The organism is Streptomyces yamdrokensis, from assembly GCF_053890455.1.
The window spans coordinates 57,122-114,377 of the sequence record NZ_JBSSMB010000004.1; the positions used below are offsets into that span (position 1 = coordinate 57,122).

48 protein-coding genes and 6 pseudogenes (2 of these 54 cut by a window edge) are annotated in these 57,256 nt (G+C 69.5%); 25 read left to right on the top strand and 29 right to left on the bottom strand.

The genetic code is table 11. The features are described from left to right. Positions 1-474, top strand: the 3' portion of a protein-coding gene (locus ACWZEH_RS35435; protein ID WP_456200506.1) for a class I SAM-dependent methyltransferase. 183 nt of this gene lie to the left of the window's left edge; the window shows 474 of its 657 coding nt (coding positions 184-657); its start codon lies off the left edge, out of view; it ends in the stop codon at positions 472-474. Positions 475-1,074: 600 nt separating this feature from the next. Here ACWZEH_RS35435 and ACWZEH_RS35440 read toward each other — a convergent pair. Then, on the bottom strand, positions 1,075-2,730 hold the full coding sequence (locus ACWZEH_RS35440; RefSeq protein WP_456200508.1) for an FAD-dependent oxidoreductase: 1,656 nt from the start codon (positions 2,728-2,730) through the stop codon (positions 1,075-1,077). Further along, the gene (locus tag ACWZEH_RS35445) at positions 2,727-3,296 is read right to left on the bottom strand and encodes a DUF5987 family protein (protein ID WP_456200510.1); all 570 of its coding nucleotides are present in this window, start codon (positions 3,294-3,296) and stop codon (positions 2,727-2,729) included. The genes ACWZEH_RS35440 and ACWZEH_RS35445 overlap by 4 nt, the downstream gene beginning before the upstream one ends. A 731-nt stretch (positions 3,297-4,027) precedes the next feature. Here ACWZEH_RS35445 and ACWZEH_RS35450 point away from each other — a divergent pair. The 3 genes and pseudogenes from ACWZEH_RS35450 to ACWZEH_RS35460 form a co-directional block, all read left to right on the top strand. Next, positions 4,028-4,830 (top strand): IS5 family transposase gene (locus tag ACWZEH_RS35450; RefSeq protein WP_456200512.1). Its coding sequence is split into 2 segments (ribosomal slippage): positions 4,028-4,376 and positions 4,376-4,830, totalling 804 coding nucleotides; the frame shifts between segments, so codons are not numbered across the junction. Positions 4,831-4,844: 14 nt separating this feature from the next. Further along, positions 4,845-5,183 (top strand): hypothetical protein, encoded by a 339-nt coding sequence (locus ACWZEH_RS35455; RefSeq protein WP_456200513.1) that lies wholly within the window; start codon positions 4,845-4,847, stop codon positions 5,181-5,183. Next, positions 5,140-5,574 (top strand): annotated as a pseudogene (locus ACWZEH_RS35460) (transposase); the annotation flags it as partial. The gene ACWZEH_RS35455 and the pseudogene ACWZEH_RS35460, both read left to right, overlap by 44 nt. 120 nt (positions 5,575-5,694) lie before the next feature. Here ACWZEH_RS35460 and ACWZEH_RS35465 read toward each other — a convergent pair. From ACWZEH_RS35465 to ACWZEH_RS35480, 4 genes are all read right to left on the bottom strand, one after another. Beyond that, the gene (locus tag ACWZEH_RS35465; RefSeq protein WP_456200515.1) at positions 5,695-6,468 is read right to left on the bottom strand and encodes an SDR family oxidoreductase; all 774 of its coding nucleotides are present in this window, start codon (positions 6,466-6,468) and stop codon (positions 5,695-5,697) included. 43 nt (positions 6,469-6,511) lie between these two features. Beyond that, positions 6,512-6,844 (bottom strand): dihydrofolate reductase family protein, encoded by a 333-nt coding sequence (locus ACWZEH_RS35470; RefSeq protein ID WP_456200517.1) that lies wholly within the window; start codon positions 6,842-6,844, stop codon positions 6,512-6,514. Positions 6,845-6,897: 53 nt separating this feature from the next. Then, positions 6,898-8,244 carry an FAD-binding oxidoreductase gene (locus ACWZEH_RS35475; protein ID WP_456200518.1) on the bottom strand — a complete coding sequence of 449 codons (1,347 nt, stop codon included), beginning with the start codon at positions 8,242-8,244 and terminating at the stop codon, positions 6,898-6,900. 222 nt (positions 8,245-8,466) lie between these two features. Continuing rightward, on the bottom strand, positions 8,467-9,735 hold the full coding sequence (locus tag ACWZEH_RS35480) for an RNA polymerase sigma factor (RefSeq protein WP_456200520.1): 1,269 nt from the start codon (positions 9,733-9,735) through the stop codon (positions 8,467-8,469). 122 nt (positions 9,736-9,857) lie between these two features. Between ACWZEH_RS35480 and ACWZEH_RS35485 the strand changes: the two genes are divergently transcribed. Further along, positions 9,858-11,360, top strand: a complete 1,503-nt coding sequence (locus tag ACWZEH_RS35485; RefSeq protein ID WP_456200521.1) for an FAD-binding oxidoreductase — start codon at positions 9,858-9,860, stop codon at positions 11,358-11,360. A 63-nt stretch (positions 11,361-11,423) separates the two neighbouring features. Here ACWZEH_RS35485 and ACWZEH_RS35490 read toward each other — a convergent pair whose 3' ends face one another. The 7 genes and pseudogenes from ACWZEH_RS35490 to ACWZEH_RS35520 all read right to left on the bottom strand — a co-directional run bounded on the left by ACWZEH_RS35490 (position 11,424) and on the right by ACWZEH_RS35520 (position 17,723). Continuing rightward, entirely contained in the window at positions 11,424-11,699 is a 276-nt protein-coding gene (locus ACWZEH_RS35490; protein WP_456200523.1) for a hypothetical protein, read from the bottom strand. A 152-nt stretch (positions 11,700-11,851) separates the two neighbouring features. Further along, positions 11,852-13,039, bottom strand: a pseudogene (locus tag ACWZEH_RS35495) (ISAzo13 family transposase); the annotation flags it as partial. Between the two features lie 447 nt (positions 13,040-13,486). Continuing rightward, a complete protein-coding gene (locus ACWZEH_RS35500) occupies positions 13,487-14,368 on the bottom strand; it encodes a phytanoyl-CoA dioxygenase family protein (RefSeq protein WP_456200524.1) in 882 nt (293 codons plus the stop codon). Between the two features lie 5 nt (positions 14,369-14,373). After that, on the bottom strand, positions 14,374-14,628 hold the full coding sequence (locus ACWZEH_RS35505; protein WP_456200526.1) for a phosphopantetheine-binding protein: 255 nt from the start codon (positions 14,626-14,628) through the stop codon (positions 14,374-14,376). Between the two features lie 11 nt (positions 14,629-14,639). Continuing rightward, positions 14,640-14,837: a hypothetical protein gene (locus tag ACWZEH_RS35510; protein ID WP_456200527.1), complete on the bottom strand. Its 198-nt coding sequence runs from the start codon at positions 14,835-14,837 to the stop codon at positions 14,640-14,642. Between the two features lie 845 nt (positions 14,838-15,682). Beyond that, on the bottom strand, positions 15,683-17,170 hold the full coding sequence (locus ACWZEH_RS35515; protein ID WP_456200529.1) for an FAD-dependent oxidoreductase: 1,488 nt from the start codon (positions 17,168-17,170) through the stop codon (positions 15,683-15,685). A gap of 187 nt (positions 17,171-17,357) precedes the next feature. Then, on the bottom strand, positions 17,358-17,723 hold the full coding sequence (locus ACWZEH_RS35520) for a Rossmann-fold NAD(P)-binding domain-containing protein (RefSeq protein WP_456200531.1): 366 nt from the start codon (positions 17,721-17,723) through the stop codon (positions 17,358-17,360). A 274-nt stretch (positions 17,724-17,997) separates the two neighbouring features. Between ACWZEH_RS35520 and ACWZEH_RS35525 the strand changes: the two genes are divergently transcribed. Then, positions 17,998-18,759 (top strand): DUF2306 domain-containing protein, encoded by a 762-nt coding sequence (locus tag ACWZEH_RS35525; RefSeq protein WP_456200533.1) that lies wholly within the window; start codon positions 17,998-18,000, stop codon positions 18,757-18,759. Between the two features lie 355 nt (positions 18,760-19,114). Next, a complete protein-coding gene (locus tag ACWZEH_RS35530) occupies positions 19,115-19,360 on the top strand; it encodes a hypothetical protein (RefSeq protein ID WP_456200535.1) in 246 nt (81 codons plus the stop codon). 13 nt (positions 19,361-19,373) lie between these two features. Here ACWZEH_RS35530 and ACWZEH_RS35535 read toward each other — a convergent pair whose 3' ends face one another. After that, positions 19,374-19,610, bottom strand: a complete 237-nt coding sequence (locus ACWZEH_RS35535) for a hypothetical protein (RefSeq protein WP_456200537.1) — start codon at positions 19,608-19,610, stop codon at positions 19,374-19,376. Positions 19,611-20,145: 535 nt separating this feature from the next. Between ACWZEH_RS35535 and ACWZEH_RS35540 the strand changes: the two genes are divergently transcribed. Continuing rightward, positions 20,146-21,711, top strand: coding sequence for an MFS transporter (locus tag ACWZEH_RS35540; RefSeq protein WP_456200539.1), 1,566 nt, complete (start codon positions 20,146-20,148; stop codon positions 21,709-21,711). A gap of 58 nt (positions 21,712-21,769) precedes the next feature. On the opposite strand, the gene ACWZEH_RS35545 is transcribed toward ACWZEH_RS35540, so the two are convergent. Both ACWZEH_RS35545 and ACWZEH_RS35550 read right to left on the bottom strand, forming a co-directional pair. After that, positions 21,770-22,966 carry an acyltransferase family protein gene (locus ACWZEH_RS35545; RefSeq protein ID WP_456200540.1) on the bottom strand — a complete coding sequence of 399 codons (1,197 nt, stop codon included), beginning with the start codon at positions 22,964-22,966 and terminating at the stop codon, positions 21,770-21,772. Positions 22,967-23,212: 246 nt separating this feature from the next. After that, a complete protein-coding gene (locus ACWZEH_RS35550) occupies positions 23,213-24,229 on the bottom strand; it encodes an alcohol dehydrogenase catalytic domain-containing protein (RefSeq protein WP_456200541.1) in 1,017 nt (338 codons plus the stop codon). Between the two features lie 918 nt (positions 24,230-25,147). On the opposite strand from ACWZEH_RS35550, the gene ACWZEH_RS35555 reads away from it, so the two are divergent. Then, positions 25,148-26,338: an acyl-CoA dehydrogenase family protein gene (locus tag ACWZEH_RS35555; RefSeq protein WP_456200543.1), complete on the top strand. Its 1,191-nt coding sequence runs from the start codon at positions 25,148-25,150 to the stop codon at positions 26,336-26,338. Between the two features lie 197 nt (positions 26,339-26,535). Here the strand turns inward: ACWZEH_RS35555 and ACWZEH_RS35560 are convergent. Continuing rightward, positions 26,536-26,643, bottom strand: a pseudogene (locus ACWZEH_RS35560) (IS5/IS1182 family transposase); the annotation flags it as partial. A 1,107-nt stretch (positions 26,644-27,750) separates the two neighbouring features. On the opposite strand from ACWZEH_RS35560, the gene ACWZEH_RS35565 reads away from it, so the two are divergent. Together ACWZEH_RS35565 and ACWZEH_RS35570 are read left to right on the top strand one after the other, a co-directional pair. Beyond that, entirely contained in the window at positions 27,751-28,158 is a 408-nt protein-coding gene (locus ACWZEH_RS35565) for an SgcJ/EcaC family oxidoreductase (RefSeq protein WP_456200545.1), read from the top strand. Positions 28,159-28,388: 230 nt separating this feature from the next. Next, the gene (locus tag ACWZEH_RS35570) at positions 28,389-29,999 is read left to right on the top strand and encodes an IS1182 family transposase (RefSeq protein WP_456200546.1); all 1,611 of its coding nucleotides are present in this window, start codon (positions 28,389-28,391) and stop codon (positions 29,997-29,999) included. A gap of 87 nt (positions 30,000-30,086) precedes the next feature. On the opposite strand, the gene ACWZEH_RS35575 is transcribed toward ACWZEH_RS35570, so the two are convergent. Then, complete coding sequence (locus ACWZEH_RS35575) at positions 30,087-30,890, bottom strand: TIGR03084 family metal-binding protein (RefSeq protein WP_456200353.1); 804 nt, start codon at positions 30,888-30,890, stop codon at positions 30,087-30,089. 435 nt (positions 30,891-31,325) lie between these two features. Here ACWZEH_RS35575 and ACWZEH_RS35580 point away from each other — a divergent pair, with 435 nt between their 5' ends. Next, positions 31,326-31,679, top strand: coding sequence for a putative sugar O-methyltransferase (locus tag ACWZEH_RS35580; protein WP_456200355.1), 354 nt, complete (start codon positions 31,326-31,328; stop codon positions 31,677-31,679). Between the two features lie 1,028 nt (positions 31,680-32,707). After that, positions 32,708-33,424 (top strand): helix-turn-helix transcriptional regulator, encoded by a 717-nt coding sequence (locus ACWZEH_RS35585; protein WP_456200552.1) that lies wholly within the window; start codon positions 32,708-32,710, stop codon positions 33,422-33,424. 192 nt (positions 33,425-33,616) lie between these two features. Here the strand turns inward: ACWZEH_RS35585 and ACWZEH_RS35590 are convergent. Both ACWZEH_RS35590 and ACWZEH_RS35595 read right to left on the bottom strand, forming a co-directional pair. After that, positions 33,617-33,836, bottom strand: a pseudogene (locus ACWZEH_RS35590) (cytochrome P450); the annotation flags it as partial. A 76-nt stretch (positions 33,837-33,912) separates the two neighbouring features. Beyond that, a pseudogene (locus ACWZEH_RS35595) lies at positions 33,913-34,167 on the bottom strand (ISAs1 family transposase); the annotation flags it as partial. Between the two features lie 158 nt (positions 34,168-34,325). On the opposite strand from ACWZEH_RS35595, the gene ACWZEH_RS35600 reads away from it, so the two are divergent. Together ACWZEH_RS35600 and ACWZEH_RS35605 are read left to right on the top strand one after the other, a co-directional pair. After that, complete coding sequence (locus ACWZEH_RS35600) at positions 34,326-35,174, top strand: IS5 family transposase (RefSeq protein ID WP_456193830.1); 849 nt, start codon at positions 34,326-34,328, stop codon at positions 35,172-35,174. Next, on the top strand, positions 35,171-35,569 hold the full coding sequence (locus ACWZEH_RS35605) for a hypothetical protein (RefSeq protein WP_456193829.1): 399 nt from the start codon (positions 35,171-35,173) through the stop codon (positions 35,567-35,569). The genes ACWZEH_RS35600 and ACWZEH_RS35605 overlap by 4 nt, the downstream gene beginning before the upstream one ends. Positions 35,570-35,667: 98 nt before the next feature. Here ACWZEH_RS35605 and ACWZEH_RS35610 read toward each other — a convergent pair whose 3' ends face one another. From ACWZEH_RS35610 to ACWZEH_RS35625, 4 genes are all read right to left on the bottom strand, one after another. Further along, positions 35,668-36,507: an IS5 family transposase gene (locus ACWZEH_RS35610; protein ID WP_456192207.1), complete on the bottom strand. Its 840-nt coding sequence runs from the start codon at positions 36,505-36,507 to the stop codon at positions 35,668-35,670. Positions 36,508-36,803: 296 nt separating this feature from the next. Further along, on the bottom strand, positions 36,804-37,202 hold the full coding sequence (locus ACWZEH_RS35615) for a hypothetical protein (protein WP_456200092.1): 399 nt from the start codon (positions 37,200-37,202) through the stop codon (positions 36,804-36,806). Then, on the bottom strand, positions 37,199-38,041 hold the full coding sequence (locus tag ACWZEH_RS35620; protein WP_381180232.1) for an IS5 family transposase: 843 nt from the start codon (positions 38,039-38,041) through the stop codon (positions 37,199-37,201). The genes ACWZEH_RS35615 and ACWZEH_RS35620 overlap by 4 nt, the downstream gene beginning before the upstream one ends. 278 nt (positions 38,042-38,319) lie before the next feature. After that, positions 38,320-38,637 (bottom strand): hypothetical protein, encoded by a 318-nt coding sequence (locus ACWZEH_RS35625; RefSeq protein ID WP_456200357.1) that lies wholly within the window; start codon positions 38,635-38,637, stop codon positions 38,320-38,322. A 147-nt stretch (positions 38,638-38,784) separates the two neighbouring features. Here ACWZEH_RS35625 and ltrA point away from each other — a divergent pair, with 147 nt between their 5' ends. Together ltrA and ACWZEH_RS35635 are read left to right on the top strand one after the other, a co-directional pair. Then, positions 38,785-39,789: a group II intron reverse transcriptase/maturase gene (gene ltrA, locus ACWZEH_RS35630; RefSeq protein WP_456200359.1), complete on the top strand. Its 1,005-nt coding sequence runs from the start codon at positions 38,785-38,787 to the stop codon at positions 39,787-39,789. After that, positions 39,752-40,036, top strand: coding sequence for a group II intron maturase-specific domain-containing protein (locus ACWZEH_RS35635; RefSeq protein WP_456200361.1), 285 nt, complete (start codon positions 39,752-39,754; stop codon positions 40,034-40,036). The genes ltrA and ACWZEH_RS35635 overlap by 38 nt, the downstream gene beginning before the upstream one ends. Positions 40,037-40,089: 53 nt before the next feature. Here ACWZEH_RS35635 and ACWZEH_RS35640 read toward each other — a convergent pair whose 3' ends face one another. The 4 genes from ACWZEH_RS35640 to ACWZEH_RS35655 form a co-directional block, all read right to left on the bottom strand. Beyond that, positions 40,090-41,619 carry a 4-hydroxyphenylacetate 3-hydroxylase family protein gene (locus ACWZEH_RS35640; protein ID WP_456200362.1) on the bottom strand — a complete coding sequence of 510 codons (1,530 nt, stop codon included), beginning with the start codon at positions 41,617-41,619 and terminating at the stop codon, positions 40,090-40,092. Positions 41,620-41,673: 54 nt separating this feature from the next. After that, the gene (cmdF, locus tag ACWZEH_RS35645; RefSeq protein ID WP_456200363.1) at positions 41,674-43,293 is read right to left on the bottom strand and encodes a tyrosine 2,3-aminomutase; all 1,620 of its coding nucleotides are present in this window, start codon (positions 43,291-43,293) and stop codon (positions 41,674-41,676) included. Further along, the gene (locus ACWZEH_RS35650) at positions 43,290-46,514 is read right to left on the bottom strand and encodes an AMP-binding protein (RefSeq protein WP_456200364.1); all 3,225 of its coding nucleotides are present in this window, start codon (positions 46,512-46,514) and stop codon (positions 43,290-43,292) included. The genes cmdF and ACWZEH_RS35650 overlap by 4 nt, the downstream gene beginning before the upstream one ends. Positions 46,515-46,940: 426 nt before the next feature. Next, a complete protein-coding gene (locus tag ACWZEH_RS35655) occupies positions 46,941-48,173 on the bottom strand; it encodes a cytochrome P450 family protein (RefSeq protein ID WP_456200366.1) in 1,233 nt (410 codons plus the stop codon). Between the two features lie 407 nt (positions 48,174-48,580). Between ACWZEH_RS35655 and ACWZEH_RS35660 the strand changes: the two genes are divergently transcribed. The 8 genes and pseudogenes from ACWZEH_RS35660 (at position 48,581) to ACWZEH_RS35695 (ending at position 56,964) form a co-directional block, all read left to right on the top strand. Beyond that, positions 48,581-48,958, top strand: a complete 378-nt coding sequence (locus tag ACWZEH_RS35660) for a YciI family protein (protein ID WP_456200368.1) — start codon at positions 48,581-48,583, stop codon at positions 48,956-48,958. Positions 48,959-49,621: 663 nt separating this feature from the next. Next, positions 49,622-50,464, top strand: coding sequence for an SAM-dependent methyltransferase (locus ACWZEH_RS35665; protein WP_456200369.1), 843 nt, complete (start codon positions 49,622-49,624; stop codon positions 50,462-50,464). 714 nt (positions 50,465-51,178) lie between these two features. Further along, entirely contained in the window at positions 51,179-52,513 is a 1,335-nt protein-coding gene (locus tag ACWZEH_RS35670; RefSeq protein WP_456200371.1) for a condensation domain-containing protein, read from the top strand. Positions 52,514-52,524: 11 nt separating this feature from the next. Then, a complete protein-coding gene (locus ACWZEH_RS35675; RefSeq protein ID WP_456200373.1) occupies positions 52,525-53,784 on the top strand; it encodes an acyl-CoA dehydrogenase family protein in 1,260 nt (419 codons plus the stop codon). 538 nt (positions 53,785-54,322) lie between these two features. Beyond that, positions 54,323-54,463: pseudogene (locus ACWZEH_RS35680) on the top strand (IS701 family transposase); the annotation flags it as partial. Positions 54,464-54,680: 217 nt separating this feature from the next. Continuing rightward, entirely contained in the window at positions 54,681-54,809 is a 129-nt protein-coding gene (locus ACWZEH_RS35685) for a hypothetical protein (RefSeq protein ID WP_456200375.1), read from the top strand. 43 nt (positions 54,810-54,852) lie between these two features. After that, complete coding sequence (locus ACWZEH_RS35690; RefSeq protein ID WP_456200377.1) at positions 54,853-55,212, top strand: YciI family protein; 360 nt, start codon at positions 54,853-54,855, stop codon at positions 55,210-55,212. Positions 55,213-55,599: 387 nt separating this feature from the next. Beyond that, on the top strand, positions 55,600-56,964 hold the full coding sequence (locus ACWZEH_RS35695; RefSeq protein WP_456200379.1) for an FAD-binding oxidoreductase: 1,365 nt from the start codon (positions 55,600-55,602) through the stop codon (positions 56,962-56,964). A 47-nt stretch (positions 56,965-57,011) separates the two neighbouring features. Here the strand turns inward: ACWZEH_RS35695 and ACWZEH_RS35700 are convergent, their stop codons facing one another. Then, a protein-coding gene (locus tag ACWZEH_RS35700) for a molybdopterin oxidoreductase family protein (RefSeq protein ID WP_456200381.1) crosses the window boundary here: on the bottom strand, positions 57,012-57,256 show its 3' portion. Its footprint extends 1,885 nt past the window's final position; 245 of the gene's 2,130 nt are visible here — the last part of the coding sequence; the start codon falls outside the window, past its right edge; its stop codon occupies positions 57,012-57,014.

Here is a 57,256-nt window from a genome sequence, read left to right on the forward strand (position 1 = left end):
CTGACGGCCATGCTGCATGACCTGGGGCTGGATGCCTTCGGGCTCGACCTCTCCCCAGCCATGGTCGACCACGCCCGGCGGGCCCATCCGGCGCTGCAGTTCGACGAGGCGCGAATGGAGGCCCTGCCGGTCGAGGACGGCGCGCTCGGCGGTGTGCTGGCCCACTACTCGATGATTCACACCCCTCCTGGGGAGCTACCCGCGCTGCTCGCCGAGCAGGCGCGTGTCCTGGCACCAGAGGGCCTGCTCCTGGTCTCGTTCTTCGCGACCGACGGGCCCGAGCCGGTCCGCTTCGACCACAAGGTGACGCCCGCCCACAGCTGGCCGGTGGACCGGTTCGCCGAGCTGCTGGCCCGGACCGGGCTCGTCACGTTCGCCCGGCTGCTCCACGACCCAGCCTCTGAGCGGGGCTTCCTCGACGCCCACTTGCTGGCCCGCAAGTCGGAGGACACCGTCGAGGCCACCGCACAATAAGCCGGCAGGACCGGTGACAGCGTTCTTACCGGCACCCCTGGATGCACAGGAGGGCCGGATGAGGCCGGGCGTGATCCGGGGGCGGGGCGCAAGGCTGACGGCATGACCACCCGCCGCCCGCAACGCCGCCGCCCCGCGCCGCCGTCGGCGGCGCGGGGCGGGGCGGCGGTCCTCGGGGGCAGCTGAGCTTCGGCCCTGCCGAGCCGATCCGGGTCGAGTGTCCTGTGCGTGCCATCCCCGTCGGACGGTTCCTCGGTGATGAGGCTGCGGATGGAGACGGGGACGGTGATTACGCCCGCGGTGTGGACGGCCGGCCTTCGCGGCGAGGATACGGGCCGAGAAGGGGACGGCCCGAGGGAGACGTTGACCATGCGGTTGAGGCAGTGGAAGACCACGGCCACACCGAGGGCCTCGGGCACCTGCCCTGGGGCGGACGCGGGGGAGCGCTGCCCGCCCCAGGAGCCTTCCGCCCATTCGGCGAGTCTTCTCGGCCCGCCGTCCGGGAGCGCACGGCGGGCACCTCGGCCCGGCGGGGTACGCCCCGGCTACGGGGGTCTCGCCCCCGGCGGGACATGCCCTGTCTGCCGTTGGGACTGTCCGCTACTTACGGGCGAGCAGGGGGAGCTGCCGTCGGACGCCGGCCCGGCCGGAGGTGCTGCCGTCGGGGGCGGGGGCGCCGTAGGTGACGTCGATGCCACGTTCGCGGGCCGCTTGGACGATCCCGGGAACGGCGCGTTCGGCGAGCGCGGAGATGGTGAGCGCGGGATTGACGGTGAGGGCGCCCGGTACCGCGGAGCCGTCCGTCACGAAGATGCCGGGGTGGCCGCGCAGTTCGTGCCGGTCGTCCAGGGCGGAGGTGTGCGGGTCGTCGCCGATGCGGCAGGACGCGAGTGGGTGGACGGTGTAGGCGCCGACCACGTCATTGGTCCAGGGCGTCACGCGGGACAGCCCGTCACGTTCCAGGATGTCCTTGACGACCGCGTCGGATTCGTCCCAGCCGCGCAGGGTGTTGGCGCTGGGCCGGTAGGAGATCGGGCCCCGGCCGAGCATCTGCTGCGAGATCCGCACGGCGTTCCCGGTCGGCGGGGGCGGTCCGAAGACGCCTTCGTTGTCGTCCTCGACCATCGTGAAGATGGTCAGCCAGGAGCGCCAGCGCCGGACCATTTCGGTCTTCTCCGCGCCGAACCAACTGGGTTTCTGGGCGTCGGGGACCTGGGCGAGGATGGTGCCGAAGCCCGGCGGGAAGTAGAGCTGTTCGAGGGAGAACCGGGAGTGTTCGGGAAGGTTGCCGTCGAGGTTGTCCCAGCTTGCCACGACCGGTCCCTTGCCGATCTGGTTGGCGAGGTAGGCGATGTCGTCGCCGCGGTCCAGCCCCAGGAGGTCGCGGGCGCGTTCTTCGTTGATCACTGCGTTGTTGAGCCGCTCGCCGTTGCCGGAGAAGTAGCGTCCGACTGCATGTGGCATCCCGCCGAGGTCGGCGGCGGAGCGCTGCAGGATGACCGGGGTGGCGCCTGCTCCTGCGGCCAGGATGACGATCTTGGCTTCGATGACGCCGCTGCCGTTGCTCAAGCGGTAGTCCGTGTCATCGATGGTGTTGTAGTGGACGCGGTAGCCGCCGTTCTCGGTGCGGGTGAGTTTCTGCACCTCGTGCAGCGGCCGGATCTCGGCCCCGTGGGCGCGCGCGGCAGGGAGGTAGTTCAGCAGGAGTGAGCGTTTCGCGTCGAATCGGCAGCCGGCCATCATCCAGTTGCAGTTCGTGCACTTGGAATTGTCCACCGCGGTGGGGACGGGATTGGCGGTCCGGCCGGCGTGGTCGCAGGCCGCGGCGAAGAGACCGCCGGCATAGCTGACGTCCTCCCAGCTCTGGGTGGTTATGGGGAGGGCCTCGCTGACCACGTCGTACCAGGGGTCGAGGACATCGCGGCTGATGGCGGCCGGCCACATGCGGCGGCCAATGCTTCCGGTGCGGTCGAAGACGAAGCGGGGTGCGCGGGGCATCGCGGCGAAGTAGACGACGCTGCCTCCGCCGACGCAGTTGCCGCCGAGCAGGCTCATGCCGTCGCCGACGGTGAAATCAAAGATTCGGGTGTAGGAGGAACCGAGGAGGAAGTCGTGCTCGAAGTCGTTTGACTCCAGCCATGGGCCCCTCTCCAGCATGGTGACCTTCGCCCCGCCCGCGGCGAGGTGGTACGCGGTGATGGATCCGCCGAATCCGCTGCCCACGATCAGCACATCGGTCTGCTCGATCGCATTCACGCCAGGCTCCCGGAGGGTGTGGTGTCGGGGTGGAGACGGGCGAGGGGGCGACCGTAGGAGAATTCGGAAAAGCGCCACTGCCCGTCTTCGGAGGGGGGTGCGAAGCCCAGCGCGGCCAGGCCCGGGTGTCCGGCGGCGATCGCGTCGGCGGTGTGCAGATGGGCGCCGGTGTCGAAGGCCATGTTGCTGAACAGGGCAAGACTGACCCAGATATCGCGTTCGGGGTGTCCGGGAGCGGTCAGGACGGTTACCAGGTGCGTTCGCTCGGTGTAGGACAGGGCCACGAAGGGCGGCACCGCGGCGTCCGCGTCGGCCGGTTCCGCGTCGGCGTACAGCCGGGCGTGGGCGTTGAGGGCATCGGCGAAGTCGTCCAGGGAGTCCGACAACCCGGTGGCGGCGGTCTGGAGCAGTTCCAGGGCTCCTGCCGCCACTGCGCCGGGACCCGGTACGACGCCGGCCACCGCCCGGTCCCCCTCGTATCGTTTCGCACCGGGGACTATGGTGTCGGCGAAGGCCTCCAACGTGCTGACTTTGTCCTGTTCTAGCAGCGGTTGAATGGATGGCATTCCTTCTCCATTTCGACGCGTGGGGCGGCATGGAATCGGCTGCGACTCGTCATACGAGAACCTCTCCGCACAGATCCTCCGCCGTGGAGGTTGGCCAAGCATCTCCGTCATTGCTGTCGTCTGTCCGCCGAAAAGATCTGCATGTGCCCATGGGCCGCGCATGGCAAACATCGATGTCGTGGTTGCTCGGACCCTCATCAGCCGTTAATAATGTCCGGCAGTGCCGACGATTTCACTTCGCGCGAACGTTCGATACGTGGGCGTGACCGGCCGGTATCCGTCTCGGCGTCAGAGCGGCAATGTGCAGCGACAGGGATCGAGAGGGCCGTCGAGCGGTCGGTCCGCATCATGCGGAGCAGGCTCCCGGATCGGATCCCTTGAGCATGGACGGCATGGCGTGATTCGCAATGTGCGGCAAATTCCATTTCTCCCGCGAATTCCATCGGATCGCCAGGATTTCACCGAAACGCTTTCTCTCCGCGCTGTGAATACAGGAAGCCAAGCGACTCCTCCTGATCACCGGCGTGATGGTCACGGACATCAGCTGCACGGTTCTCTGCCGGCTCGGACCGTTCGAGATGCAGAACGTGCCGCCGAGTGTCTGGTGTCTGCTGGGTGAGCTGCAAGTTCTCCGGCTCGTTGCCGCTGCTGCAGATCCGCCGGCCCCGCCCGTCACCGCGGACCGGAACCTAAGACGTCGTCTCATTTGGTCTGTTCGATAGTCTGGCGTCGTGGGGATCGTTGAGCGTCTGGTGCCAGATGAGTTGTGGGAACTGTTCGAGCGGGTGGTGCCGCCCGCTCCCTCGCGGCCGCAGGGCGGTGGCCGCCGGCGGTACGGAGACCGTGAAGTTCTGGCGGCGATCATCTTCGTGGCCACGTCGGGCTGTACTTGGCGGCAGTTGCCTCCGTCGTTCGGGCCCTCGGGGCCGACGGCCCACCGGCGGTTCAGCGAGTGGAGCAAGGCCCGGGTCTGGGCCAAACTGCACCGCCTGGTCCTGGACGAACTGGGTGCACGCGGCAAGCTGGACTGGTCTCGCTGTGCGATCGACTCGGTGAACATGCGGGCCCTGAAAGGGGGGAGCTGACGGGTCCGAATCCTGTAGACCGGGGCAAGAAAGGGTCGAAGATCCACTTGATCACCGAGCGGACCGGTCTGCCCCTGTCCATCGGCATCTCAGGCGCGAACCTGCACGACAGTCAAGCCCTCGAACCCCTCGTGCGAGGCATCCCGCCGATCCGCTCCCGTCGCGGACCGCGCCGACGCCGGCCCGCCAAGCTCCACGCCGACAAGGGCTACGACTACAACCACCTGCGACGTTGGCTCCGCACGCGCGGAATCCGCCACCGCATCGCCCGCAAAGGCATCGAGCCTTCCCAACGACTCGGCCGGCACCGCTGGACGATCGAACGCACCATGGCCTGGCTTGCCGGCTGCCGTCGACTGCACCGCCGCTACGAACGCAAAGCCGAGCACTTCCTAGCCTTCACCAGCATCGCCTGCACCCTCATCTGCTACCGCCGACTCACCAAATGAGACGACCTCTAAGTGTGAAAGCCGCGCCGCGGGAAGGAGACCTCCGCGAGGGGCGGCGCGAACAGGGATCAGCCCGTCCCACCACGACGCGCCGGCATCTGCCCTCCACGGTCACTCACGGCACCGTCGTGCCCCTCGCCCAGGCGGAGGCCGGCGCGAAGACGAACGAAACCACACACTTGCGCCCGCTGCCGGCACCGCTGGACCTGACCGGCACCGTCGTCACCTCCGACGCCCTGCACTCGGTCAAGGCGAACATCTCCTGGCTGGTCGAAACCAAGAAGGCCCACCGCACCACCGTGATCAGGACCAACCAGCCCACCGCCCACCGTCGGCTCGCGGCCCTGCCATGACCGGCCACCCCCGTCCAGCACACCACCCCGCGCGCTGGCCCCGGCCGCCGGACGCGGCGCGGCGCGGACCGTCACCTGACGCCGGGGCAGCAAGTCCACCAAGAACAACCCCCGCGCCGCGAGGCGCTCGCGCTTTCTGGCCCTGCGGGTCCGCCCCGCCAACCGCACCATCCGCCGAGGCGCCGACACCCCGCTGCGCGAGCTGGTGCGGATCGCCAAGATTCGCTGGCGGGTCGAGCACGACTACCGGGAACTGAAGGACGGCCTGGGCCTGGACCACTTCGAGGGCCGCAGCTTCTACGGCTGGCACCGGCATGTCACCCTCGCCGCACCGGCGCAGGCGTTTTGCCCCCTGCTGCGGCTCGATCCAAAAGCCCCTGCGCCGGCCTGACCCTCCACGCGGTCCTCCACCAGCTCCAGGCCCTGCTGGCCACCTGGACCGGCGCATGCTCGACATGCGGCCGGCCTGCGCCGACCCCACAACCCCACCGCAGAACCTAACAAGGCCCTATTAGGAGTGGAATTCGCCCGCGTCGACGTTGAGACTCTGCCCGGTGATCGCCCTGGCCAGGTCCGAGGCCAGGTACAGCACCGCGTTGGCGACGTCGCCCGGGTCGGGCAGCCGGCGCAGGTCGAACGCGGCCGCGGTCTCGGCGTAGACGTCCTCCAGCGTCACCCCCCGCTCAGCGGCCTGACTCGCGAACCAGCCCTTCAGTCCCTCGGTCCAGATGTAGTTCGGCACCACGGTGTTGACCCGGACGCCGCTCGGGCCCAGCTCGGTGGCCAGGCTGCCGGCCAGTGAGTGCAGCGCCGATTTCGAAGCCTTGTAGGCACCGAAGTTGGGGCGGGAGTGGTGCACCACAGCGGAGCTGACCATCACGACCGAACCGGCGTGTCCGGTCAGGGTCGGCGCCAGGAGCTGGACCAGGCGCAGCGCGGCCAGGGCGTCCGTCTCCAGCGAGGCGCGCACGGCGTCCAGGTCCATCGTCGCCAGGCCGCCCATCGCCGGGGGCGCGAAAGCGTTGCTGACGAACACGTCCACCCGGCCGAAGGTGTCCAGGGCACGCTCGGTCAGCGCTCGGCAGGCGTCCGGGTCGAGGATGTCGGTGGGGACCGCCAGCGCCCGGCGGCCGTGGGACTCGACCTCGGCGGCCACCGACGTCAGGACCGTCTCGGTGCGGGCCGCCAGGACCACGTCGGCTCCGGCCGCGGCGCCGCGGACCGCGATCTCGCGGCCGAGGCCGGGGCCGACGCCGGTCACCAGCATCACCTTGTCGGAGAGCATCTGTGCCTTCCTTCCTACTTGAGAACGCAATGGAATACATGGGTCACGCCGGACGACAGCTCCACGCGCGGCGTCTCCAACGCGATCGTGGGACCCATGGGCTCTGCGAACAGCGGGCGGCCGCCACCGAGCAGCACCGGCACAACGTGAAGGCGCAGTTCGTCCGGCACACCGGCGGCCAGGGCGGCGGCCGGTGCGTCACGACGAAGACCGGCACGCGGAACGGCGGTTCGTCGCCCCACGCCTTCTCACCGTGGTCGAACATGCGGCGGCCGGTCACGGCGGCGCCGGTGCGGGTGAAGTACTCGCCCATGATGTCGGCGCCGGCGACGAAGTCGTCGAGGCAGACGGAGATGTCTGCGATCACCTGGGGCACGTCTCCGACGATCGCAGGGCACGAGGTCCTGGGCGTCTTCCTGCGTGCCGATGTCAGGGCACGATCACGGTCTCCGGCATCGCGTCGCCCCGGAACAGGCCGTCGGGGTCCACGCGCGCCCGGACCCGCTCGACCGCCCGGACATCGGCTTCGGACAGATGCCCGCGCGGCCGGTCCAAGCCCTTCACGAAGCCGGGCGCGGTCTGGCCCGTATCCCACGGGCCCAGGGCGGCGCGCACCTTGTCGCAGTGTTCGATGATCTCCTCCGGCGTGCCGCGCAGCTCCGGGACGCCGGCGCCCATGTAGGCCAGACGCGCGTCCAGGCGGTTCAGCACGCCACCGGCCGGGGCGGCGACGGCCAGGCGCCCGCCGAGCTGTCGCAGCTCGGCGGCGATCAGGGGCGAGCCGGATCCTTCGCCGGTCATCCGCAGGAATTCGGCGATTCCTTCGCGGCCCGGCTCGGCGAGCAGCAGGTGGTCGCCGATGAAGGCGCCGGGCTCGTCGGGGTCCATGTGGACGTCCGGGACCAGTTCGGGGCCGCAGTCCTGCCAGGTGTCGAGTACCGGCTCGCCGATCTTGCGCAGCGGGTCCAGCAGGTCGCGTGCGCAGGCGGCCGCCAAGGCGACGCCGGCGACGCACACCACCGGACCGCCCTTGAGCATCGGCGGGATCTCCGGCAGGTCCGGCAGGTTCATCACGCGCAGGGAGGTGGAGACGTCGTCGGGCGCGTGCAGCGTCCAGTCGTACCAGGCTCCGACCACGGCCTCGGCGTGCTGCCACGACCAGAAGGCGGCGCCGGCGACGAGATCGGTCACCGGGAAGAGCTCGATCTCGACGGCGGTGACGACGCCGAAGCCGCCGCCTCCGCCGCGTATGGCCCAGAAGAGTTCGGGGTCCTCGGCAGCGCTCACGCAGCGCACGTGTCCGTCTGCGGTGATGAGCTCGACGGAGCGGATGTGGTTGGCTGCCAGGCCGAGTTTGCGGCCGTAGAGACTCACGCCTCCGTGCAGCAGGTAGCCGATGGCTCCGACGGTGCCCGAGGTGCCGTGGGGTGCGGCGAGGCCGTGGGGTGCGGCGGCTTGGACGACGGCGCTCCAGGGCGTGCCCGCGGGAATGCGGGCCAGACGGCGGTCAGGGTCGATCTCGACGCCGCCGGGCAGGATGGGACGGATCAGGAGGGCGCCGGTCATCGAGGTGGCTGCGCCGGCGGAGTGGCCTGTGGTGTGGATGCGAACGCCCTGGCCGCGCGCCGACGCATAGCTGATCGCAGCCCGCACGTCGGCGAAGCCGGTGGCGGTGAGCGCGGTGGCGGGGTGCGCTGGGCCGGCGAGGTTGAACACGCCGGTGGCGGCGTCGTAGGCGGGGTCGCCAGGGAAGGCGATGGGCGCGGTGTCGAGCATGAACTCCCCTTAGTGGTCCGGGCGGCTCTGCTTCTCAGGGTGCGAGCCGGGCAGCCGCGGGAGCATCCGCCAGAGTGCTCAGCGACAGCAGCGCAGGCTCGAAGACGCTCGCCCCTGTCGCCTGGACCACGGTGCCGGTCAAGCCGGAACTGCTCGCCGGCTGCCGGTCACCGGTTGTCAGCCCCCGGTCGCCGTCCGCCGCACCCGACCAGCCGCGCTCCCCTACCCCGCCCCGTCCTCCAATGCCGCCCCCACCCGCTCCGCCTGCTCCATGAGAAACCGCTGCTCCGGCCCACTTGCCGCCTGCCGTGCCGCGGTCCGGTACGCCTCTCGTGCCCTGTCCAGACCGCCGTCCATCTCCAGCAAATACGCCCGCACCGCGCTGAGCCGGTGGCTGCCGGTCATCCAACGATCCTGCTCCAGCGGCTCCAGCAGCCGCAGGCCTTCGCGGGGACCCTTGACCATCGCCATCGCCACCGCGCGGTTCAGGCGCACCGCCGAGCCGGGCGCGATCTGCTCCAGCAGGTCGTACAGGGCCAGGATCTGCGGCCAGTCGGTTTCGCCGCCTTCCGGGGTCTCGACGTGCACCGCGGCGATGGCGGCCTGCAAGCGGTAGAGGCCGACGCCGGGGCGGGCCAGGGCCTCGACGACCAGCGCCAGGCCCTCCTCGGCGAGGTCGCCGTTCCACTGGGAGCGGTCCTGCTCGGCCATCGGGACAAGGGTGCCGTCGGCCAGGGTGCGGGCTGGGCGGCGTGCTTCGGTGAGGAGCATCAGCGCCAGCAGTCCGGCGACCTCGCCGTTGTCCGGCAGGACGCGGTGGGCCTGGCGGGTGAGCCGGATGGCTTCGGCGGTCAGGTCCGGGCGCAGCAGGTCGGGGCCGGCGGTGGCGGTGTAGCCCTCGTTGAAGATGAGGTACAGGACGTGCAGGACCGCGCGGGTGCGTTCGGGGCGTTCGGGTTCCGGCGGCATACGGAAGGTCATGCCGGCGTCCTTGATCTGCTGCTTGGCGCGGGAGATGCGGCGGCTCATCGAGGTCTGCGGAACCATGAAGGCGCGGGCGATCTCCTCGGTGGTCAGGCCGCCGACCGCGCGCAGGGTCAGTGCTACTTGTGAGGGCGGGGTCAGCGCCGGGTGGCAGCACAGGAACAGGAGCATCAAGGTGTCGTCGTCGACGGAGACCAGGTCTTCGTCGTCGGGGGCCGGGGCCACTGACGCCTCGGCCAGTGCCATCGAGGCGACGGTGACCTCACGGGTGCGGCGGGCCCGGTCGCTGCGCCAGTAGTCGGTGAGGCGGCGTCCGGCGACGGTCAGGAGCCAGGCTCGCGAGTTGTCCGGGACGCCTTCGGTCGGCCACTGCGTGGCAGCGGCTACGAGCGCCTCCTGCACCGCGTCTTCACAGCCGTCGAACTGCCCGTGGCGCCGGACCAGGGCGCCGAGGACCGAGGGCCGCAGCTCCGCGAGCAGGCTTTCCAGGCGTTGATCGGAACGCACCGGCTCATTCTATATGCGGGGCACTCGACCGCCCGGGGAAGTGCGCACACGTTGAGATGCCCGGTGCCCGCCGACGGTGGCACGGTCGGGGCAGAGACCGCGAACCGCTGAGGAAGGCCGCCATGACGGACACGACCGCCGTCGTCGTCACCCGCGACGACCCCCGCTACCCCGCCCTCGTCGAGGGCTACAACCATCGCTTCGTGGGCCGGCCCGACGAGGTCCGGCTCGCCACCGATGCCGCCGACGTGCAGGCCGCAGTCCAGGCGGCCGTGGACGCCGGCCGACGGATCGCCGTGCGCAGCGGCGGCCACTGCTTCGAGGACTTCACCGCGCATCCGGACGTCAGGGTGCTCGTCGACCTGTCCGCGCTGAACCACGTCGGCCACGACGCCGGGCGCGACGCCTTCGTGGTGGAGCCCGGAGCACGGCTGGACCACGTCTACCGCACACTGCACGACGGCTGGGGCGTGACCATCCCGGCCGGCACCTGCTTCGAGGTGGCCGTCGGCGGGCATATCGCGGCCGGCGGCTACGGTCCGTTGTCCCGGCGCGACGGCCTGGTGGTGGACCACGTCACGGCGGTCGAGGCGGTCGTCGTCGGCGCGGACGGCCGCGCCCGGACCGTGGTGGGCACCGACCAGCCCGACGACCCGCACCACGATCTGTGGTGGGCGCACACCGGCGGCGGGGGCGGCAGCTTCGGCGTGGTCACGAAGTACTGGCTGCGCACGCCGGGGACGCCGGACGGCGACCCGGCCCGGCAGCTCCCCCGCGCGCCGCGAGCGGTGCTGCGCCGCGACACCATGTGGTCCTGGGACGCGATCTCAAACGCCGACTTCCGCACCCTGCTGCGCAACTACTGCACCTGGTACGAGGAGAACAGCGAGCCGGGCGCACCGGCCACGGCGTTGTGGAGCAACCTGATCATCACCCACCGCTCCGGCACCATGTTCATCCTGACCTCGGTGATCCCCGACGACGCACCGGATGCGGCCAAGGTCCTCGAAGCCCACACCGCGGCGGTCACCCGCGGAATCGACGCCGAGCCGATGTCGGCGACCTCTGAGACCTCCCCGTGGCTGGACACCTGGCTGCCGTCCTACAGCTGGCCCAGCGATCCGCAGGGCCGGTACAAGAACAAGGCTGGCTATCTGCGGCGCGGGTTCTCCGACGCGCAGATCACGGCGATCCACCGGTATCTGTCGTCGTCGGATTACGAGAACCCCATGGGCTGCCTGGTTCTGACCGGTTTCGGCGGCAAGGTGAACGCCGTCGCCCCGGACGCCACCGCGGTGCCGCAGCGCGACTGCATCCTCAAGGCCTCCTACAGCACCGGCTCCTGGACCGACCCGGCCGACGACGAGCGCCACCTGGCCTGGGTGCGCGCGTACTACCGGGACGTCTACGCGCACTCCGGCGGCGTGCCGGTCCCGGACGACACCAACGACGGCTCCTACATCGGCTACCCCGACACCGACCTGGCCGATCCCGAGTGGAACACATCGGGGATCGACTGGTCTGCGCTGTATTTCAAGGACAACTACGCCCGGTTGCAACGCGCGAAGCAGGTCTATGACCCGCTCGACGTGTTCCACCACGGGCTGTCCGTCCGCCTGCCCTGAGAGGACAGGAGGCCCCTCCCTGTGTTGATAGGGGGTGTCGAGAAATTGCTGGTGCGTGTTGGGTCAATCTTCCGTTGTCGTCGTGTACATGACACAGCGGGCGAGTTCGCTGGGGTCGATGGGTCGGACAGGGAGTGGGTCGCTGTGGTGGCCGTGTTGTTGTAGCAGGGGTCGGGTCTGCTGCAGGAGGGTGCGCATCTGGTTCTCGCCGACGCGGAAGAGGTGGGCGATCAGTGAGGCGGGGAGCCCGCGCTGGTCCAGGACGGCGGCCCAGATGATGTTTTCGAACGCGAGTTTGCGGTGGTGGGGCCTCTGGCCGGGTGCGAGTTGGTCGATCAACTCGCGGTTCTCGGCAACGAGCCGGTCGAGGGCTTGCCGGGTGAGGCCGGTGTCGGCACCGGGTGGGCGGCCAGTGCCGCGTCGAAGGTGTGGGCCTGGCGGGGATGGGCGCGGCGCCCTTGTGGCTGCGGCGGCACGACCGGGACGCCGGGCTGTGGCGGGATGGTGTGGTTCCACTCACCGTGGAGATCGCCGGGGTCGATGCGCAGTGCCGCAAGGTGCTCGGCGTCGATCTCGATCCCGGTGGGATACGTGCCCTCGTCCAGGCGGGCGCTCACACGCAGGCCGGTCGTGGTCGTGGTGGAGGCGATCAGATCGAGGGCGACTTCGTAGCTGGTCAGCGGGCGGGCGCGCCAGTTCATGGAGAGGAAGGAGAACAGCCGGTGTTCGACCTTGTTCCATTTCGATGCGCCCGGTGGCAGGTGGCACACACTGATCTGAAGGCCGGTCTCGGTGGCCAGGACGGCGAGGTTGGCCTTCCGGACCCGGGCGCGGGAACTGTCCGAGCCGCCGCCGTCCGCGGTGATTCAGAAGTCTGCGCGCGTTGGGGTGGGCCGCCCGGCCTTCTTCCGTCCACCAGCGGCGCAGGGCCGCGACCGCGGACGCGGTGGTGTCGTGGTCGGTGCCCACCACGACGCAGCCGGTATTGCGTCCCAGGTCGTGGATGCCGTACGGGATCGCCGTACCGGTCGCGTGCGAGGGGAAATCGTGGTCGAGGACCTTCACCGGCGCACCCGGCGGCACCCCTTCCCTGACGGTCTGCGCGAACGGCCCGATCTGCTCCTTCTTCTTGGCGTCCACGCTGATCACCGGGTCGCCGGAGGCCAGGAACCGGCCCACCGTGTCGTTGAGGTGCCGGAACTGGGCATCGCGGTCCGGGTGTGAACTCCCGCCAGGGCCCGTGCGTTCGCGCGCAGGCTGAACCCGGCCTGTTTGAGCAGCGCGGCGACGGTGTCCCGGCCCGCCGTGTGGCCCTGGGCGGCCAGTTCGCCCGCCAGACGGCGCAGCGGCTTCGTCGTCCACGTCAGCGGCCACATCGGATCACCCTGGATGCTGTCCTCGACCAGGGCCGGCAGCGCGGTCCGCAGTCCCGGGTCCTTCCCGGCCGCGGCCGGGCGGCCCGCGCCGGCCCGGCGGACACGGCCATCCGGCTTGGGATCCTCCTCCAGTTCGGCCAGGCCACGCGAGACACAGCCCTTGGAGACTCCGGCCGCCTTCGCGACGGCGGCGATCCCCCCGTGACCGAGTATCCGGACCTCCGCCCCGTACAGCAGCCGACGCTGACGCTCGTCCAGATGCGGCGTCACCGCCTCCAGCTTCGCCCGCAACGGGCCGATCAACTCATCGAAACGCCCTGTACCACATCAACGAACTGAAGATCTCGAAGCAACCCGTAGAAAATCGACGGCCCCGAAGTGCACATGTTCATGCAGGTCGCCGGCGTTGCCCATGGTTGAGGTTGTCGTCATGGGCAACGGCTGCCGGCGGCGACCTGCGCGCCGTTCAGGAGGAGCTGCTCCGGTCCTTCCTCGCCTCCCGGCGCCGTGAGCGCGGTCCGCTGCCTGATCCAGCGGGCGGAGGAGGACGGGGCCGGCCTGCGCGCCGGCGCGAGGAGGCGGCGGCCTCGGCACGAGCAGCGATCTTGATGCCCTGGTCGCCGCGCTAAAGGGGCAGGCCGCCCAGGCTGCCGCCCGCGTCGAGGAGTTGCACTCGCGCCGCCCGGTGGACGCCGCAGCCGGTGCGCCTGCTTTCGCGACGGCGCACCGGCTGCTTTCGGCTCACGACCACTACATCAGCGGATTCGCACCGCGTGGCCTGGTGGCGAGCTCCTGCTGTGTCTGCTCCAGCAGCAGGTGCGGGTCCTGCGTCTCGACCTGGCCGAGGCCGGGCGGGCAACGGTCCCAGCCGAGCAGCCGCTGCACCTCCTCCGGCAGGGTCAGCACGGTTTCCCGGGAGACGGCGAGATACTGGTTCTCCTCCTGCCGCAGGTTGCCCAGGTCGAGCGCGACGGAGAGGCTGTACCGCGGCGAGTCCGTGGTGTTGGCTCCGCCGCCGTGGTAGACCCCGCCCGGCCAGAGCAGGGCGGAACCGGCGGGCATGACCGCCGGAACCGCCTCGGCGTACGCGGGGGCCCGCTCGTCGTCCCAGTGGTGACTGCCGGGGATGACCAGGGTCGCGCCGTTGGCGCTGGTGAAGTCGGTCATCGCCAGCATCAGCTGCAGTCGGCACGGCGGTCCCGGATGCCGCCACAGATGCATCGCGTCGTCGCGGTGCAACGGCTGCCGACCCTGGCCCGGATCGATTCTTATCGCCTGGGTGAAGCTGATCTGGATGCTCGGAGTCACCTCCATCCGGACCTTGCCGATCCACATGTGCGTGGTCTGCTGCAGCAGGCGCCGGGCCGAGCCGAGGAACTGCGGTTGGAGGACCACGCTGGTCATGTGGCGCGGCGACCGCTGGAACAGGCTGGACAGCCGCTTGGTCTTCTTCCCGTCGTAGCCGCTCTCGCTGTAGCCGGCCGCCTCGAGGCCGAGTCCGAGGTCCGCCCGGAGCGCGGCGAGCGTCTCGGAATCGACGAAGTCCTCGACGATCACCGCTCCGTCGCGTTCCAGGATCTCGACGACTTCGTCGAGCGAGGTGGCAGGGTTGACGTGGGTCAGTTCGGTCATCCCACTCACCCCTCGATACGGGCCAGTATGCCCCGGGTGAGGGTCTCCAGGTCCGGGTCCTCGAACAGGTCGCCGATGTCGAGCGTGATGCCCAGTTGCTCCTCGACCCCCGCGGCGATCCGCACGGCGGCGATGGACTGTCCGTTGAGCTCGACGAACGTGGCACCGGGCCGATCGGAGCCCGGGCCCAGGACTTCGGCCCAGATGGCGGCGACCCGCTGGACGATGTCCGCGGTGGCCGACGGCTGCTGAGTGGTCATGTCACTGCTCCTCACTGCGTTTCATAGGTATGAGGTGTTGGGGGCGTGCCCGCAGGCCACCCGCCCGTACAGTTCGAAGTTCGTGTCTGGTGCATGATCGCGTGCAGGTTCAGCGCCTTGATGTCCTGCTCGATCCGCTGGATCGGCACATCAGGCTGCAACGACGTACCACCGCCGGCACCAGCCGACAGATCGGCGGCTTTCTTCACCTTCGGACACCGCGCCGAGGTCGAGGCGGCCCGGACCCGTTCCGGCACCCGCGTCCGCGGCAGACCCGATCCGCAGAGCGATTCGAGAACCTCAATGCTGAGCCGCCACTGATCCTCCGACGACTGCGCATCGGCCCTCGACAACGGGCCGGGCTCAGCCGCGGCTCGGCGGCTCGGTTCGCGGCAACGTGGTGACTTTTTCCATTGCCCCGCCTCGAGTCCCGACGCGATCGGGTTCGACTTTCGCAGCCGCGGCAACCGCGAAGCATCTCCTGAACTGCCATCTCGCCCAGCCTGCGGGAGCAATAGTCGCTCGACGAGCAGCGCACAGGGTTCCGCGCAGCTCGGCGAACCGGCGCAGCGCGGGCCCTGACGGAACGTCGGCACCGGCCGGGGGTGCGACGAGCACCATGGCGGCACCGTGCCGCGCGGTGAAGTCGGGCAGGTCCATGCCGTCCACCCGAATCCCCGGCATCGGGAGCCAGTCCCTCGGCGCGACGCCGGACCTCACCGGCCCCGAAGGCGGCAGGTGGAACCCCGGTGCCTTCCGGCGCCTGCGCCGGATACCCGTGATCGAGCTGGCCGCCGAGAAGCACGGCCTGGTCAAGCGACCGCGCATCCACGACCTCCGCCACTCCCACGCGTCGTTGCTGATCGCCGTGAAGGTGTCCCTGCCGCCGTCGAACGGGCCGTGGACCGGACCGCCCCGCTGCCTGACGAAGTGGGCGCAGGGTGTCGAAGCCCCATTTGGTGGACGGCGGCATCACGTGGCGCGCCATGCCCGCAAAGAGCCCTGTCATGCACGGCCGATGCCGCGTCCCCTGATGTCCCGGTCCTCATCACGGTCACGGGCTCTTGTCCTCGTTCCTCGCCGGGGTCCGGATCTGCTCGGCGGATCCGGTCGCTGGAACCCGGTCGGCGGGGTACCGGCCGGCTCGGGCGACGTCGGCCACGGCCGGGGGCACGGCGGCCGGCCCGGCCGGGCCGCGCAGCGCGTTCAGCAGGACTCGGACGATCATGCCGGGGCGCATCAGCTGCTCCGGCCGGTCGAGCATCCCGGCGGCGCGCATGTACCCGCGGGTCACCGAGCGGTCGCGGGTCGCCGCTACCTGGACCATCGCCAGGTAGCGCTGGCCTATCCGCACCTTGAGGTCCCGCTTGCCCTCGACGCCGTCGAAGCCCAGGTCGACGGTGCGCGTCATCTCCCACGGCGGGTCGATGACGTCGCGCGCCAGGTCGCGGAAGTACTGCCGCGCGTCCGGCGTGGCGCCGGAGTGCAGGTGGCGGCGCAGGGTGAGGGCGGACAGCGCCGCGACCGTCATGCCCTGCGCGTAGACCGGGTTGAAGCAGGACACCGCGTCACCGATGACCAGCAGGCCGGCCGGGAACCGGCCCATCCGCTCGTACCGGCGGCGCTGTGTGGTGGGGAACCGGAAGGCGACCGGCTCGTCCAGCGGCTCGGCGTGCTTCAGCGCCTCGTGGATATCCGGGACCGGCAGGCGCTTGACGAACCCGTACAGCCCCTGCTGGTCTGTCGGCGGGTGGTCGCCGAGGATGCCGTAGACGGTCATCAGGGTCGTGTCGCCCTCGGTCTTGGTGAAGATGACGCCGCGCGGGACGTCGGGGGAGGCGACAGCGATGATCGCGAGGTCACCGTCGTAGGGGTCGGCCTTCATCTTGTAGTTCTGGGTGACGTAGCCCAGCCCGATGTTGGTCCGCTCCTCCTCGACGCGCGGGTAGCCCATCTCCTCAAGCCACACCGGGGTGCGCGAGCCGCGCCCGGTCGCGTCGACCACCAGGTCGGCCGCGATCGTCTCGCCGGGCGCGCCGCTCCTTTGGACCTTGACCCCCGTCACCTGCGCGTGGTCGGCGGTGGCGACCAGGCCCAGGATGTCGCAGCGTTCGACGAACCGGATGTTCGCCAGCTCGGCCGTGCGTTCGCGGATCCGGCGCTCCATCAGCGGCGCCGAAGCCGGCACCGCGATGTAGCCGATGTCGGCGCGCTTGACCGGGCGGCCGCGGAAGTACCAGCGGACCGAGCCGGAGTAGTCGCCGACCGGGGTGCCGTCGGCGATGAGTTGGTCGGTGATGCCGGGGTAGAGCTCTTCCATCACCACCCGGCCGCGCACGTGCATGGCGTTGATGTGCTTGCCCTGGGGACGTCCGCGGCGCGGCCCGTCGACGCCGGTGACCGTGTCCCGGTCGACGACCAGGACCTCGTCGTAGGCCTCGGCGAGCACACGGGCCGCGAACAGCCCGGCGATGCTGCCGCCCAGCACGACGGCGCGGGTCGGGTCGCCATCGGCCGCCGACCGGGGTGTTTCCTGGGGCATCTTGCCCACCTCCTGGGGATCGTGCTGGGGATGTTGGGAGTCTGCGGTTCCGGGGTTCCGGGGTTCCGGGGTTCCGGGGGTTTGGGCGGTCGCCGGGTGCCGGGCGGACCGGCTCGGTCAGCCGCCCGGCGTGAAAGGGGACCGAGCGGGTGAGCGTGACGTCGGAGCGGAAGAACTCCCGGACCGGCTACGAGCCGGTGATCGCGTCGAGCATCTCGGTGTGGGTGCGGCCTTCGGATCGCGGCGTTGCCCCGGATTCCCGGGGTCGCCAGGCCCCCGGGGCCAGGCCGCCGACCAGGTTGAGCACGGCGGCCTTGGCCGCGCCCCCCAGACGATCGAAGACCGTCTGGGGGTAGTCGGCGAACCGGCTGATCATGCCGGTGACGGACACGCCGGTCGGCACGGTCGGCACCCGGTTGCCCCCGTCCAGCCGTTCCGTGCCGTGGTCGGCCAGGACGACGTTCGCGCCGACGGCCGGCAGCGTGCGTGCCGTCGCCAGTCCGATGCCGCTGTCGCCGGTGATGCGGATCGTACTGTTGTCGACATCGTCCATGGGCTTCACGATGTGGTCTGGGGCCGGGGCCGGGCATCTCTTGGATTGCGGGCCGGTCGCGGCCGGTGTGTGTCCCGAACGCGTTGAGAGAGGCGTAGAGCCTCTGCGGCCGCGGTCTCCTGCTGAGAGCTCGCTTCGGGCACCGTGTCAGTGAACTGGGCTCAACGTGCCCGGAAACCTCGTAACACAGCACTTACGAAGATGCCCGTCAGCGCCCTCAGGTCCGATGCTCAACCTGCGTTTCACCCCAGCCGTGAGAGAGCCGAGGACAGGCATGTCTCAGAACAGGCAACAGACAGGCCTCCAGATGACCCCTCCGGAGGCCCCTGACACCGACCAGCGGCCCGCGGCACGCGCGGAACGGCCTTGGTGGAAGAGGTACTACCCCTGGTACGCCGTCGTGGGCGGGGCTGTGCTGTTCAACCTGCTTTACTCGTTCCCCCACTACTTCGCCACGGACCCCGAGGTCTCCCGGAGCCAGCTCGACCCGGGCTTCCAGCCGCATTTCGCGTTCCTGGTCGCACACGTGGTCACCGGCAACCTGGCCCTGGTGGCGATGATGCTCCAGGCCTGGCCCCACCTGCGCCGCACGCGCCCCAGGGTCCACCGCTTGATCGGCCGGGTGTACGTGTTCGGCGCGGTGATCCCGACGACGCTCATCGTGCTGTTCGTGCTGGTCCCGCACCGCGCCAACCAAGGCAGCACCGGCCTCGCCTGCGGCGCGGTCCTGTGGCTGGGTACGACGCTGTACGCCTGGCGCAAGGCCCGTCAGGGCCGCTACGCCGAGCACCGCCGCTGGATGGTCTACAGCTTCTCGCTCGCGCTGTTCACAACCTACGGCCGCATCGTCGCCTGGATGATCCTGAACTGGGGCCTGCAGGTGAACATCCAGATCCTGATCGAGGCCACCAGCTGGGGCGTGTGGATCATCCACCTGCTGATCGCGCAGGCGTACCTGGAGTTCACGGCGCGCCGGCGCGACAAAAACCTGCACGCCGGGCGGTTCGACCCGGCGACCGGGGCGATCCGGCAGTAAGGGGTCCTTGCACTATGAGCGCCCGATGAGGTCGCGTGGTCCGGTGCCGTGCGTTGCAAGGCGCCACAGAGCCCTTGTAGCGGAGCTACCAGGGCTTTTCGGCAACGCGGCGAGGTGCGGTGCCGGGCCGCGCGACCCGGGCGGGCATAGTGCAAGGACCCCTAAGAGGCCTGAGCCCGAATCCACGGTCGATGAGGGCTGTTGATCGAGCCCTGTACGAAGAGATGCCTTGCGACCTGCGGTGATGGACTTGTTCCGGGACCACCGGCGCACGATCGGCAGGGCATCTCGTCAGGGCATCCTCTCGCGGCCCCCGCGAGGTCTCGGCCGCCTTCGATGAACCGGACCCCAGCCCATGGCCGACGCCGGGCTCGTCCCGCTCGTTCGCCTCGCCCACCGCTCTGGGCTCCCCGCCCTGCTGACCGAGCACCTGCATCTGACCGGCGCGGACAACCACGGCGGTGGCCACGCCGGCGCCGAGGCGATGCTCCTCAGCGGCGCGGGGTGCGCCGGGGCCGACAGCGTCGGCGATGCCGACCGGCCGCGCACCGGCGCCGTGGACACGCTGTTCGACCGGCTGCCGTGCACCGAAGGTTCCTGACCGCGCTGACGCGTCAGACATCGCTGCGGTCCGGCACGGAGAACCTCAACTCCTCGGGACCGAAGCGTTCCTCACGGATGGTCATTGCCGGAAGGCTGTCGCCGAACTCGCGCCGGCCGACGACGGAGGCGAGCTCGGTCCGCCCGCCGAACTCCCCCGCCCGGCCACGGTGGTGATCACGGCGTATGCGGGAGTGAACCAGCAGGATGGGCCCGTGCCGAAAAATCCGCCCGAGTCCATGCCGGACCACCTGCGCCACCGTCTGAACGCCCGCGCCAAGGAGCGCCGGCCCCGGCTCGCCCGAGTCCGGGGGCGCTTCCGCTCCGGATTCGCCCACGTGGCGGGAAAACTGCCGGGCGAAGAGGAACCGTTACCGCTGTGCCGCTTGCGCTTCACCGGCGTCCTACTCACCCGGGGGTCTGCCCTCTGTCGCGCCGGCCGGAGAAAGCACGAGGACGTCTCCTGCCCACCGGGCTGCCCTTCGGCTCACCCGGAAACGCCCCGGGCCGCGCCTGCGGCTTCTACCCCGGCGACCCGACGCCCTGATCACAACCTCTCCACGAACTTCTGCGGGGCAGCACTGGAGGGGGCCGAAGCGGAGCTCGAGCGCCACGCTGTACGCCACCGCGACGCCGTTGGACTTGCGGCATGATCGCCTCCGCTCAACCCGAACTGCTCGCAACTCCGCACGGCTCACGTGTCGGATTCTCGGAATCTGCTCCGACTACCGGGTAACGGCGCCATGCGCGGGTGCCACCCGCGGTGGTGAACGAGAGAGGATTTACATGAGTGACACGACTCAGGACACGGCCCCGTTGGCCGGGCGCCGGCAGTGGCTGGGCCTGGCCGCACTGGCCTTGCCCACGCTGCTCGTCGCCTTCGATATCGGTGTCCTGTTCCTAGCACTGCCCCATCTGAGCGCCGACCTGGGCGCGACCGGCACCCAGCAGCTGTGGATCACCGATATCTACGGCTTCATGCTTGCCGGCCTCCTGATCACCATGGGTACTCTCGGTGACCGGATCGGCCGTCGCAAGCTCCTCATGATCGGCGCAAGCGCCTTTTCCGCCGCCTCGCTGCTCGCGGCGTTCTCGACCAGCCCGCTGATGTTGATCATCGCCCGTGCCCTGCTGGGCATCGCCGCCGCCACGCTGTCGCCCTCGACGCTCGCCCTGATCAGCAACATGTTCCGCAACCCCAGGCAGATGGGCACAGCCATCTCGCTGTGGGCGTTCTGCAATTTCGGCGGTGCCGCCCTGGGCCCGGTCATCGGCGGGGTCCTGCTGCAGCACTTCTGGTGGGGCTCGGTGTTCCTGATCAGCATCCCGGTCATGCTGCTCCTGCTGATCGCCGGTCCGATCCTGCTGCCCGAGTACCGCGACGCCAATGCCAAGCGCCTCGACCTGGTCAGCGTGGTGCTGTCGCTGGCCGCGATCCTGCCGGTGATCCATGGCATCAAGCAGCTGGCCGCCGGCGACGACAGCTCACCGGTGGGGGCGCTCGTGGCCATCGCCGTCGGCGTCGCGTTCGGTGTCGCGTTCACCCGCCGACAGCTGCGCCTGCCCAACCCGCTGCTCGACCTGCGGCTGTTCCGCAACGTCAGGTTCAGCAGCTCACTGCTGGCCATGTTGCTCGCCTCGGGGACGCTGGCCGGGCTGGGCCTGCTGACCAGCCAGTTCATCCAGAGCGTGCTCGGGCTGGAGCCGACCGAGGCCGGGCTGTGGCAGGCCCCGACCGGCCTGGGCATCGCCGCCGGAGTCCTGGTGACACCGGTGATCGTCCGGCGGATCCAATCGCGCACCGCGATTCTCGGCGGACTCGTGTTGTGCTTCATCGGCCTGGTGGTGCTCAGCACGGTGACCAAGACCAGCAGCCCCGGCCTGGTGTCGCTGAGCGTGGCGCTGGTGGCGTTGGGCATCGCGCCGATGTTCATGCTCGGCACCAACCTGGTCGTCGGGGCGGCCCCGCCCGAGAAGGCAGGCTCGGCGGCGTCGATGTCGGAGACCAGCAACCTCCTCGGCTCGACCCTCGGATTCGCCCTGCTCGGCAGCATCGGCGGTGCGGTCTACCAGTCCGGCATGGCCGGCTCTCCGGTCGCCGAGGCCCGGCAGACGCTGGCCGAAGCGGTCGCCGCCGCCGCCAAGCTCCCGGCCGCCCAGGCCCAGTCGCTGCTGGACACGGCCCGCAACGCCTTCACCGACGGGCTGAACGTGGTGGCCGTCGTCGGCATCGTGATCATCGCGATCATCTTCGTCCTCGTGTGGATGACGCTGGGCCAGAAGGCAGCGACGCCGTCGACGTCCGACGACCTGGATCCGGTCACCGAAAGCCCCGAGGCGGCCAAATCCTGAGGAGGCGTTCCGCCCGGTACCCGCCGCATCGGGTACCGGGCGGAGCGCCAGGCTCGGCTCAGCCCGTGGTCGTGGGGGCGTTGACCTCATCGGTATCGACCGCGAGCACCGGCGGCCGGGGTGGCCGGGGCCTGGACCATCTCCGCATGACCGGCATCTCGACGAACCGGTAGAGCAGCCAGGCCAGGACGATGCTGACGGCCAGGCAGCCCAGCAGGAACAGCACCGCCACCGGCGTACTCCACGACGTCCGGTCGAAGGCGCCGTAGCCCATCCACTCCCCCTTGAACGCCGCCTGCGCCGAGTTCAGCACGTTGAGGTGGATCAGGAAGAACGCGTACGAGATCTCACCCAACCAGACCAGCGGACGACGGGCCAGCAGTGTTCCCCGACCGGCGAGGTCGTCGGCGGCGGCGGCCGCGACCAGCAGCCCGAGCGGGAACGAGTAGGGTGCGGCAAACGACCAGAGCTGGGGCAGCCACAGGGCCCCCACGTACACCGCGAGGACGCTGAGCGCGGCCGGACCCAGGCCGAGGCGGACCCACCGTCCGCTCAGGACGATACGGGCGAAGAGGATGCCGACGATGAACTCGAGGCAGCGCACCAGCGGGAACTGGTAGGCGAACCACATCTGCGGCCAGGAGAACTGGTCGTACCCCGGGAACATCGGAGAGCCGGGCAGGAAGGCCTTCGACAGCAGCGGAACCGACAATGCCAACGCCGACACAGCGATGGCCCAGTACCAGAGCCGGTTGGCCCGGATCTTGTTGATACCGGGAATCAGGAACGGGAACAGCAGGTAGAAGGCGATCTCCGCCGACAGCGACCACGTGACCCCGTTGACCGCGAAGATGAGGTTGTTCATGTCCGGCACCCAGGCGTTCACCAGGAAGAGGTTGGCCGTGGCAGGCCCGACCTCGGTCGTGGTACCTGATGCGAACAGCATGGCGACGATGATCAGCCAGACCACGGCGTGACTCGGGAAGATCTTGAAGAACCGCCGGCGCCAGAACTTGCCCATCGTGTCGGTCGGCTTCACCGCCCAGGTCAGTACGAACCCACTGAGCACGAAGAAGAACGAGACGCCGACCCCGCCGGCACTGCTGGTGATGAAGTTGTACGCCTCCTGCACCGAGGTGTCACTGAATATGCCCAAGTAGTGCGCGTGGAAGACGAAGACCAGGAACGCGGCAACGAATCGTAACGCGGTCAGGGAAGGAAGTCTGCCCGGGCTGGGTGCCGTTGCCTCTGTCATGTGTACTTGCCTCGTCGTCAAAGGGCCGGGAGAGAGCCACAACCGGTCTCGGAAGTGGATTGTCCGGGCTCCGCCACGCGCCGGCGTCTTCCAGAGTGCGGTATTCCCCTGCCCCACTTCTTTCAGCGTGCTGGGTCGCTCCGACCTGCCGGGCTCGCGAAGTCCGGCCGGTGATCCGACGATCCGCCCGGTGGTAGGCCCTGGGGACATCACGTGCGCGCCCCTCCGGCGGGGTCATTACGCCGGTCAGTACGTCACGACGGCCCGGAAGCGGACATCTCCCTTCGCCGCCTTGTCGACGGCGTCCGCGACCCTGTCCATCGGGAAAACCTCGGTCATCGGGGTCACCGCACCCTCCGCGACCAGATCGAGCGCCTCGGTCAGATACCGCAGTCCGTTGTGGGTGGCGCCCAGCACGCGCTGGCCCCGCGCCCAGAACGGTGTGGCGGGGTCAATGGTGAACGAACCCGACGGGTCGATGGTGGCCAGCACGATCCGCCCGCCGACCCGCAGTCCCCGGAGCGCGTCCGTGGCGGCCTCGTACGACGTACCGGTCACCAGGACGACGTCGGCGCCGCCGGCCTCACGCAGTTCCTCCCCGTCACGGACAACGAGGTCGGCCCCGAGCCTCGCGGAGAGTTCATGCTTGTCCGACGAGCGGGTGATGGCGACGGTCTCCAACCCGCAGGCCCGGGAGTACTGCACGGCCATGTGCCCCAGCCCTCCGATGCCGAGAACCGCAATCCGCTCGTGCGGCTGCGGTTCGCTCACGCGCAGCGCGCTCCAGGCCGTGTAGCCGGCGCAGAGGACGGGCGCGGCCGTCGCGTAGTCGATCCCGTCGGGGAGCAGCACGGTGCTCGCGGCGGCCACGCAGAGGTATTCGGCATGGCCTCCTTGTACGGTCAGACCGGTCATCACCGGCGCCGCGCACATCATGCCGGACTGGCCGGTCAGCGGCAGGTTGCGCCGGCAGTAGGAGCATCGGCCGCAGGCGGCCTGGACCCAGGTGGTGCCGACCCGGTCGCCCACCTGGCGGGTCGTGATGCCCGGACCCAGTTCGACTATCTCGCCCGCCGCCTCGTGTCCGGTGATCGCCGGTTCGCACCCCGGGAAGGGGAAGACGCCCTGGGCGACCCAGATGTCGTTGTGGCAGATCCCGCACGCGTGCACCTTGATGAGCACCTCGCCGGGGCCCGGCCGGGGGGTTGCGACCTCCTGAATCTCCCACTGGGCGTTGATCGCGGGAATGACGGCTGCTTTCATGGGCGTACACTCTCCGGCTTCAGACGTTCGGGAAGGCTGCGTAAGCCGTTCGGCACTCGGGCAGTGCAGGGCGGCGTCGTAGCCGGTGACGGACCTGACCGCACCGCGCCGGGGCGTTCCACCCGACGACGGGGCCGTGCTCCCGTAGACGGTCGGCTTCCGCGTGGATGTTCCGGCCGGTGCCGTCGGTCATGACGGGACAGCGGCTTTCACAACCGTCTCCAGTGGTCGGCCGATCGGTGAGGCGGGCTGTGACAAGGCCGTCGGACGGGCTGTGACGAGCTCTTTGGAACAGAGGGCAGCCGTCAGGCGGGCACGGCCACGGAGGACCTCTCCGTCTGACGAGCTTCGACCGGCGTCAGCCTCACACCCGGTCAGGCGTCCGGCATCTTCTGGATTGCTCTTGGCGGCCCGCGCCTCTCTCTGGGCAGGGTTCGAACTGCTGCCCCGAGCAGTGGGGGTTGGCCCGAGAAGGTTCTTTCCCGGCAGCGCAAGCCAAGAGATGCGGCGCCCAACAGCGCGCAGCAGGATGCTCTGGGAGATCAGCCGATGGGCTTCAGAGGGGGACCGCGATGGGTGAGCGCATCGGGGATCGTGTGCTGGTGCTGGGCGGAAGCACCGGGGGCTCCGGCCGCACGGGCTCTCGTTCAGCATGACGCCGAGGCCGTCGTCGTGGACCGCGACCGGCTCACCGGCGTGCGGGGACCGCGGCGCGGAGTTCCGCACGGCAGGCACGCGCACGGTCCGGTAGCCCGGGGCCACCAGATACTCGAGTCCTTGTTCCCGGGCCCCGTGACCACCTGCCCGCACCCCGCAACCCAGGAGATGTAACGCACACCGGTGCCTGCGACGGTGATCCAGGACTCCGATCACCGGGCGCCCACCGAACCCCCTGTCATCGCTTCCCAAGGAGAATCTGTGGACACCACTGAGCTTGCGGACTCACCGACCCGCGCCGACCTTGTTGCCCGCGCAGCGAAGTTGGTGCCGACGCTCCGCGAGAACGCGTCCTGGGCCGAAGAGAATCGCCAGTTGCACGAGGGCACCATCAAGGCGATGGCAGAGGCCGGCCTGCTGCGCACCCGGCTCCCCGCCCGCCTCGGCGGTTACGAGTCCGACATGAGGACCCAGGTGGAGGTACTCGCAGAACTGGCCAAGGGAGACGGATCCGCGTCGTGGACCGCCGGCGTGTGGTCCATCAGCGCGTGGGTCGCCGGGCTCTTTTCTGACACGGTGCAGGACGAGGTGTTCGCCTCCCCGGACGACCTGGTGAGCGGCATCATCAGTCCGACGGCCATGGCGGTGCCGGCCAAGGACGGCATCGTGGTCAACGGCAGGTGGGCGTTCAACAGCGGGGCCAAGCACAGCAAGTGGAACACCAACGCGGCGGTGCTGGCCATGCCGGACGGCAGCTACCAGCCGGTCATGACCCTGATTCCGCTGGCTTCGCTGGAGATCGACGACGACTGGCACACCGCCGGACTGCGTGGTTCCGGCAGTGTCAGTACCGTCGCCCACGAGGTCTTCGTGCCGGACGGCTGGTACATCCCGCTGGGCGGCATCCTCCAGGGGCACAGCGGTCACGGCAGTAACGCCGATGCGCTCATCCACCGGGCGCCGATCATGCCGACGGCGTGCGCCACGGTCAGCGCGACCGCACTGGGTCTGGCCAAGGGCGCCAAGGACGTCTTCTTCGAGCGGCTGCCCGGCCGGAAGATCACCTACACCGAGTACACCGACCAGAGCCAGGCCCCGCTCACCCACCTCCAGGTAGCCGAGGCATCGGTCAAGATCGACGAGACCGAGTTCCACGTGTACCGCATCGCCGACCTCGTGGACGCCAAGAACGCATCCGGCGAGCCGTGGACGCTGGAGGAACGCGCCCGTGTCCGGCTCGACACAGGCGCGGCGTGCCAGCGGTCAAAGGAAGCCGTCGACATCCTGAACACGGCGAGCGGCGCCTCGTCGATCTACATCGACGTGCCCATCCAGCGCATCGAGCGCGATGTCCAGACGCTGAACCTCCACGCCATCATGCACCCGAACACCAACCTGGAGCTGTACGGCCGCATCCTGTGCGGGCTGGCCCCCAACACCCAGTACCTCTGAGCATCCTGCTCCTCTCAGCAGGGCCGGGGACTGGGACGGTGGCTGCTGCTCCGTTCCAGTCCCCGCCGCTTCACATCGGGCGTGCAGGTCTCCTCCACACGGCTTTGGACATCGTTCACCGACTGGCACGCGCCGCCGCCCAGCCCCGCAGGACCTGGTTCGGATCGGCGGCCTCTGCGGACGCGGTCGCCGGGCGGGAGACCGGACGACTCCGGCGGACACCGCCACGCGCACCCGCGGGTCAGCACGTACACCACGGCCGTGAACACCGCCCGCTCGTCCTCGGACAACACCGACCCACCCAACGGTCAGCCCATCCCCGCCACAGGAACGGCCTGGATCGTCAACGGCTTCCCGGCACGGGACACCAGGCGTGTCGCGCAAGAGGAGATGGCGCCGCTCCGGTGCGCTGGGCGGCGTCGCGGTAGCAGTCCGCCGCCGGGTCCGTGCACGGCGTGTGCGGGGCCGGCGGCGGACGGACCGGTCGGAAGACATCGAGGACTCCCCGGTCCGCAGTCCCTTCCCTGCGTCCACCGTGCGCAGCTCCGAAGCGCTGTGGTCGAAGAGCCGGGGATGCACCGGAAGTCGAAACTCACGCGGGTCGGGCCGGTCTCGTCGGCCTTGTTCCCGTGGTTTCGGTTCACCGCCGCGAAGACCAGCACCTGCCCCCACATCGAGCTCGGCCGCCGAGTGGTCCTTCGCTCCTTTCTCCTGTTCGCCCCGGGCGGAGTCCGTCCCCCGGGCACGCGTCAGCGGAAGCCGGCAATTGACCTCGCCGTCACGGTGGTTGTCATCACCGTCCGTGTGGAACTCGCCGACGGCGACGTTCACCGGAAAATGAGTCCGGAAAGTCGGAACGCGCTGGAAGCAGAAAACGCCCGTGCCGAGCACCTCCGCCGCGAACGACTTCACGGGGAACCGGTACAGCAGCCGGACCTTCGATTCGGACTCCTGGTAGAAGGCGGCATGGAAGACCGTGGACCTGTCGGTCTTCCAGGTGATCCTCTCCATGGGCGGCCCGGCCGCAGCCCGTCCGGTGCACCGTCCTCGTAGATCGACTGGACCGTGCGCCGAAGTCGAATGCAGTCGAATCATATTCGTACATCTTCGGGCTGCCCGCTCCTCCGCACTCCTCGATCCTCTTCCGTCGATTGCCGCCTCCCTGTCTCGAAAGCTGGCACGGAGAATTTCCCGTATTCATACGTCCGCCCGACAGGAGTACGTTCCGAGAAAGGCGAATACGCACCCGGGTTCCTTCCCCGCTCCTTCCCTTCCCCGGTGCGGCCGCCGTTATTTCGAGCCCGGCCCCGGACCGTTCCGCGATGCAACGGCATCGTCGGAGTTGTCCCGGTGCGAAGAACTTTGCCACGCTGGCGCGGACCGGGAAACACGCGTACCAGAGGGAGACGACAATGCCGAACACGACCAGCTCCACCCGTACCGACCAGGCAGGCGCGGCGGCAGTCCCGCAGCGGATTGTCGCGGCGTGGGCGAGCCACGACGCGAAGAAGTTCGCTGCGGTATTCACCGAGAAAGGCACGATGATCCTGCCCGGGACTTTCAAGAAGGGCCGTGAGGCCGTCGAAGGGTTCATGACCGAGGCATTCGCCGGCCCCTACAAGGGGACGCGCGTGACCGGTGAGCCGATTTCGGTCGAGTTCCTCAGCCCGGACTCCGCGGTTCTTGTCACCGCGGGAGGCATTCTGCTGCCCGGAGAGAAGGAGGTCTCGGCGGAGCGCTCCATTCGGGCCACCTGGGTGGTCGTCAAGGAGGGAACCGGGTGGCAGCTCGCCGCCTATCAGAACACTCCGGTCAACTGAGACCGCTCCGCCGGACGGGCCGGGGGCCCGGGGCCGTCCGGATGCTGACTCTGTCGGGGATCTTGAGGATCCCCGGCGGGGCAGCATGATCAACGGGCATGCTCGGCTCTGTTCAAGGACCGATGCAGTTGTCGAGGTGCCCGTTGTCGCTCCGCCCGCGTTCTGGTGAGCAAGTTCCTTCTCTGACCGTGCAGATGGCTCGGGCGAGCAACCCGGGCGGGACGACGGCGATGTGGGTGAGAGATCACCTGGGCGGGCTGTGGCGGGACGAGGACTTCGCCGACTGGTACCCGCGTGACGGTCGCCCGGGGCTTTCGCCCGCCCAGCTGGCCACCGTCTGTGTGCTGCAGTTCCTGCTCAATCTGTCGGACCGGCAGGCGGCCGAGGCGGTTCGCTGCCGCATCGATTTCAAGTACGCGCTGGCCATGGAGCTGGACGATCCCGGCTTCCACCACAGCGTGCTGGCCGACTTCCGCGACCGCCTCACCGAGGGCGGCCGAGCCGACCGTCTCCTCGACCTCGCGCTCGCGCGCCTGAAGGAGGCCGGTCTCGTCCGCGAGCGCACCACCCAGCGCACGGACTCCACCCACGTCCTGGCCGCGGTGCGCGACCTGACCCGGCTGGAACTGGTCACCGAGGCCGTCCGCGCCGCGCTGGAAGAGCTGGCCGGCACGGCTTCGCACCTGCTGGCCGGCCTGGTCGACGAGGAGTGGGGGCGCCGCTACGGCCGCCCGGTCCGTCTGGGCAAGAACCCCACCCGCCCCAAGACCAGGATCCTCGCCACCGGCAACGACGCCGTCCGGCTGATCGAGCACCTCGGGCAGCACGGGCCGGAACGCCTGTCCGGGCCCCGCGTCCAGGCCCTGCGGCAGATCATGGTGCAGAACTACTACCACGACGGGGCCGGCCGCCTGCGCTGGCGCACCACCGAGGAAGGCGGGCTGCCGCCCTCGGCCGTCGCAGTCGTCTCGCCCTACGACCCGACCGCCCGCTACGCACGTCGCGGACACGTCACCCGCTGGAAAGGGTTCGTCGCGCATCTCACCGAGACCTGTGACCCTGACGGCGCCAACGTGATCACGGATGTGGCCACCACCGACGCCACCGGCTACGACGCGAAGGCGCTGCCCGGCATCCACACCCGGCTCAAGCGCCGCGGTCTGCTGCCTGCCGAGCACCTGGTCGACGGCGGCTACACCTCCCTGGTCCATCTGGAACAGGCGGCCCGCGAACACCAGGTCACGGTCACCGGGCCACTGCCGGTCAACACCACCCGCCAGAACCGCAGGAACAACGGTTTCGGCCGCGACGACTTCCACATCGACTTCGACCGCCGTCAGGTCACCTGCCCGCAGGGCGAGACCAGCGCGGGATGGCACGGCCCTTATCCGACCTCCTCACCCACCGCGGCGCCTCTGATCATTGCGCGGTTCACCAAGAGCCAGTGCCGTCCCTGCCCGGTCCGCAGTCGCTGCACGACCACCGCCGACGGCGCCCGGAGCGTGGGCTTTCCCCCGCGCGAACTCCGTGACCTGCAACTCCGCGTGCGCGCCGAACAGCAGACGTCCGAATGGCAGGCCCGCTACGCGGTCCGCTCCGGAGTGGAAGGCACCATCAACGAGCTCGCCCACGGACACGGCATGCGCCACTGCCGCTACCGGGGACAGCACAAAGCCCACTTACAGCACGTGTTCACAGCTATCGCCACGAACATCGAGCGCCTCAGCCGACAGCCGCCGGCCGGACAAGCACCCCCGTCCCGGCCGCCGACCGCCTTCCAGAACTACCTGGACCAGCACGGGATCCCCCGGCCGAGGTCTTGGCGGTCCGCCCGAGACTGAGCAGACCACCAAGATCCCCGACAGAGTCAGCGTCCCCTCCGCCCCGGGCCCCCGGCCCTTTCCACCTCCGTCACCGCCTCCGGCGGGCTATCCGGGCACCTCGGTGAACTGTCCCGGACGGCGGCCGGGACCCGCAGGGCCGCGGTACGCCTGAGCGATGTCGAGCCACCGGTCGCTCTCGGGGCCGGTGGCGGTCAGGGCCAGATCCGCACGGTGGCGCCGCCGGGTGGCGAGCAAGCACAGGTCCACCGCCGGGCCCTCGATGAGCTCGCGGGCTTCCGCGGGCCCCATCTCCCACACTTCCCCCGAGGGCGCCGTCAGACGGAAGCGGAACCCGGTCGGCGGCGCTGTCAGCTCACGCGACTGATAGCCGAAATCCCAGGTGGTAACCGTGAATTCGGCGATGTGGAGGATCCGGTCGGTGAACGTCCGCCGCACGCCCAGTGTGTCCGCCACGTCCTGGCCGTGCGCGAACGTCTCCATCATCCCCGCCGCGGTGAGCACCGCGGCGGGGATGGGACGCACCAGCCACGGCACGATCTGCCCCGGCCCGACTGCGAACAGCGCCTGCTCGGTGGCGGCACGCTGGGTCCGCCAGTGGTCCAGCAGCCGGGCGGGGCCGTCCGCCAGGTAGGGGTACAGCCCCTGCTGGACCGCCGCGTCGAAGGACGGTCCGAGCCCGGCGACCGTGGCCTCGAAGGCCGGGGCATCGGCGGCGGCCTTCTCCGCCAGCTCGAAGACCATGGTCAGATGTGCGATCTGATGGGCTATCGTCCATCCCTCGGCGGGGGTCGGCGCGTCCCACTCGGCGTCGCCCAACTCCGCGACCAGAGCATCGATCTCGTCCCCTTCCTCGACCAGATCTGCCAGGACGTCCCTCTGCTTCGCCATGTGGAATTCCCTCCACTCGTTGCGGATATGCTCCGGCACCCAGTGTGTGGCAGACCGCCGTCCGGTCCTTCTCTCTCGGTGCTCATCCCGGACAGCAATGGATCCGGTGTGGAAGCCGGTCGAGAACCTCATCGTCGAAGAAGTCAACGCCAGTTGCGCCGCATAGCATCGCAGTTCATGGATGACAGAACGCCCAGAGCGCGCTGTGGAACTACAACAACTCCGTCAAGGTGACCGAGAAGGGCGTGGCGAATCCGGCCTCGTTCAAATCGGATCCGGTCAACTTCGAGCTCCCGCTATGGGATCCGCAGGTCAACGGCGTGCGATATCGCAAGGCGCTCATCTTCGAAATCGCCTCGCGGATCACCCCGGAGAACCGTGCGCGCCTGCGCAGGATCCGCCACCACGAGACCGGGTCTCCCATCGACGTGACCCATGACGGCGACAGCGTCCGCACGGATCACCTGCTCGCGGTCCACGAGCCGGAGTTCATCAGCCGGTACGTCTGCCCGGGCGGCGCGCGTCCTGGAGATCGGCGCGGGCTACGGGCGGACCTGCCACGCGATGCTCTCCCACCACCGTGTCGAGGAGCACTGGATCCCCGATCCGGGACGTGCCCTCCCACTGTCGTGGGAACACCTCCGCACCGTCCCGGGGCACCGGTCCTTCTCCCGCGTCGGGCTCGTGTCGGTCGACGACGCGGACGACCTGGACCGGGCACTCGGAGCGGGCCGCTTCGACCTGTGTCCGAACATCGACTCGACCGCCGATGCGCGGCGCTCTGCGTGAACAATCCGGTCGGCCAATACCTGGAGAAGGAGCTGGACAACCACGCCCAGGGCGCCGAGGTCGTGCGAATGGCGCCGGCGACCGGGCTGCTGCGCGACGTCCTCGACATCCGCGACAGCGGCGCTGTCGCGGCCCTGGGCCCGAAGTTCCTCTCGGCCTACCGGCCGGGCCCCGCTGGGAGACCGTCGCCCATGGCAGGGCCGTCCCGTGGAGCCACTACTGGCAGGCCGTCTGCCGGCGCTGCGAGGAATCCGCCGCGCTCCCCCGCCCGGCCGGGCAGCAGGGCGATGCGGCGTGAGCGGCACCGAGGCTTCGCGGCGCCTCCCGCTGCCTGCCGACGGTCTACGGCCGCGGCGCGCCGTCGGGACGGAGGGCTCACGGGGTACTGGCGGCGATCGTGTGACGGGCACTGGCCGGGGAGCCGCCGACGATGTGGCACGCCGGCCCGGTGCAGTGCGATCTGCTCCAAGTCGACTGCACCGCACGGACGTTGCTCGCCGCCTTGGACCGCCCCGACGCGGTCGCGGGCCGGTACTGGGTGCTCGGAACGGGGCGCGGAGAACCTCTCGGCCGGGTATTCCGGTCGATCTCCGACGGTGTCGCGGCCCGGACCGGGCGTCCTGCGGTGCCCGTGGTCGCCATCCGGACATAGCGATTCCCTCTGGACGGACGGATAAGCCGGGAAGGATTGTTCTGCGGGCGAATTGGCTGTGTCGATAGTCCATGATGCAGGGGCCCGTAACATCTCCGATGTTGCTGTTTCAAGGCACTCCAACGGGCGGGCACATATTCCCATGGCGTACGCATTCGAAACATGAAACGTATGCTTGTTCGGGTGAGAGACGTGCTGCTAATGTTCCTTTCCGCTATGAGCGTTCTAGGTCGTCCGTCGTCCGGTGGCCCCACGATCCCATGGCCCCGAATTCAACCGACCTGGTCGCCTTCTCACTGCCCTGGGAGGGTAAATGGAGAGCGGGAAACGCGCGGTGCCCACTATTGTCGATGCCGTCGAGCGATCCATCGAGATCATGCGGGAGAACCTCTCGGAGCCGCTGAGCATTGACGACATAGCCGGGTTCGCCATGTACAGCAAGTTTCATTTCTCCCGCGAATTCCAGAGGGTGACAGGCGTCTCACCAGGTCGTTTCCTGTCGGCGATGCGCATCCGGGAGGCGAAGAGGTTGCTGCTGACGACCGATCTCACTGTCACCGCCATCAGCCATATGGTCGGGTACAGCAGTGTGGGAACCTTCAGCTCACGATTTTCCGGCAGCGTCGGAATAGCGCCCTCCACCTATCGGCGATTCAATGGATTCGTCAATTCGGTAAAAGTTGCCGGAAAGCGAGATGCCGGGGGTTCGGTGTACGGGTCGGTCACTGCACCCGAGGGCGCGGACCTGGGGCTATTATTCCTTGGTCTTTTCCCTACCCGGGTACCCGAGGGCAAGCCGGTGAGTTGCACCGTTCTCCCTTTCCCTGGACCTTTTGAGATCACAGAGGTTCCGGCTGGAACGTGGTTCTTGTTGGGGCATTCCGTTCCGGGACATGCCTGCGAAGCCCTGACGGAGGACCAAGCGGTTCATGTGGGCTCCCTCGGCCCTCTGGAGGTGCGCCGGGACACGCCACTCGGCCCGACCGATTTCCGACTGCGGGGTATGCGAATTCTCGATCCCCCGATACTGGTGGCACTGCAGCGCGTGCGGTCGGAGGCGTTCGAGGCGGACATCGTCCGGGCCGCCGGATGATCCGGCGCTGCGGCGGGGCGTCGACCCCGCCGCAGCGGTCGCCGCACCGTATGGCCGTCACCGGCGGCCCGCCCGGCATCCCGAGCGAGAGCATCGGCTCCGCCATCACCCGGTGGCCCGGCACCTTCTCCAGGCGCAGCTCGCGGCAGAGCAGCGCCACGGTGAACACGGCCCCCTCCACGGGCCCCGGGCCGCTCCCCACAACGTGCGGCCCAACACGCCGAGCGTCAGGGCCGTCAGTTCGTGCTCCAGGTTCACCGGCCCGCGACCCGCGTGGGCGCGCAGCCGCGCGAGCGGTCCGGCCGCCTCCTCTGCGACGGCACCCGCCTGCCGGGCGATCCGCTGGTGCCGGAAGGCCGGCTGGACGACCTTCCGCTGTCGGCGCCACAGCCCGGCCCTCACTGATCAGGGATGCGTCTCGCTGCGGTCGACGGGTCCCGGCCCGAAAGACTCCAGCGGGAAACCGGGCCAGGGCTTGGTCAAGTTCCTTAGGTGTCCGGATCGTTGGTGATGCCCAGGACGAGGAGTGCCCGGTGGGACTCGTCGCGGATCGCCCGGGTGGTCTTGGCGATGTTGTCGGCTCCGAGGGTTTTCAGCACGCCGATGGCGAGGTCGCGGAGGGTCGCCATGGCCCGTGGTGCGGTCCCGGCGTGGACGGTGGAGGCGTCCTCGGCGAAGGTGACATCCCTGATGTGGTGCGAGGAGTTCTCCACTCCCCAGTGCCCGCGGATCGCGGCGGCCAGGTCGGCGGGGTCGGCCTGGTGGGCGTCGAGGCTGGTCACGGCGTAGACACTCTCAGTGGGCGGTTCGTGAGTCTTTGAGTGGTTCTGCTGTCGCCTGATGGTGTGGCGGCAGGACGGAATCCGCCGGTCCACGGGTGCTGATCTGGTGAGGTGACCGGGTGAGTGAACGCAAGTTGTACCCGAGTGACTTATCGGACGAGCAGTGGTCATTGATCGAGCCGGTGATCACCGCGTGGAAGGACCGGCACCGCTCGGTCAGCGGCCACCAGGGCGCCTACGACATGCGGGAGATCGTGAACGCGATCCTCTACCAGGGGCGAACCGGCTGCCAGTGGGCCTATCTCCCGCACGACCTGCCGCCCAAGAGCGCGACCTACTACTACTTCGCCGCCTGGCGGGACGACGGCACCGACCAGGTCATCCATGAACTTCTGCGCTGCCAGGTCCGTGAACGCGCCCGCCGATTAGAGGACCCGACCCTGGTGGTCCTGGACACCCAGAGTGTCCACGTGGCCGCCGGGGTCCCTGCCGCCACGACCGGCCATGATCCGGCCAAGCGGGTGCCCGGCCGCAAACGCGGACTGGCCGTGGACGTCCTCGGCCTGGTCATCGCAGTCGTCGTCCTCGCCGCGAACACCCACGACAACGCCGCGGGCATCCTCCTGCTGGACCAGGTCGCCGAGCACGCCGGCGGAAGCGTCCGCAAAGCCCTGGTCGACCAGGGCTTCAAGAACCAGGTCGTCGCGCACGGCGCCGGCCTGGGCATCGACGTCGAGATCGTCGCACGCGACCCGCAGGTCAAGGGGTTCGTGCCGCAGCCGAAGCGATGGAGGGTCGAGCAGACCTACGGCATCCTGATACTGCACCGCCGCCTGGTCCGCGACTACGAGCACCGCCCTTCCTCCTCCGCCTCGCGCGTCTACTGGGCGATGACCCACGTCATGACCCGCCGCCTCACCGGCGCGAACGCCCCCACCTGGCACGAGGCGAAGGCGGCGGCAGGGTGAACCTCCAGCCCCTGCTCGACGCCCTGGACCTCCAGGAAGACGCCGCCCGGGCCCTGGCCGACGACCTCCGCACGCAGATTGACGGCCTGCAGACCCGGCTGCGGGAGGCCGAGATGCACCTCGAACACCTCGCGATCACCCGCACGACCGTCACCGGCCTCGCCGACCGGCTCCCGAACGTCGCACCGGACCTGCCCGAGCACCCGGACTACCCCCGCATCCTGACCGCCTTCAACCAGACAACCGGACCGCTACGGGCCAAGGACGTCTGCGAAGCCCTGGGCCACGACCTGCTGCCAAAGAACGTCGAAGGCACCCGCGCCAAGCTGAAACGCCTGGTCAAACTCGGGATCCTCACCGAGGCCGACACCGGCAACTTCGCCAGGAAGCAATAGCCGACGCAACCTTGCTCCAACCTCAGCCGGAAATGGACATCACCCCACGAACCGCCCACTCAGAGGGCGTTTGAAGTGGGCAACTTGCCGTTTACGTCCTAGTACGTTCCTCGCCAGGTGGGTGTCGTCTCGTCCGTTATGCGCCTGGTGAGGTTGCCGATCGAGGCGATGTGGATCATGGCCTCGGAGCTGGTGGTGAGGGTCTCGTAGTCGCGGGCGAGGCGGCGGTGCATCATGAGCCAACCGATACTCCGCTCGACCACCCAGCGCCTTTTTACGATCTGAAAGCCGCGGGTCTCCGGGTTCCTGTTGACGACTTCGACATCGATTCCGAGGCGGGCGCCGTGCTCGACGACAGCGTTCTTGAAGCCGGTGTCGACCCAGCTCTTGGAGAGGGTCGGGTACGTCTCCTTCGCCTGGTCGAGGAGACGGATTCCCAGGGCGTTCTCCGACAGGCTGGCGGCGGTGACGGTAACGGCGAGGATGAGGCCGATCGTGTCGGTGAGGATGCCGCGCTTCCGACCGACGATCTTCTTCGCGGCGTCCGTTCCCTGGCTGGTCACGGGCACGTTGGTGGAAGTCTTCACGCTCTGGGTGTCGATCACGGAGGCGGTCGGTTCAGGCTTGCGCCCTTCCTTCACGCGGGCCAGTCCGGTCAGGTCGTAATTGAGCCGGGCGAAGATTCCTTCGTCGCGCCAGGCCGCGTAGTAGGCATAGACGGTGCCGTGGTTCGGGAAGTCATGTGGAAGGTATTTCCAGGGGATTCCCGTGCGGTTCACGTAGAGGATCGCGTTGAAGACGTCGCGTAAATCGACTTTGGCCGGCTGCCCGGTTGGCCTGCGGTCGAGCCGGGCCTTTCTCCAGGCCGTCAACGTCGGCTCGATCAGGGCCCATCGGGCGTCGGACAGGTCGCTGGGGTACGGCTTGCGCTCGCTCACGACGTAGCGTGATCATGAGCGAGGCGGAATGTTCGATTCCGCTGTTCATTGGGCGATTCCACGGCAACTTCAAACCAGACGGACTTCCAGGCATGGAAGCGAACGAGACGGATGGCTGAGCATCCGCCCTGGAGACCGCCATTCGCCACCTACGGGATGAAGGCCCCCAAAGCAGGGCAGGGGCGAGAGCCGCATTTAGGGCTTAACCTGCATAAACGCCCTCTCAGTGGACGGTTCGTGAAGTGATGTCCGTTTCTGCATGAGGGTTGCGTCAGGGGTGCTGGTCGTAGCGGTGGCTATTGCTTCCTGGCGAAGCTGCCCGTGTCGGCTTCGGTGAGGACGCCGAGTTTGACCAGGCGTTTCAGCTTGGCTCGGGTGCCCTCGACGTTCTTGGGCAGGATTTCGTGGCCGAGGGCCTGACAGACGTCCTTGGCCCGCAGGGGCCCGGGGGCCTCGTTGAACACGGTGAGGATGCGGGCGTAGTCCGGATGCTCGGGCAGCTCCGGCGGGGAGACGGGGATCCGGTCGGCGAGGCCGGTGACGGTTGTGCGGGTGATCGCGAGGTGCTCGAGGTGGGTCTCGGCCTCCCGCAGCCGGGTCTGCAGGTCGTCGATCCGCGCGCGGAGGTCGTCGGCCAGGGCACGGGCGGCCTCCTCCTGGATGTCCAGCGCCTGGAGGAGGGGCTGGATGTTCACGCTGCCGCCGGCTCACGCCAGGTGGGGGCGTTCGCGCCGGTGAGGCGTCGGGCCATCACATGGGTCATGGCCCAGTAGACGCGGGAGGCCGAGGAGGAGGGGTGGTGTTCGTAGTCGCGGACCAGTCGCCGGTGCAGTATCAAGATCCCGTAGGTCTGCTCGACCCTCCATCGCTTCGGCTGCGGGACGAACCCCTTGTGCTGCGGGTCGCGTTGGACGATCTCCACGTCGATGCCGAGGCCGACGCCGTGTGTGACGACCTGGGTCTTGAAGCCCTGGTCGACCAGAGCCTTGCTGACGGCGCCGCCGGCGTTCTCGGCAACCTCGCTCAGCAGGGCGATACCCGCGGTGTTGTCATGGACGTTCGCCGCGAGAACGACGACCGCGATGACCAGGCCGAGGACGTCCACGGCCAGGCCACGCTTGCGGCCCGGCACCCGCTTGGCCGGGTCATGGCCGGTCGTCGCGGCGGGGACCGAGGCGGCCGCGCGGACACTCTGGGTGTCCAGCACCACCAGGGTCGGGTCCTCTAATCGCCGGGCGCGTTCCCGGACCTGGCAGCGCAGGAGCTCATGGATGACCTGGTCGGTTCCGTCGTCCCGCCAGGCAGCGAAGTAGTAGTACGTCGCGCTCTTGGGCGGCAGGTCATGCGGGAGATAGGCCCACTGGCATCCGGTCCGCCCCTGATAGAGGATCGCGTTGATGATCTCCCGCATGTCATAGGCGCCCTGATGGCCGCTGACCGAACGATGCCGGTCCTTCCACGCGGTGATCACCGGCTCGATCAGGGCCCACTGCTCATCCGATAAGTCACTCGGATACGGCTTCCGTTCACTCACCCGGCCAGCCCACCAGACCCCAGCCCCCGGGCCGGGAGAATCCGCCTCACAACCACACCATCAGGCGATAGCAGAATCACTCATACACTCACGAACCGCCCACTCACAGGTCTCGCGTGTGCCGGCCTGCTTGCGGCAGCGGTGGATGCGGATGGCCAGGAGAGCGTGGGAAAGGCGATTCCGCCGAGTTCGTCGGCGATGGAGCAGGTTTTGACCGAGCGGGACTCGTGGCGGCCGGGGCCAGCGCGCGGGGTGGTGTGCTGGACGGGGGTGGCCGGTCATGGCAGGGCCGCGAGCCGACGGTGGGCGGTGGGCTGGTTGGTCCTGATCACGGTGGTGCGGTGGGCCTTCTTGGTTTCGACCAGCCAGGAGATGTTCGCCTTGACCGAGTGCAGGGCGTCGGAGGTGACGACGGTGCCGGTCAGGTCCAGTGGTGCCGGCAGCGGGCGCAAGTGTGTGGTTTCGTTCGTCTTCGCGCCGGCCTCCGCCTGGGCGAGGGGCACGACGGTGCCGTGAGTGACCGTGGAGGGCAGATGCCGGCGCGTCGTGGTGGGACGGGCTGATCCCTTGAGTGCTTTGCCGTCGACAGCGATCACGCGCGGCCGCCCGGACGCGGAGGGTGGCGGCGCCTGGACGGGCTCGGTGGCGGCGCGGTGCCGGCCGGTCGGGTGGGCGCCCACCCGACCGGTCCAGGGCGTCACCGTCGACAGCCCTCGGCTTGGTGGCCGACCGGAGTGTCCGGGGTGAACCGGACGAGCGGATCGAAGTCGTTTGAGATCTTGAAACACCTGGTGTTCGAGGCGTACTTGAGGGGCAGGGCCAACAAGGGTGCGGCGGGTGTCGACGGCGAGTCGATCGAGCAGTTCGAGGCGGACCTGAAGGGCAACCTCTATAAACTGTGGGATCGCATGTCGTCGGGCTGCTGTTTTCCGCCGCCGGTCAAGATGGTGGAGATCGGCAAGCCGGGAGGACGCGGGGTCAGGGTCCTCGGCGTGCCCACGGTCGCGGACAGAATCGCGCAAACGGCGGTGGCCATGGTGCTGGAGCCGCTGGTGGGGCCTGTGTTCCATCCGGATTCCTATGGCTATCGGCCCCGCCGCAGTGCGCTGGATGCGATTGCGGCATGCCGGGAACGGTGTTGGAAGACCGACTGGGTGATCGATATGGACATCCGGGGGTTCTTCGACAGCCTCGACCATGATCTCGTCCTCAAGGCCGCCGGGCACCATACCGACCAGCAATGGGTCCTGTTGTATGTGGAGCGATGGCTCAAAGCCCCGCTTCAGAGGCGGGACGGCAGCTTGCAGGCCCGGGACCGCGGCAGCCCGCAGGGCTCGGCGGTTTCACCCGTGTTGTCCAACCTCTTCATGCACTACGCGTTCGATACGTGGATGGCCCGGGAGTACCCCGGCGTCCGGTGCGAGCGGTACTGCGACGACGTAGTGGTCCACTGCCGCAACGAGGCCCAGGCGCACCATGTGCGCGAGGCCGTCGGCGGGCGGCCGGCCGAGTGCGGTGGTCTGGAGTCACATCCGGACAAGACCCGCATCGTGTACTGCAAGGACCGGAACCGGCGTGGCTCGGCCGAGCACACGTCGTTCACGTTCCTGGGGGTGCGGGTTTCGCGTGAGAAGGCTCCGGACGAAGCGCGGAGATTACTTCCTCGGCTTCAGTCCGGCCATCAGCGACGAGGCCGCCAGGCAAATCCGGATGCAGATTCGTCATTGGCGGCTGCACCTGCGCAGTGACACGACTCTGGAGGAGCTCGCCCGGGAGACCAACCCGGTCGTGCGGGGCTGGATCAACTACTTCGGGCGGTTCCACCCGTCTGCGTTGCTCTCCACCCTCAATCGCGTCAACGATGATCCGGTGCGGTGGCTCGTCCGCAAGTACAAGCGGTTCAAGCGGAAGCGAGCGAGAGCACGAGAGGCCCTGAGCCCTCACGCCAGGCGGTTCCCCGGACTCTTCGCTCACTGGAAACCCGTCAAACCGTAACCCGTGCACGACTGGAGGATGGGGACCGTGTAAGCCGAGAGGTCAACGCCCTCTCAGGGCCGGTTGATCAGATTCTTGAGGTCCGGGAAGGACTCCAGGTCCGGGACCGTCCAGCCGTCCAGGTCGTACTCGGACATGCATTGCTCGGCGAACTTCTCGTAGCCGGCCAGCTGGCCGGAGGCCAGCTGACTGGCGTACAGCTCGACCCGGGTGTTCTCGTGGTTGCCCGAGTAGTTGCGCTCGTACAGCTCGTGTCGGCTGCCGAACTCGCTGCCGATCGCGTCCCACAGCAGCTTCATGAGCTTGACCCGCTCCACGGCCGTGACCCCGCCTGAGCCGCGGACATACTTGTCCAGGTACGGCCGCGTCTGCGGGTTGTGGAAGTCCTCGGCGCTGGAGGGAACGTAGATCAGCCCACTGGCCACGTCCTGCAGGATGATCTCCCGGATCCGCGGGTAACCGACCTGCATGAACCATCGGTAGGCCATCCCGTAGTCCGCGTTGGGCAGCACCGCTCCGTCCTTCCACGGCACCGGGTTGCGCGCGGCCGCGTCGGACAGCCCCCAGAACAGGTTCCGCCAGGCCAGCACCTCCCCCAGCCGGCTCTGCACCCCGCGGAAGTCCCGCGTGCCGGTGACCTGCAGCGCCTTGGACAGCAGACCGGCCAGGAACTCCAGCTTCACCGCGAGCCGGATACAACCGTGGAAGGTGAACCGCTCGGGGAAGCCTGAGCGGGCGGTGAACATCTGCACCTTGCCCAGGTCCCCGTAGATGAAGACGTTCTCCCAGGGGATCAACACCTTGTCCATCACGAGGATCGTGTCGTTCTCATCCAGCCGTGAGGACAGCGGGTAGTCGAAGGGGCTGCCGGCCACGGCCGCGGTCGCGCTGTAAGAAGGCCGGCAGATCAGCTTCACGCCGAGGGCGTCCATCGGCACGGTGGCCACCAGTGCGAACTGACGCTTGCGGATCGGCAGGCCGTAGTGCGCGATGAAGTTGTAGTGAGCCAGCGCCGAGCCGGTGGCCACCACCTTGGCGCCGCTGACCACGAGCCCCTCGTCGGTCTCGGCCTCGACGTGCACGAACACGTCGGCGACCTCGTCCGGCGGCCGGTCGCGGTCCACCGGCGGGTGCACGATGGCGTGGTTCCAGAACAGGACCTTCTCCTGCGACTCGCGGTACCAGCGCCGGGCGTTGTCGGCGTAGGGCCCGTAGAAATCGGCGTTGGCGCCGAGGGTGCCGAGGAAGGAGGCCTTGTAGTCGGGGCTGCGGCCCATCCAGCCGTAGCTCAGTCGGGCCCAGGCCGCGATCGCGCCTTGTGCGGCGACCAGGTCCTCGGCGCTGCGCGGCGTGGTGAAGAAGCGGTGGGTGTACCCGTCGCCGCCGCCATCGACCGGGCAGGTCAGGACGTCGCGGTAGCGGTCGTCGTGCAGGGCGTCGTAGAGCCGGGCGGTCATGCGCACCGGATTGTGGAACGCCGGGTGCGTCGTGACGTCCTTGACACGTTCGCCGTACACGTAGACCTCGCGAGCGTCGCGAAGGCTTTCCACGTACTCCTCGCCGGTCATTGGCCGAGTGGCCATTGCTGTCCTGCCTTCCTGTCGGTCCGCCGGGCCCGGGGCCGGCGGACGCCGGTGTCAAAGCAGTTCCACGCCGCAGTCCTCGACGGCGGTGATGAACTCCCCGCGGGTCAGGGCGGCGGCGACGGTCTCGATGTCGTCAGCCATGTACCGGTCCTGATTCAGCGGCGGCACGAGCGAGCGCACCGCGTCATAGGCGGCGCGGCCGGCCGGTCCCAGGCCGTCGTAGCGCCCGGAGACGTCCACCGCCGAGGCCGCGGCCAGGAACTGCACGGCCAGGATGTGCTGGTTGTTGGCCAGCACCCGCCGGGCGTTTCGGGCCGCGATCAAACCCATGCTGACGATGTCCTGGTTGTCGCCGTTGGACGGCACGCTCTGTGTACTGGCCGGGCCGATCGTCCGGTTCTCGGCGACCAGCGCTGTGGCCGGATACTGCGCCCCGGCGTACCCGCTGCTCAGACCCGGGTCGCCGGCCACCAGGAACTCCGGCAGGCCGTAGCTCAGATGCCGGTTCAGGACCCGGTTGAGCTGCCGCTCGGCCAGCACGCCGAGCTGAGTCAGGGCGATCGTGGTGAAGTCCATCACGAAGGCCACCGGCTGGCCGTGGAAGTTCGCGCCGTGGAAGACCTCGTGGTCCTCGAAGAACAGGGGGTTGTCGTTCGCGGAGTTGAGCTCGGTCTGCACCCGGGCCGTGGCGTGCGTCAGGGTGTCCCGGACACTGCCCAGCACCTGCGGCATCGCCCGCAGCGAATAGGCCTTCTGCAGGTAGATCTCGGTCCGGGTGACGTCCCCGTCGTCCTTGGCCGCGGCGACCTGCCGGCGCAGGTCCGAGTGCTCCACAGTGAGCCGGCTGCCGCGCAGCAGGGCCCGCATGTTCGCCGCGGTGTCGATCTGGCCGGGGTGCGGCCGGGCGATGTCGTGGCCCTCGGGCTGGAACGGCCCCATCGACCCGCGCATCGCCTCCACCAGCAGCGCCGAGACGATCTCGGCGTGCCGCACCTGCTCCAGCGACCGGTCGACGATCAGCGCGCCCAGCCCGGTCATCGCCGAGGTGCCGTTGATCAGCGCCAGGCCCTCCTTGAACTTCAGCTCCAGCGGCGTGATCCCGAGCGAGCGCAGCACCGGCGCTACCGGGCGTCGGCCGTCCGGGCCCAGGAAGTAGCCCTCACCGATGATGGTGGAGGCCACGTGCGCCAGCGGAGCCAGGTCTCCGCTGGCCCCCAGCGAGCCGATCTCCGGGATCGCCGGGATCAGGTCGGTGTTCAGGTACAGGGCCAGCCGCTCCAGGATCTCCGGCCGGACCGCTGAGTAGCCTTTTGCCAGGGCGTTGAGACGCGCGGCGACGATCGCACGTGCCTGGTCGTGAGGGAAGAACGGACCGACGCCGGCACTGTGGCTACGGACGAGGTTGGTCTGCAGCTCGGTCTCCCGCGAGGGGTCGACGAGCATGTAGATCATCTCGCCGTAGCCGGTGGTGACGCCGTAGACCGGGGTCCCGGCGCGGACCACGTCCTCGAACACGGCGCGGCTCTTGCCGGCCTTGGCCAGCGACTGGGGCGTCAGCGTCACCTCGGCCCGCTGCTCGGCCACGCGGCGGACAGCAGGGATGTCGAGCGTCTCGCCGTCCAGGACGGCTGGAGCGCTGATGGGGGTGGTGGACACGAGGTACTCCTTCATCGGGTTCGGTCGACCAGAGCCGCCAGGGCCGCCAGGCTCTGATGTGCGTAGAACTGGGGGACGGTCACGTCGGCCGCGAAGCGCTGGTGCACCTGGTGCAGCAGCTGCGGGACCAACAGGGAGGTGCCGCCGACGGAGAAAAAGCTCTGGTCGACGTGCTCCGGCGGCGTGCCGAGCAGGTCCGCCCAGATCGCGGCGAGGTCTGCCTCGGTACCGGTCGCGGGGTGCCGGGCCGCTGCATCGCGCTCGGCGGCGGCAACGGTACGCGCCAGCTGGGGGCGGTCGACCTTGCCGGTGACGGTACGCGGGAGACGGTCCAGGGTGCGGTACAGGGCCGGGAGCAGCGAGCGGCCAAAGCGTCGGCGCAGGTGGGTGCGCCACTCGCTCGGTGAGCCCTGCGGCTCGCCGTCGGGTGGGCTGCGCGGGACGACGCAGATCACCAGGCGGACGGCCAGGCCGTCGCGGTCGGCGCCGGCGACGACGGCGCAGTCGGCGACGGTGGCGTGCCCGGCCAGGGCCGCTTCGACATCGGTGAGCTCCAGCCGGCTGCCGTAGAGCTTGATCTGGCTGTCCTTGCGGCCGCGGTATTCGAGGGTGCCGTCGGGGCGGCGGCGGGCGAGGTCGCCGGTGCGGTAGCAGGGTGCGTCGATGGACGGGAGGCGGGTGAAGGCGGCGTGGTCGTGGTCGGCGAGGTAGCCGTCGGCGACGTAGGGGCCGGTGATGACCAGTTCGCCGGTGACGCCGGCAGGGCAGAGGCGGTCTGATTCGTCGACGATGAGGACGCCGCGGCCGGGGATGGGGCGGCCTATGGGAACCGGGGCGGCGGCCGGCTTCGCCGGCGTACCGGCTGACGCGCTGGTTGGCGGGCCGGTGGTCGCGCCGGTGACGTGTACTGCCCGCCGGTGAACCGGGTGCCAGGTCGCGGCGACGGTCTCGGTCGGGCCGTAGAGGTTGGCGATGCGGACCAGTGGCAGCGCGGCCAGCAGTCCGTCGGCGAGTTCGCCGGGCAGTGCTTCGCCCATCAACAGCAGGGCCCTGAGTGTGCCCAGTCGTTCGGCGGAACGGCGCTCGGTGAGGACGCGGAGCAGTTCGCGGGCGAAGCTCGGCACGGTCTGGAGTACGCCGATGCGTTCGGCGGCCAGCCAATCCAGGAGGCGTTCGGGGTTGGCACGGATCTTCTCGGGCACCGGGCACAGCGTGGCGCCCGATCCGAGCGCTGCGAACGTCTCGGCCAGGGCAGGGTCGTGTTCGGCGGCCACCCACTGCGCGACGCGTACGCCGGGTCCGATCTCGAACTCGGCGGCCATCCACGCGGCGAACTGCGCGAGGGCGGCGTGACCGTGCGCGATACCTTTCGGGACGCCGGTGGTGCCGGAGGTGAAGGCGACGTAGGCGCGGTCGGTGAGCCTCGGCGGCGGGGGCGGCGAGGAGGGTGCGGATGCTCGCGGCGCCGGGTCGGGCTCTCCCACCGTGACGACCTGGCCGCCGATGGCCATGCGGTACCAGTCGAGAAGTTCGTCGGGGCCGGGGGCGGCAGCTCCTGCGGTTCCGGTCGCTCCAGGGGCCACCAACATCGCCACTGGCTTCAGCGCCTCGAGGACTGCCCGGCCGCGGTCCCCGTTGTCAGCGGTCCCGAACCAACACAGATGTGCGCCGGCCGACAACACCCCGAGCAGTGCGGCGTACTGACGCACTCCCACCGGCAGCCGCACCACAACCGGATCACCGGCCCGCACCCCGGCGGCCCGCAGGTCCTCGGCGACCCGTGTCGCGGTGGCGTACAACGCACGGTAGGTCAGCGTGCCGTCGTGACCGTCAACGGCCACCGCGTCCGGGTCCTGCGACGCGCGCCTGCTGATCGCCTCCACGATCGTGTATCCGGGCGCGCCGTCATCGGCCCGCCGGTCAGCCTCGTCGACGGCGCGTGCCGCTCTGCCGGGACTGTCGAGCGTCAACTCACCGACGGTGGTGTCCGGAGCCCGGACGGCGTGCCGAAGCAGCGTACGGAACTGTCGCAGGATCATCCGCGCAGTCTCCGGCCCGAACTGGTCCGCGTCGTAGAGCACGGTGACGGCCGGCCCGCTCCCGCTGTCGTCGACTCGCAGCACCAGATCGGCCGGTGCCGGCCCACCGTGTTCCGGGCAGGGCTCGACGACCGCACCGGGAATCGTCAGCACCGGCTCCGGCCGTCCCCGATGGTCGAACACGACATCGCCCAGCGGCACCCGCCGCACGTCGCGAACGACCGGCAGCGCCCCGAGCACACGCGCCAGCGGAACGGTGCGCCGCGCCATCGCCTCGGCGGCCAGTGCCGTGCCGCGCTCGAGGACGTCGTTGAAGCTCTGCCTCGCCTCGATGTCGGCCGGCAGGATCAGGACGTTCGCCGCCGCGCCCGCCCCGCCCTGCGAGACCGGTACCGCGACAGCCACCCGGTCGCCTCCGGTGTAGCGGTGCAGGAGGACCTGGAACGCGGTGAGCATCACGACGGACGGGCTGCTGCGACTGGCTTCGGCACAGCGTGCGACGGCGTGGCCGAGCTCCGGGTCGGCCGGGGCGCTGACCGTTCCCCACCGTCCCGAGGCCTGGTCCGGACGCGGGCGGTCTGCGGGCAGCGGAAGTTCGCTCGGCAACGGGTTCAGCGTATTGACCCACCAGGCCAATGCCTCAGGGGATTCGGCCTCCGCAGCGGTCACCCCGCCGTGGGGAGTGTCTGTCAGGAGCGCTCTCCCGGCGCACAGTTCGGACAGTTCCTCGACCAGCGTGTCCAGGAAGTCCTCGTCAGCGAATGCGCCAGGAACCGCCAGCCGGACCCGGTGCTCCTCGGGCCCGCAGCGTGTGACCGTCATCTGTGCCCCCGTCGGCACGCCGACCGGATCCGACTCGCCGTCGCCGGCCGGCCCTGACTCCCCCTCGGCGGCCGATCCGCAGTCCGCCTCATCGGCCAGCCCGCTGTCCACCTCGCGCAGCCGAAACGCCTGCGTCCCGGAACGCGCCCAGACCCTCCGCACCGGCACGCCGTCCCGCAGCACCAGCGCCGACCGCAGTTGCTCGTGCCGGTCCACGAGCGACCGCCACGCCACAGCCAGCGCCGCCACGTCCAGGTCGCCGACCACCCGGTACGTCCGGCATCGCGGCGCCGGCTCCTGACCGAGCGCACGCAACAGCCACAGCCCTTGCTGCACCTCGGTCGCCGGCACATGCCGGTACGCGGGGTCGGTCATGGACAGCCTCCATCAATCACTCGGCACGATGCATGGGAATCGGACAGACCGCACACCACGCCACATCGGGACTCCGATTCACAGCGAGCGGCTCCTTGATCTACACAATGACGACCGCGACCGACAGCGGCATCTCCTGGAGTGCGGCTGTCATCGCCGTCCGCCCGCACCGGATCCGGGTATGCCGCTGGCATCGCCCGGCGCCGATGCCCTCGGCCTCCCGCCTGGTGCGCCGGCTTTCCCGACGGCTCGTCAGCAACCACTCCGCGTCCCGCCGGGCCGGCAGTCACGACGCGCGGACGGCGCGCTCGGCGGCTGTCTTCTTCTCCCCCGGGCGGCGGGTGCCTCTCCTCCCGGCAGTGGCGATGTCGTCACACCTTCCCGGTCATGACGCCGTATCAGTGTGTGGAGGGACCTGCTGTCCTCTCAGAGATGGACCGGCAGCGCGAGTCGGCCGTTCATGATGAAGGTGCCCTGGCCGGCCAGTTCGTCCGGCTCCACCGCCAGCCGCAGCCGGGGGAAGCGCGTGAACAGCTCCTCCACCGCGATGCGCACCTCCATCCGGGTCAGCGCCGGGCCGACACACCGGTGGACGCCGTGGCCGAACGCCACGTGCCGCTTGTCCGCGTGCCGGGCGTCGAACTCCTCCGCGGCGTCGCCGTGCAGTTCCGGATCACGGCCGGTCGCGGCGTAACCGACCACCACTGGGTCGCCCCGGGAGATGGTCGTGCCGGCGATCGTGACGTCCTCCGTCGCGAACCGGAACGGCAGGTGCGCGACCGGCGCGTCGGTGCGCAGCGTCTCCTCCACCACGTCGTCCCAGTCCACCTCGCCGCCCGCTGCCAGGGCGCGCTGGCCGGGCCGGGTGAGTAGCGCCAGCGCGGTGTTCGTGATGAGGTTCCTGGCCGGTTCGGCGCCGGTGTTGAGCATCAGCTGGGCCAGGCCGACCAGTTCGGCATCGGACCCGCCGCCCGCCCCGGGCACCGGGCACCCGCTCGGCTCGGCCGCGATCAGATCGCTGATCAGGTCCTCCCCCGGTTCCCGGCGCTTCTCCGCGACCAGGGCCTCGATCTTGCTCCGCAGCGAGGCGAACTCCACGGCCGCCTTCTGCGGGTTCGGCTCGACGTACCCGGCGCGGTCCAGGATGCCGTCCGGGTCGCCGTCGGGCACGCCGAGCAGCTCGCCGATCACCCGCGACGCCACCGGGTGCGCGTACCGCACCTTGAGGTCGACCGGCTCGCCCGGCCGCTCGGCCGCATGGTCGGCCAGCTCGTCCAGCGCGCGCGTCACGATCCGCTCGACCCGCGGTCGCAGCATGGCGATCCGCCGCGGGCTGAACGCACCGGCGACAAGGCGGCGTTGGCGGGTGTGCGGCTCACCGTCCGCGGTGGACATGTTGTCCATCCGAGCCCAGGCGATCAGCGGGAAGTCCGGGCCGAGGGTGCCCTCGGCGTACGCCGGCCAGTGCCGCCGGGCGTTCTTGGCGAACCGCTCGTCCGCCAGGACCTGCCGGGCGGCGTGGTAGCCGGTCACCGACCAGGCCTCGACTCCGCCGGGCAGCAGCACCCGGGTGACCGGCCCGCGGGCCCGAAGCCGGGCCGCCTCGCCGTGGATGTCGGTCCCGGCCGGATCGATGACGAAGAGCGGGTCGTCGTCCACGTCTGCCTCCTGTGAGGACGGATAGGTACCGGTCACTCCTATGGTGTCCAGTGGGCGCCGCCGCGGGCGTCTTCCACGGTGCGGACCCGGTTCTTGCTGAACGGGACCGATCGCCGTAACGCCGGTGCCGGTCCTTCTTCGGATGCACGGGTCCCGGGCGGACGATCACCGTCCGCTCGTTGCCCCAACCGGCCGCTCCCACACCGGAATCACTCACAAGCCGCAGGTTATTGAGCTACAGCGCGGTTTACCGGAACTCTCTGCGTGGACCCCGGGCGTCCGCCGGTGGATCTCGTACAGTGGCCTTTCGTAAGGTGAGTAACGTGATCCAGCCGATCGCTTCCACCGGACTTTCAAACATTCGTTCGGGTCGTCGCGCGTGAGGCCCGAGGAGGCTGAGAGCTGACATGAAATACCTGCTCATGATCTACGGCAACGAGGAGAAGTGGGCTTCGATCCCGGCCGAGGTCCTGGACAAGGAGATCGAGGAGCAGGACGCCTGGAACTCCCGCTACAGGGCCTCCGGCGAGCTGCTCGCGGCCTACGGCCTCGGCGATAGGAGCGAGGCCTCGCTGGTACGGAACAAGGACGGCGCCCCGTTCTCCACCGACGGCCCCTACCTGGAGGCCAAGGAATTCGTCTGCAGCCTCTACCTCCTGGAGGTGGAGTCGGCCGAGCGGGCCCGCGAGATCGCGGCGGACATGCCGTGGGCGAGCGAGAGCCCGGTCGAAATGTGGCCGATCCTGCATGACGGATTCGCGCCGAAGCCCGACGGCAACGCCTGACTGGGGCGACCGCCGCCCCGGCTCCCGGCCGGGGCGGCGGGGCTGCTCAATCGGGTCTCCCAGCCGCTCGGCATCGCCGTCCATCCCGGCGCACTGTTCAGGCCGGTGCGCCGCCTCGTCGACCGCGGCGGCCATGACCGAGCAGATCGGCGTCGGACTGCCCCGCAGCGGCCCTGCGCCGCGATGTGATCGAAGCAGTCGCCGCTGAGGCCCGCCTGATGCCCCGCCGAACGCCCTTGACGCGCCACCGGTGTGGCCGGGGTGGTTCGTTGGCGTCGAGGTACTGCTGGAACGCCGTCGGCGAACGGGGGCGGTGGGTAGGGGTTTCCGGTTTCTGCCCGATCATCATGCCCTTCCGCCCGAGGACCTCAAGGTCCCCGGCAGAAACCACGCAGGCCGACCGGGGCTTCGGTGACCCCGACGCCTTGGGCCGAGCACTCCGCCGCGGGCTCCGGCAGATCCGGTGCGACAGCGAGACCGTCGACGGCTGCCTCGCGGCGACCGGCCTTACCCGGACGGCGACACCGCTTCGCCCTCAGTGGACGGGCCGGGCTTGCGCAGTCGTCGCGGCGACCGCGCAACCAGGAAGATGCCTGCCACTACCACCACTGTGACCATGGGGCAGGGCTTGGTGGATCTGGTCCCAGCGCGAGAGGAGAAGCCATGGAGAGCGCGACAACCACTGGCCAGACGCCGGAGACGGACGAGATCGCCGAGATGTTCGACGAGTCGTCCGACATGTCGAATGTGTTCAACGACGGCCAGGTGCATCTGGCCTACTGGTACGACGACGAGGACGAGGCTCCGCTGATCGAGGCGGCGCAGCGACTGACCCGCAAAGTGGCGGATTCGCTGCGGCTGCGCAAGGGTGATCGGGTCCTCGACGTCGGTTGCGGCCTCGGGGCCCCGGCCATCCAGCTCGCCACCGAGTACGGGGTGCAGGTCACCGGCGTCAATATCAGCACCCGCCAGGTGGCCGAGGCGCGGGCCCGGGTCCGGGCGGCCGGGCTGGCCGACCAGGTCACGTTCCGGGTCGGCGACTACAGTTCGCTGGACTTCCCGGACGGCAGCTTCGACGCGGTGGTGGCGATGGAGTCCCTCGTCTACGTCGGTGACCTCGAGCACACGCTCGGCAGCCTGCACCGGGCGATGCGCCCCGGCGGCCTGCTGTCCTTGACCGAGCCCACCCGGGAAGGGCTCAGCGTCGTGGCCGCCAGCCAGTTCGCCGCCGACTTCGGGGCGAAGCGGATGCTGTCGGTGACCGAGTGGCTGGACACGTTGCGAGAGGCCGGGTTCGAGCCAACGGAGTACCTGCAGTGCGGGCCGCGGGTGTTCGGGATGGGCCCCAAGTACCTGCAGGCCGTGGATACGCGGCGCGACGAGCTGGTCGGCCGGTTCGGCGAGGCCGCCGTCGACGGACTGCGGCAGACGCTGGAGAACTTCTTCGCACCGGGGGCGGACCAGATCGGCTATGCGGTTGTCACTGTCCAGAAGCCCCGGAACTGACCCGCCAGGACGCGGCGCAGCAGGGATAGGTGCTGACCGGGCAGGAGCGTGATGCCGGCCTGCGGTGGATCGCCGGCCCCGGCCGCGAGCAGCTCCCCCGGACTGGGGCCGACGCCGACGCGACGACATTCTCGTCCGGCACCATCCTGGCGCTCGATTCCTCGGCTCCTTACGGGCACGCACGCCCGTGTGAGCTGCCGGAGTTCCACTCGCACCCGTCGTGTAGAGGCCGGTGCCGTCGGCGCCGACGTATCGGAGGTCCGCCATGGCGTGCGGACGGGCGGCCGTTGTCCTCTGGTCGAATCTGCCGGTCGTGGGCGGTGGGCGGGGGGCGCAATCACGAAGATGCGCGGCCCTCGAAGCGGTGATGAGAATCGAGACGCGGCCACGTAGCAGTGCACTGACCCATCCGTTGCGCCCGGTCGTGCCGGCCGACGACGACCCGCTGTTCTTCACCGACCAGGAGATCTTCCGCGGCGCGAACTGCCCCCGGCCGGCCGATCCGTTCGTGACGGACGTGCGCAGTACCCGGCCACCACGCCGGTCGCGAAGAACCGGACGATCAGCCCGGCCGGCATTCACAGCGTGCCGTCCAACGGCGACGACCGGGGCGTGGCCGGCATGGCCTGGTCGCCGCCGAACTCGAACGCGACACGCTGACCGATGCCCCCGCCCACAACGGCAGCGTCCGCCTTTTCTGAGGAGAGATCCCACATGACCACGACTTCGGAAACCCAGCAGGCAACTGCGGCGCTCTCGCTGCAGCAGCAGTTTCTCTGCATGTTCGCCCAAGGCTTCAAAACCGGGCCGTTCGGGCCGCACTACACGGAGGTCTTCGCGTGGCGGGTCCACGGCCGCGTCGACGTGCGGGCCATGCGTCTGGCGTTGGCCGATGTGGTCGAGCGGCATGAGGCGCTGCGCACCGTGGTGCACTTGGAGAACGGGGGTGCGCAGAGCGTGCTGCCCGCCGTACAGCCGGAGCTGGAGCTGGTCGACCTGGACGAGTCGCCGGGCGCGGACCGGGACCGGCGCGCCGAGCAGCTCATGATCCAGGCGGAGACCCGGCCGTTCCCGGCCGACCAGGTCCCGTTGCTGCGGGCCGTTCTCGGCCGCTTCGACGAGCAGGACTCCGTTCTGGTTCTGTGCGCCCACCACAGCGCCGCCGACGTCTGGTCGATCCAGGTGATCCTGCGGGACCTGGCGGAGTGCTACACGGCTCGCGCGGCCGGGAACGAGCCGCAGCTGCCCGAGGTGGCCCAGTACCGGGACTACGTCGCCGCGCAGCAGGAGGAGGCCGACGGGCCGACGGTGGCCGCTTCACGGGCGTACTGGCGCGAAACGCTGCGCGGCGCCAAGATCCTGGTCGCGCCGGTGCGCCCCACCGGGCAGTCCCCCGCGACGAGTTACCACCGGTTCACCACCGACGCGCACCTGAGCGCGGAGGTGTCCCGGCTGGCCAAGGCGACGCGCAGCTCGCCGTTCATGGTGCTGCTCGCCGCGTTCACCGTCTTCGTGAACCGTCGTACCCGGGCGACCGACATCGTGGTGCCCACCTTCACGCCGGGCCGTGAGCACCGCTTCCAGTCCACGGTCGGGTCGTTCTTCAACTTCAGCCCGCTGCGGGTGAATCTGGACGGCTGCCGGACCTTCCGCGATGTCGTCGCCCGCACCAGGACGGCCTGCATCGGCGCCTTCTCGCATGAGCTGCCGCTGCTGCACATCCTCGCCGAGGCGCCCGAGCTGATGTCCTCGGCCGGCCCCGACGCGGTGCCGACCCTGTTCCAGGCCGTCCAGCCGCCCTACCTGATGCAGGGCGACCGGATCGGCGACCTCGAGTACACGGCGATCTGGCGGCGGGTCATCCCGCAGCCGCTCGGCTCCGACACTCCGGACGGCATGATCTGGTCGATGCACCTGAGCGACACCGAAGTGGTCGGCGGACTCAGCTTCAGCCGCCACCTTTTCGAGCAGGCCGAGGTCGACGATCAGGCAGCCGGGTTCCTCGAGGTGATCGGCGAAATGGTCGCCGGCCCGGACTCGGCGATCTGAGGGCCGGCCCCATGACCGACACCGAGAACGCCGCGCGGAGCGCGGCCATGCCGTCCGAGGCCGACGTCACCCCGGCCGTGCTGATCGAGCGGGCCAAGGCCATGGTGCCCGCCCTGGTGGCGCGCCAGCACGAGACCGAGCAGCGAACCTATTACGCCGAGGACACCCATCGGGCGTTCCGGGACGCCGGCTTCTACCGCATAACGGTGCCCAAGCGGTACGGCGGCTACGAGTTCGGCTTCGACACGTTCCTGCAGGTCGCGATGACCCTGTGCCGTGCCTGCCCGTCCACGGGCTGGATGTTCTGCCTGGGGGCCGCGCACTCGCTGTTCGCCGGCAGCATGTTCGAGGAGAAGGCGCAGGCCGAGATCTTCGGCGGCGGCGACTTCATCGCGCCGCTCGTCAACGCCCCGTACGGAACGGCCGGGCGCGCCGAGGACGGCGGCTGGATCCTGGACGGTGTGTGGAGGTATTGCTCCGGCGCGCCGTACGCGACCCATCTGATCGGCAATACCGTGATCGCCGGGGATGATGCGAACCCGCCACGCCGGCTGCTGTTCATCGCGCCCCGCGATCAATGGGAGATGCTCGACGACTGGGGTGGGCAGCTGGGCCTCAAGGGCAGCGGTTCGCACAGCATCCGGATCTCCGGCGGGCACATCCCCGATCACTTCGGCATCGAGGTCAATTTCGAGGAGATCTCGGTGACCGAGGGCACCCCGGGGCGCGAGCTGCACGCGCACCCGCAGTACGGGGGCGCGCCGGCGAGCTCGATGGCTCTGGAGGGCGCGCACATCGCGGTCGGCATGTGCCAGGGCGCGCTCGACGCGTACACGGAGCTGATGTTCTCCCGCACCACGATCACCCCACCGTTCCTGCCCAGGGCGGAGGATCCCGACTTTCAGCTCTGGTACGGGAAGGCCAGCGGCATGATCGACGCCGCCGAGACGTTGGTTCTCGCGGCGTCGCAGCGCTGGCACGAGCTGTCCGGACTGCCGGTCGGGGCGTTCACCCCCGAGGAAGACGTGCGGATCGCGATCACCTGTCGAGAGGCCACGGAGCTGGCCTGGCGGGCCGTTGATGAGATCCTCCAGCCGACCGCCGGCAGCCATGCCGTACGGGAAGGAACTCGCCTGGAACGGGTCTGGCGCGACCTCTCCACCGGGCGTACGCACGCCAGCTCCGCCGTGCTGCTCACTACCGTGGCCAACCGTGGGTTTGCCCAGCTCAGGCTGGCGAGCGCGCGTCGTCGACCCGCACCGGATGCGTAGTCCCCAACCAATGTCGGTGGTCGCGGGCGACCACCGGCACGGGTGACCGGCGGTCGGGAGAGCCGTTGGCGCCGCTTCTCACGCGACGAGATCGAGGAGGGCGCGGGCCCGGTCTGCTCTCGCCGGGGTCCTGCACCACCAGCCGGTCCGAGCGCGGTGGGCCGCACACATGACGGTCAGGATGCCGGCGAGCCGGGCACGGAGCCCGCGGACACGGCCCGGGGCTGGTGTTCGGGGCCGGGCCGGGCGGCGGGGAGACGTTGTGGCCCGGGGCCTGGAGCTGGTGGACGAGGCTGCGGGTCCTGCGGGCCGGATCGATATGCCACTGATGCCAGTCCTCGCCCGACTCCTCGTACCGGGTTTCGGGGTCGTCGAGGAGGTGCGGGGTGCGGCGCGGCGATCGCGGCCTCGATGCAGCAGGTGAGGCCGTCGATCTGCGCGGTGAGGTGGTCGGTGGTCTCCAGCAGGTGAGGCAGGTAGCCGTGATACTCCTCGGACCTGCCGTGCAGCGTTTCGGTCAGGGCGTCTTTCCGGGACGAAACAGGCCCTGGGCCTGGCCCACTTCGAAGGCCGCACGGGGAACGGCCGGCACCATCACGTCATCCTCGTCGGTGCCGCGCACGCCTTCTGCCCTCTCCGGTGCCTGGCCCGTTCCCCGAAAGAGGCGGCACCGGCCTGAGTGCCCATCAGGTTGTCCGCGAGGTCCAGGTCCTTCTCGCGGCCCGGACCGGTGCCTGCCCCTCCTGTCACCGTGACACCCGACGCCGGTGTCAACCTGACCAAGCCCTACTAGTAATTCATCGACGGCCCCCGCCGCCAGCACGCCGGAAGATGCCGCGGCCGACGACCGTGGCCCAAGTGGCACGTATCCGCAGGGGGAACATCCAGGGAGCTTCATGGACGACACGAACGCGCCGTCGCGGCAGGAACTGCTCGGCCGCGCCACCGACGACGCGGCCGGTGAGCAGCCCGGCGAAAAGTTCCGCACGCGATGTCCGGTTCCCCGGGACGGCTCCGACCTATAGGTGGGAGCGTCCACGCCGGGCGCCCGATCGCGAGGAGTCAACGATGAAGTACATGCTGCTGATCAACCTGAACCCGAAGGCCAACGAGGCGCTGAACGAGGAGCAGCAGGCCGCCGTGGGCGCCGCCCACGAGAAACTGATGGCGGTCACCAAGGAGGCCGGCGAGCTCGTCGCCGCGGAGGCCCTGGGCGAGCCCGCCAAGACCACCGTGGTCCGGGTGCGCGACGGCAAGACGGCCACTTCCGAAGGCCCACTGGTCGATGCCGAGGAGTACTTCTGCGGCTACTACATCGTCGACGTGGCCGGCAAGGAGCGTGCGATCGAGCTCGCCGCCATGATTCCGGACGCACAGTGGTCCGCCGTCGAGGTCCGGCCGTTCTTCGAGATGCCCGAGGAGGGCTGAGACGCCGGTAGAGCCTGGCTGGCGGCGGTCATCCGCCGCCGGCGGGGCGGCGCGCCGCCCCGCCGACAGGGCCTGGCGGAAGACGCCCAGCGGAATGTAGCGCTGCGTCATCGCGCGAAAGCCGTGCGTGGCCGTCGTAGTAGAGTCCCCGCAGGACGTCCCCGAACGGGTTCCACCCGGAGACCGTGACGGCGGCGCCCTCCCCGGTCGTGACGCGGTGGCGGATGTCGGCCATGGGGACCCCTTCCCGCAGATGATCCCCTCCAGACCGTCCCACCGCAGAAACCGGCGTGCCGGCGCATGTCTTGATCCGCGCTTCGGCTCCGACTGACAGGTATAGGAAGAGGACAGCGCCGACGGGTGCTGCTCAACGGAAGAGAGACCATCATGAACAGCGACTTGGACCCCGCGGTCATCGAGTGCCTGCGGGCCGAAATCACCGGCGAGGTTTACGTGCCGGGCGACGAGGGATACGACGAGCTCACCGATCTGATCGTCCACACCGGGCACCCGGCCGTGATCATCCGAGTCCGCAGCAACGACGACGTGGCCCGCGGCATAGCCTTCGCGGTCGAGCACGATCTGGAGATCTCCACCCGCAGCGGTGGCCACAGCAACGCCGGCTTCAGCACCAACGTCGGCGGCCTGGTCCTGAACCTGGCGCACCTGGATTCCATCGAGGTGGTGGACGAGTCCAAGCGTCTGGTCCGCCTCGGCGCCGGCGCGCAGTGGGCCCAGGTCGCGGCCGCGCTGGAGCCGCACGGTTTGGCCTTCACCTCCGGCGACACCACCAGCGTGGGTGTCGGCGGCCTGCTGGTCGGCGGCGGCATCGGCTGGCTGGCCCGTAAGTACGGCTTGGCCCTGGACAGCCTTGTGGCCGCGGAGGTCGTGACGGCCGACGGCTGCATCCTGTCGGCCAGCGCCGAGGAGAACCCGGACATCTTCTGGGCGATCCGCGGCGGCGGCGGCAACTTCGGCGTGGTGACCTCCTTCACCGTGGTGGCACAGCCGGTCGCACAGGTCTTCTTCGGCCAGATCTCCTTCGCCCCCGACGAGACCGCCGCCGTCCTGCGCGACTGGGCGGCGCACATGGAGTCCGCCCCCGAGGAGCTCACAGCCACCGCCATGTGCTGGCCGACCTTCGGCGAGGCCACCCCGCCCCTGGCCATCATGGTCTGCTACGCCGGCGACGACGAAGCGGCCGCCAACTTGGCCATCGACCCGATCCGCAAACTCGGCACCGTCGTGGACGACCAGGTCCGCCTGATGCCCTACGGCGACACCCTCCAGCCCGCAGGCGACCTTCCCCCGGGCTGGCGCCCGCGCGTCCGCAACCGCCTCACCCCGGCCCTGACCGGGGACCTGGTCACGACGATCCTCGCCGAACAGGCCAACCTCGAGAACCTGTACGTCGAGATCCGCAGCATCGGCGGCGCCCTGAACCGGGTGCCGCAGGACGCGACCGCGTTCCCCCACCGTTCCACCCAGGCAATGGTCATGGGCGTGCTGCTCGGCTCCCCGGAGGGGAACGAGCCGCTGCTGCCCGCCTACGAGGCGTTCTGGTCCGCGTTGGCCCCGTCGATGTCCGGCGCCTACAGCGGCTTCCTGAGCGACATTCTCCCGGCGGACATCGACGCGGTGTACCCGCAGCAGGTGTATCGGCAGCTGGCGGTGCTGAAGCACAAGTACGACCCCTGCAACGTCTTCCACCTGAACCTCAACGTCGTCCCGGCCGAAGCCGACCAGGACTGATCCTCGCGGCGCCGTGCATCGCGCACGGCGCCGCTCAGCATTCGTCCTCACACCGGCAGCACTCTCACCGGTACCCCGTTGAACACCGCGTTCCCCGACACCGGGTCCACCACCAGCTCATCGGTCAGCGCGTTGGCGTTGACACCGGCGTTCCCGCGCGCCACGGCCTGCCCGCTGTCCTTGTGGCCCCAGCCATGCGGCAGACTCACCACCCCCGGCATGATCGTCTCGGTGGCCTCCACCGACACCTCGACCTCCCCGGCCGCGGACCGCACCCGCGCCCGGTCCCCGA

Bases quoted from the DNA above. Each gene is read 5' to 3' on its own strand.
- ACWZEH_RS35445 (WP_456200510.1), bottom strand. From the start codon at position 3,296: ATGCCATCCATTCAACCGCTGCTAGAACAGGACAAAGTCAGCACGTTG.
- ACWZEH_RS35685 (WP_456200375.1), top strand. From the start codon at position 54,681: ATGGACGACACGAACGCGCCGTCGCGGCAGGAACTGCTCGGCCGCGCC.
- ACWZEH_RS35545 (WP_456200540.1), bottom strand. From the start codon at position 22,966: ATGACAGAGGCAACGGCACCCAGCCCGGGCAGACTTCCTTCCCTGACC.
- ACWZEH_RS35580 (WP_456200355.1), top strand. From the start codon at position 31,326: ATGACGGCGACAGCGTCCGCACGGATCACCTGCTCGCGGTCCACGAGC.
- ACWZEH_RS35585 (WP_456200552.1), top strand. From the start codon at position 32,708: ATGCGGGAGAACCTCTCGGAGCCGCTGAGCATTGACGACATAGCCGGG.
- ACWZEH_RS35675 (WP_456200373.1), top strand. From the start codon at position 52,525: ATGACCGACACCGAGAACGCCGCGCGGAGCGCGGCCATGCCGTCCGAG.
- ACWZEH_RS35670 (WP_456200371.1), top strand. From the start codon at position 51,179: ATGACCACGACTTCGGAAACCCAGCAGGCAACTGCGGCGCTCTCGCTG.
- ACWZEH_RS35465 (WP_456200515.1), bottom strand. From the start codon at position 6,468: ATGCTCTCCGACAAGGTGATGCTGGTGACCGGCGTCGGCCCCGGCCTC.
- ACWZEH_RS35690 (WP_456200377.1), top strand. From the start codon at position 54,853: ATGAAGTACATGCTGCTGATCAACCTGAACCCGAAGGCCAACGAGGCG.
- ACWZEH_RS35565 (WP_456200545.1), top strand. From the start codon at position 27,751: ATGCCGAACACGACCAGCTCCACCCGTACCGACCAGGCAGGCGCGGCG.
- cmdF (WP_456200363.1), bottom strand. From the start codon at position 43,293: ATGAAGGAGTACCTCGTGTCCACCACCCCCATCAGCGCTCCAGCCGTC.
- ACWZEH_RS35635 (WP_456200361.1), top strand. From the start codon at position 39,752: ATGCAGATTCGTCATTGGCGGCTGCACCTGCGCAGTGACACGACTCTG.
- ACWZEH_RS35695 (WP_456200379.1), top strand. From the start codon at position 55,600: ATGAACAGCGACTTGGACCCCGCGGTCATCGAGTGCCTGCGGGCCGAA.
- ACWZEH_RS35570 (WP_456200546.1), top strand. From the start codon at position 28,389: ATGTGGGTGAGAGATCACCTGGGCGGGCTGTGGCGGGACGAGGACTTC.
- ACWZEH_RS35475 (WP_456200518.1), bottom strand. From the start codon at position 8,244: ATGCTCGACACCGCGCCCATCGCCTTCCCTGGCGACCCCGCCTACGAC.
- ACWZEH_RS35575 (WP_456200353.1), bottom strand. From the start codon at position 30,890: ATGGCGAAGCAGAGGGACGTCCTGGCAGATCTGGTCGAGGAAGGGGAC.
- ACWZEH_RS35550 (WP_456200541.1), bottom strand. From the start codon at position 24,229: ATGAAAGCAGCCGTCATTCCCGCGATCAACGCCCAGTGGGAGATTCAG.
- ACWZEH_RS35640 (WP_456200362.1), bottom strand. From the start codon at position 41,619: ATGGCCACTCGGCCAATGACCGGCGAGGAGTACGTGGAAAGCCTTCGC.
- ACWZEH_RS35650 (WP_456200364.1), bottom strand. From the start codon at position 46,514: ATGACCGACCCCGCGTACCGGCATGTGCCGGCGACCGAGGTGCAGCAA.
- ACWZEH_RS35530 (WP_456200535.1), top strand. From the start codon at position 19,115: ATGGCCGACGCCGGGCTCGTCCCGCTCGTTCGCCTCGCCCACCGCTCT.
- ACWZEH_RS35525 (WP_456200533.1), top strand. From the start codon at position 17,998: ATGTCTCAGAACAGGCAACAGACAGGCCTCCAGATGACCCCTCCGGAG.
- ACWZEH_RS35660 (WP_456200368.1), top strand. From the start codon at position 48,581: ATGAAATACCTGCTCATGATCTACGGCAACGAGGAGAAGTGGGCTTCG.
- ACWZEH_RS35515 (WP_456200529.1), bottom strand. From the start codon at position 17,170: ATGCCCCAGGAAACACCCCGGTCGGCGGCCGATGGCGACCCGACCCGC.
- ACWZEH_RS35520 (WP_456200531.1), bottom strand. From the start codon at position 17,723: ATGGACGATGTCGACAACAGTACGATCCGCATCACCGGCGACAGCGGC.
- ACWZEH_RS35505 (WP_456200526.1), bottom strand. From the start codon at position 14,628: ATGACCACTCAGCAGCCGTCGGCCACCGCGGACATCGTCCAGCGGGTC.
- ACWZEH_RS35500 (WP_456200524.1), bottom strand. From the start codon at position 14,368: ATGACCGAACTGACCCACGTCAACCCTGCCACCTCGCTCGACGAAGTC.
- ACWZEH_RS35665 (WP_456200369.1), top strand. From the start codon at position 49,622: ATGGAGAGCGCGACAACCACTGGCCAGACGCCGGAGACGGACGAGATC.
- ACWZEH_RS35485 (WP_456200521.1), top strand. From the start codon at position 9,858: ATGACGGACACGACCGCCGTCGTCGTCACCCGCGACGACCCCCGCTAC.
- ACWZEH_RS35540 (WP_456200539.1), top strand. From the start codon at position 20,146: ATGAGTGACACGACTCAGGACACGGCCCCGTTGGCCGGGCGCCGGCAG.